This window comes from Amycolatopsis sp. (genome assembly GCF_036008905.1).
GTDB lineage: Bacteria > Actinomycetota > Actinomycetes > Mycobacteriales > Pseudonocardiaceae > Amycolatopsis.
On sequence record NZ_DASYMU010000071.1, the window covers coordinates 1 to 56,465 of the forward strand.

A 56,465-nucleotide genomic window follows, 5' to 3' on the forward strand; every position below is an offset into this window, starting at 1 on the left:
GCCCGCGCGCTGACGGTCTGGGTGATGGCGACCTTCGTCGGCATCCCGCTCGGGCCGGTGTTCGGCGGCTGGCTGCTGGACAACTTCTGGTGGGGCTCGGTGTTCCTCATCAACGTCCCGCTCGTGCTTGTCGGCCTGGTCGCGGTCGTGCTCTGGATCCCGGGGCTCAAGGGCCACCGCTCGGGGAGCATCGACCTGCCGGGCATCGCCGTCTCGAGCCTCGGGCTCATCGCCCTGACCTACGGTTTCGTGGAGATCGGCGAACGCGGCCGGGACGACGTCCGTTCGCTGCTGCTGATCGCGGCCGGTGCTGTCCTGCTGGCCGTGTTCGCCTGGTGGGAGCGCCGGACGCCGAGCCCATTGATCGACAAAGCGCTGTTCTCGTCACGGCTGTTCAGCTGGGGCGCGATCCTCGCGACAGTGGCGTCGTTCGCGTTGATGGGCCTGATGTTCGTGCTGCCGCAGCTGTTCCAGGCCGTACAGGGCGCGAACGCGCTGGGCACCGGGCTTCGGCTGCTGCCGCTGATCGGCGGCATGCTCGTCGGCGCCAAGCTCGCCGAGCGCGCCCTCGCCAATGCGGGCGGCAAGGCGACGGTCGCGGCCGGGTTCGCCCTGCTCGCCGCGGGCCTCATGATCGGGACGGCGAATTCCGCCGGCGACGGTTTCGGCTTCACCGCGACCTGGGAAGTGATCGTCGGGCTGGGCACCGGGTTCACGCTGACGCCGTTGATGACCCTCGCGCTGAGCGCGCTCAGCGAAGGCCGTGAAGGCTCGGGTTCGGCGATGATCCAGGCGTTGCGCCAGGTCGGCGGCACCATCGGCGTCGCGATCCTCGGCACCGTCCTCAACGCGGGGTATCGCGCGCAGGTCGACGTCACGGGCCTCCCCGCCCAGGTCGCGGAGGTGGCGAAAGGCAGTGCGATGGCCGCGGTGGCCGTCGGCTCACCGGGCTTGGCCGACTCCGCACGCGCCGCGTTCCCGCACGGCATGGCCGGCACGTTGTGGACTTGCGCCGGGATCGCCGTCGCGGGAATCGTGCTGACGCTGATCTTCTTGCCGGGTCGCGCTTCGGAGCCGGCCGTCGAGGCGCCACAATCGGAGCATGACGTCGTCTCCCTCTGAACGCTCAGCTCGGCCGGTCGGCCTGCGTGAGCGAAAGAAGGCCGCGACGCGTGCCGCCATCCAGCTGCACGCGTTGCGGTTGTTCCGCGAGCAGGGCTACGCGCAGACGACCGTCGACCAGATCGCGGAAGCCGCGGAGATCTCCCCGAGCACGTTCTTCCGGTACTTCCCGACCAAGGAAGAGACCGTCCTCTACGACGAGCTCGATCCGATCCTGATCGAAGCCTTCACCGCTCAGCCCGAGGACCTTTCGCCGATCGCCGCGATCCGCGCGACGCTTCGCGAGGTCTTCACCCGGCTTCCGGCCGAAGACCTGGAGCGCGAGAAGAGCAGGCAGGCACTGGTTTTCGCGGTCCCCGAGCTGCGGGCGGCGACGCTGGACCAGTTCAGCGCCGGCCTGACGATGCTCGCCGAAGCGGCCGCCGTCCGCTCCGGCCGGGAGAAGGACGACTTCGCCGTGCGGATCTGGGCCGGGGCGATCGTCGGTGTCGCACTGGCGGCCTTTCTGGCCATTGTGGACGATCCGGCGCCGGACTTCGTCGAGGGCATGGACCGCGGTTTCGCACTGCTAGAGGAGGGTTTGCCGCTGTGAGCGACTTCGCCGGACGTGACGGTGTGGCCTTGGTGACCGGCGGGACGGGCGGGATCGGCTCGGCCATCGCCGCGATGTTCGCCGAGCGGGGGAGCGCGGTCGCGTTCACCTATTTCCGTGACGTCGAAGGCGCCGCGGCGCTGGAGTCCGACCGGGTGACCGGATATCGGCTGGATCTGGGTGACGCCGACGCGACCGGAGCACTGCTCTCGGCGCTCGGGCCGGTGCACACACTGGTCTACGCGTCCGGGCCGCATGTGCCGATGGTGCATCTGAGCCGGGTGACCCCGGAGCAGTTCCGCAAGCAGCTCGACGTCGACGCGGCCGGGTTCTTTTCCCTGGTCCAGCAGGCCCTTCCGCTGCTGCGCGCGAGCAAGGGCTCGCTGGTCGCCGTCACGACCGCGGCCAACCGGCGCTACCCCGTCCGCGATGGCCTTTCCGCCGCGCCCAAGGCGGCGATCGAGGCACTGGTCCGCGGGATCGCGGCGGAGGAAGGCCGCTTCGGCGTGCGCGCGAACAGCGTCGGCCCCGGGATGCTGACCGACGGCATGGCCGCGCGCCTGATCGAGTCCGGCGAACTGGACGACGAAGCGCTGCGGATCACCCGCGGCAACATCCCGCTGCGCCGGTTCGGCTCGGCCGCCGACATCGCGGAGGCGGTGTGTTTCCTCGCGTCCGAGCGCGCGAACTTCATCTCCGGCCAGGCGTTGGACGTCGACGGCGGCTACGGCTGCTGAGGCGTGGGTCACTCGACCTCACCCCTTTTCTTGACTCATTCCAGAAAAGGGGACAAGCTGGCGAGGTCATGAATCACCAGCAAAGCCCCGTGCGAGAGCGCCTCCGCTCGGCAGGTCTCCGGATCACCGCGCCGAGGATCGCCGTGCTCGAGTGGCTCGCCGAGCATCCCCACATGGCGGCCGACCAGGTCGCCGCGGGGATCCGGCCGCTGCTCGGCTCGGTGTCCACGCAAGCCGTTTACGACGTGCTGGGCGCGTGCACGAAAGCCGGTTTGGTGAGACGGATCGAGCCCGCCGGACAGCCGGCCCGCTTCGAGACACGAACAGGGGACAACCACCACCACCTCGTCTGCCGGACCTGTGGCCGCACCGAAGACGTCGACTGCGTGCACGGATCCGCACCCTGCCTCGAGCCCTCCGCGACAGCGGGTTTCGAGGTCGACGAAGCAGAGGTCGTCTTCTGGGGTCTGTGCCCCGACTGCATCGCTGAATCCACCACAAACCAGGAGGTCACGGCATGACGAAGCCGACCACCAACAACGTTGGCATCCCCATCGGCAGTGACAACGACTCGCTGACGATCGGCGCCAACGGCCCGATCCTGCTGCAGGACCACTACCTCATCGAGAAGAACGCGCAGTTCAACCGCGAGCGGGTGCCGGAGCGCGTCGTGCACGCGAAGGGCGGCGGTGCGTTCGGTTTCCTCGAGGTCACCGAGGATGTCAGCCAGTTCACCAAGGCCGCGCTGTTCCAGCCGGGCACGCGCACCGAAAGCGTCATCCGCTTCTCCTCGGTCGCCGGTGAGGCCGGTTCGCCCGACACCTGGCGCGACCCGCGCGGTTTCGCCGTGAAGTTCTACACCTCGCAGGGCAACTACGACATCGTCGGCAACAACACGCCGGTGTTCTTCATCCGCGACCCGATCAAGTTCCCGGACTTCATCCACTCGCAGAAGCGCCGCGCCGACAACCACCTGCGCGATCACGACATCCAGTGGGACTTCTGGACCCTGCGTCCCGAGTCCGCCCATCAGGTCACCTGGCTGATGGGCGACCGCGGCCTCCCATCGAGCTGGCGCGAGATGAACGGCTACGGCTCGCACACTTACCTGTGGGAGAACGCCGGCGGCGAGCGGTTCTGGGTCAAGTATCACTTCAAGAGCGACCAGGGCATCGACTTCCTGACCCAGGCACGCGGCGACGAGCTCGCGGGCCAGGACTCGGACTACTACATCCGTGACCTGTTCCGGAACATCAAGACGGGCAACCACCCGAGCTGGACGCTGCACGTCCAGGTCATGCCGTACGAGGACGCCGCGGACTACCGCTTCAACCCGTTCGACCTGACCAAGGTGTGGCCGCACGGCGACTACCCGCTGATCAAGGTCGGCCGGTACGTCCTCGACCGGAACCCGTCGAACTACTTCGAGCAGATCGAGCAGGCCGCGTTCGAGCCGTCGAACCTGGTCCCGGGCATCGGCCCGTCACCGGACAAGATGCTCCAGGGCCGGCTGTTCGCCTACCCGGACGCCCACCGCTACCGGATCGGCGCGAACTACGCCCAGCTGCCGGTCAACGCGGCCAAGTCCGAGGTGAACAGCTACTCGCGTGACGGCGCGATGCGCTTCAACAACCCGGCCGACCCGGTCTACGCGCCCAACTCGTTCGGCGGTCCGCACGCCGACGCGACGCTGGCCGGCGAGACGGCTTCGACGTACGGCGTCGAGGACGAGGTCATCCGTTCCGCGTACAAGCTGCACGCCGAGGACGACGACTTCGGCCAGCCCGGCACCCTCGTCCGCGAGGTGCTGAACGACGAGCAGCGCGAGCGGCTCGCGAACAACATCATCGGCCACGCGTCGAACGACGTGTCCCAGCCCGTGCTGGACCGCGTCTTCGAGTACTGGCGCAATGTGGACAAGACCCTCGGCGACAAGATCGCCGCGGCGTTCACGAAGTAACACCGAGACTCCCACCACGAGGCAAGCGGCCCGGCGAGCACTGCTCGCCGGGCCGCTCTGTGTTTTGTGGTGATGGGCGTTTTATGGTGATGGGCCTGCGCATACCTATAGAGATTCACATTGTGGGTGTCACCCCTGCGGTGGTACATCCGTGGGGGACATGCCTCGTCTGGAGCAGTGGCGACCCGCAGTCCAGCGGAGTGATGAAGGTAAACGATCACTGAATACACCACTACGAGTGACCCGAATGTTCAGACGGGTGAGGTGAATGCGGAGAGTCAATTTTCGCCCCCGCGAAGTTGATCATCCGAGGTATGCGCAAGGACAAGGGGTTAATCAATTGAGGGCGATATCGCCAACATCGAATTCGGCACGTAAGGGTTAGAAATCTGCTCTAACCGGTGATCGGCTGGTGTATCCCCGGCACTGCGAGTACCCATTAAGTCCGTTGGGTCCATTGAGGCCAGGAGGAAAAGTAATAATGAAAAGCAACATTGCACGATCAATCGCCGTAGTCGCGGTGGGTAGTTTGCTGGTGTTGGCCTCGGGCAGCGTGGCCGGCGCAAGCACGTCGGGTGGGAAGGGATCGTCCAGTACCGAGGCCGCGTTCACGCAGGTCTTGCAGGCACGTGACGACCTGACCAAGGTGGCCTACGCCGGCGACGTCGCCGCCACGAAGGCCTCGCTGAAGAAGCTCAGCCCGTTGCTGGGTGACGTCGCGGCCGGGAAGCGGTACGCCATCCAGGTCGACGCGCAGGAGAGGGCCTCGGACTCGAAGGTCCGCTCCGACGAGACGGGCCGGATCCTCAACAACCCCAAGGCCACGCCGCGTCAGTTGCCGCCGCTGCCGGACGTCGGCGCCCTGCTGCCGTCCCTGCCGCCGCCGCTGAGCATCGTCTCGGACCTGCTCAAGACACTGCTGAACGCGGTGACGGGTCTGCTGTCGAGCCTGCTGTCCGCGCTCCCGATCCCGCTCCCGTTGCCGCCGCTGCCAGTCCCGGGAGTGCCCGTCCCGCCGCTGCCAGTCCCGGCACTGCCCGTTCCCGTGCCGCCCGTGCCCGTTCCGGCTCCGCTGCCGACCCCGTAGCGGAACCGATAATCGGGGGGAACCGGAATCCGGTGCGGAGGTCATTCCGCACCGGATTCCGGTTATTTGGAAGCTTTTTCATATTTCTTATTTCCTCAACTGAGGCCTAACCTGAGCGCACCCGCGGCTTCCATCGTCGCCTCGCGGAATCGGCGGCCGACGCCGAGGAAATTCACATAACCGTGCACGAGATCCGGCTGGCGGCTCAACGCCGTCGGAACCCCGGCTTCTTGGAGCCGTTTCGCATAAGCCTCGCCCTCGTCCCGGAGCGGGTCGAATCCCGCCGTCGCGATATACGCCGGCGGCAATCCGGACAGGTCCTCGGCGAGCAGCGGCGACAGTCGCGGGTCGGTCACGTCGGTGCCTTTCGGCGCGTAGTGGCCTTCGAACCAGTCCATGTCGACGTCGGTCAGGAACAGGCCCTTGCCGAACAGTTCGCGGGACCGCCGGCGCGTGCTGAAATCCGTCGCCGGGTAGAAGAGCAGCTGGAACTTCGGCGCCGGACCACCGCGGCGAGTTGTCACCTGGGCCGTCACGGCGGCGAGGTTGCCGCCCGCGCTGTCCCCGCCGGCGGCGATCCGGGCGGGATCCGCGCCGAGCTCACCGGCCTTCGCGTGGGCGTAGTCGAAGGCGGCCAAGGCGTCGGAGGTCGCGGCCGGGAACGGGTGTTCCGGCGCCAGGCGGTATTCGACGGACAGCACGCGGACGCCGGCGTGCACGGCCAGGAACCGCGCGGTCGTGTCGTGGCTCTCGCGAGTGCCGAGTACCCAGCCGCCACCGTGATAGAAGACGAGCAGCCCGGAAGGCTCCGGAAGCCCGCCCGGTGTGTAGAGCGTCGCGGGGATGTCGCCGTCCTCGCCGGGGATCGCGAGTTCGCGGGTCGCGACCGGTTCGAGTGGCTTGCCACTGACGAGATGCCGCGAACCGAGCAGGTTGGCCCGCGACTCGTCGACAGTGCCCTTTACCAGGCCGGCCCCCGAAATCTGCTGGAGCTTGAGGAGCAGTTGCGCGTCCAGTGCGAGTTCCTGGCCGTCCAGCCGAAGCGGCCGGCCCGCGATCAGCCTGCGGACCACCTGCGGCATCGCGAACATCAACTGGGCGCCGGCGGCCTGAATGCGTACTTGGAGCGGTATCGACATGCTTCCTCCGTATGTGCGGTCCGATCGGGACGCTACTCGTCAGTAGGAATCGGGTCCAGCTGTGACCGAGGACTCCGTCCCAAATCCTGGTCCTCTACCTAACTGGAGGGGTTAACCTCAAAAGCGTGACTTCAGCAGCAGCGGTCAACGTGCTCGGCATCGGTGGCTCCCTTCGTGACGGTTCCCAGTCCGAAAGGGCACTCCGAATAGCGCTCGACGGCGCCGCGGAAGCTGGCGCGAACATCAGCGCGATCACCGGCGGAGACCTGCTACTGCCCTTCTATGACGCCGCCGAGCTGGAACGCAGCGAGAAGGCGACCCGGCTCATCGAGGCCGTCCGCACCGCCGACGGGATCATCGTGGTCTCGCCCGGCTACCACGGCGCGTTGTCCGGGCTGGTCAAGAACGCCCTGGACTACATCGAGGACCTTCGCGACGACAGCCGCCCGTATCTCGACGGCCGGGCCGTGGGGCTCGCTGCCGTCGCGTACGGCTGGCAGGCCGCCGTCACGACGCTGGACCAGCTCCGGACCATCGCGCACGCCCTGCGCGGCTGGCCGACGCCGTTGGGCGGTTCGCTCAACTCGGCCGAGGTGAAGTTCGACGAGACCGGCGGCGCCTCCGAGGAGAAGGCCGTCCGCACGCTGCGGCTCATCGGCGCTCAGGTGACCGAGTTCGCGCAGCGCCGCGTTTAGCGGCCGATCACTGGGGTATCCACCAGAAGTGGTGCCTGTAGAGAGAGTGATGCCTGCCATGTGGTGGCACGATTCCCTTGAACGGGAACGTTGTTACCAGTGAGGCGCTCAACGGAGCGCGTCCGTACATGGAGGTAAGCGAACACATGGCTGAGGCGATCTACACCGCAGTGGCAACCGCTCGTGGCGACGGCCGGAACGGCGAGGTGACCTCGTCCGACGGCGTCATCGACGAGTCCCTCGCGGTGCCCAAGGAGATGGGCGGCCCCGGCGGGGAGAAGACCAACCCGGAGCAGCTCTTCGCCGCCGGTTACGCGGCGTGTTTCCACAGCGCGCTCCAGGCGGTCGCCAGGGGAGCGAAGGTCAAGCTTCCCGCGACCACCGTGACCGGCGAGGTCAGCCTGCACAAGCAGGGTCAGGGCTTCGGCCTCGGCGTCGCGCTGAAGGTTTCGCTGCCCGGTCTCGACCAGGCGCAGGCCGACGAGCTCGTCGCGCAGGCCCACCAGGTTTGCCCGTACTCCAACGCCACCCGCGGAAACATCGAGGTCGCGCTCACCGCGACCGTCTGAGAACTTCAAGGAAGGACTGGAAATGGTCAACTCTCCGATCAAAAGCCCGCTGAGCGACAGCGACCGGGAGGTCACCGGCAACGCGTTGCAATCGACGCTCGTCGACCTGGTCGATCTGTCCCTCATCGCCAAGCAGGCCCATTGGAACGTGGTGGGGGCCAACTTCCGGAGCGCGCATCTGCAGCTCGACGAGTTGGTCGACACCGCGCGGCAGTACGTCGACGCGGTGGCCGAACGGGCCAACGCCATCGGGATTTCGCCCAACGGCAAGGCGAAGACCGTCGTCGCGAGCTCGGGCGTGCCCGAGTACCCCGACAACTGGCAGTCCGTCGAGTCCACGGTGGCCGCGATCGTCGACATCCTCGGCGCCATGATCGCGCGGCTGCGCAAGTGGATCGACGAGACCGACAAGAGCGACCTGGTGACGCAGGACCTCCTCATCGAGATCACCCAGGAGCTGGAGAAGGCTCACTGGATGTGGCAGGCGCAGCAAGCCTGACGTTTTCACTCGTTTGAAGGCCGCCACGGTCCGCCCGTGGCGGCCTTCGGCGTACTAGCCTCGAAATCATGGTGCTGCACAAGGGAAACCCGAGTCGCCCCGACAACCCCGGCGGGACGAATCCGTTCTATACCGGGATGAACCCGGCGCTCGGTGCGGAGCTGACCCCGCCGCGCGAACGACTGCTCGACATCGCGCTCCCCGCCGACACGGCGTTGCAGCTGGTTCGCGACGAGCTGATGCTCGACGGCAACGCCCGGCTCAACCTCGCCACCTTCGTGACGACCTGGATGGAACCGCAGGCGCGCGAGCTGATGGCCGAGTGCGCCGAAAAGAACATGATCGACAAGGACGAGTACCCGCAGACGGCTGAGCTGGAGCGCCGCTGCGTCGCGATCCTCGCCGATCTCTGGAACGCCCCGGACCCCGCCGACATCATCGGCTGCTCGACCACGGGTTCCTCCGAGGCCTGCATGCTCGCCGGGATGGCCTTCAAACGGCGTTGGTCCAAGCTCGGCCGCACCGGCAAGCCCAATCTCGTGATGGGCGCGAACGTCCAGGTGTGCTGGGAAAAGTTCTGCGAATACTGGGAAGTCGAGCCGCGGCTGGTGCCGATGGAGGGCGATCGGTTCCACCTGTCCGCCGGGGAAGCCGTCGCGCACTGCGACGAGAACACGATCGGTGTCGTCGCGATACTGGGGTCCACTTTCGACGGCAGCTACGAGCCGGTCGCCGAAATCGCCGCCGCATTGGACGAATTCCAGGCCAAGACCGGCTTCGACATCCCGATCCACGTCGACGGCGCGTCCGGCGCGATGATCGCACCCTTCCTCCACACTGACCTGGAGTGGGACTTCCGGCTGCCGCGGGTGGCGTCGATCAACACCTCGGGCCACAAGTACGGGCTGGTCTATCCGGGCGTCGGCTGGGTGGTGTGGCGCGACCGCGCGGCGCTGCCGTCCGAGCTCGTGTTCAACGTCAACTACCTCGGCGGCGACATGCCGACTTTCGCCCTCAACTTCTCCCGCCCGGGCGCCCAGGTCGCCGCGCAGTACTACACGTTCGTGCGACTGGGACGTGAAGGTTTCCGTGCGGTGCAACAGGCTTCGCGCGATGTCGCGACCTACCTGGCGGACAAGATCGGCGAGCTGCCGGAGTTCCGCTTGCTGACGCGCGGCGACCAGCTACCCGTGTTCGCGTTCACGACCGCGCCGGACGTCACGGCTTTCGACGTCTACGACGTGTCGCGGCGGCTTCGGGAACGCGGCTGGCTGGTGCCGGCCTACACGTTCCCGGAGAACCGGACGGACCTGGCGGTGCTGCGGATCGTGGTCCGCAACGGCTTCACCCACGACCTCGCCGACCTGCTGCTCGGACACCTCACCCAGGTACTCTCCGACCTCGCCAAACAGGACGCCCCCACCCACGATCCCGCCACCAGCACGGGCTTCCACCACTGAAAGTGGCATGAACGGACCTTTCATCTCGAAATTCGAGATGAAAGGTCCGTTCATGCCACTTCTTTAGCGCCAGGACTTCGCCCGCGCGTACTGATCCGCCCACCGGGCGTCGGCGCCGAGGGCGTTGGCGGCGCGCAGCGGCCAGTGCGGGTCGCGGAGCAGGGCCCTGGCCAGGAAAACGGCGTCGGCCGCGCCGGAGGCGATGATCTCCTCGGCCTGCTCGGGATCGGTGATCATGCCGACCGCGCCGGTCGCGATCTTCGCGTCGGTGCGGATGCGTTCGGCCAGCGGCACCTGGTAGCCGGGGCCGATCGGGATGTTCGGCGCCGGGGTGTTGCCGCCGGACGAGGTGTCGATGAGGTCGATACCGCGCTCGTCGAGGAGCCGCGCGAGGCGGACGGAGTCTTCGATGGTCCAGCCGCCGTCCTCCCAGTCGGTCGCGGACAAGCGCGCGAAGATCGGGCGGCCTTCGCCGAGTTCCTCGCGGACGGCTTCGGCGATCTCCAGCGCGAGCCGGGTCCGGCCCTCGAAGTCGCCGCCGTAGCGGTCGGTGCGCGAGTTGGACAGCGGTGAGTAGAACTGGTGCACCAGGTAGCCGTGGGCGAAGTGCAGCTCGACGACGTCGAAACCGGCGTTGACCGCGCGCCGGGCCGCGGCCGCGAACTGGCCGGGCAGCTGCGCGACCTCGGCCTCCGAGAACGGCCGCGCCGGGGCGTACTCGCCGAAGGGCTGGTCGTCGGCACCGACGGCCCGCCAGCCGCCTTCCTCCTCCGGCACGGTGCCGGACCCGTCCCACGGCCGTCGGGTGGAAGCCTTGCGGCCGGCGTGGGCGAGCTGCATACCGGCGTAGGTGCCCTGGTGGTGGATGAACGTGGTGATCCGGCGCCAAGCCGCCGCCTGCTCGTCGTTCCAGATCCCGGCGTCCTGCGGGCTGATCCGGCCTTCCGGCGTGACCGCGCTGGCCTCGGTCATCACGAGCCCGGCGCCGCCGGCGGCGAACTGGCCGAGGTGCATGAGGTGCCAGTCGTTCGGCAGGCCGTCGGTCGAGGAGTACTGGCACATCGGGGAAACCCACGCGCGGTTCGACACGGTGAGATCGCGGATGCTGAGGGGTTCGAAGAGACGGCTCACACCTACATACAACGGCACGACATGGTGCGCCCATCCGCTACCAGCGGGTAACGTTGCTCTCATGGGAATCGCCAAGGATGAACGGCTCGCGCTGTCCGCGCTTTTCGACGAGCTCGGCCCGGACGCGCCGACGCTGTGCGAGGGCTGGCAGACGCGGGACCTCGCCGCGCACCTGGTCGTGCGTGAGCATCGTTTGGACGCCGCGCCGGGCATCATGATCCCGGCGCTCGCCGGTCATACCCAGCGCGTTCAGGACGGTTACGCGAAGCGGCCCTGGGGTGAGCTGGTCGAGACCGTGCGAACGGGCCCGCCGTGGTTCTGGCCCGCGTCGTTCGGCCCGCTCGACGAGCTCACCAACGCCGCCGAGTTCCTCGTCCACCACGAAGACGTCCGCCGCGCGCAGCCCGACTGGAAGCCGCGCCCCGCCGACCCGACCCGCGACGCCGCGACCTGGAAGGCCGCCACCCAGGGCGGCCGCCTGAACTTCCGCAAGAGCCCGGTGGGCGTCATCCTGCGGATGCCCGACGGCCGCGAGGCGACGGTGAAGAAGGGACCGGACCAGGTCGCCGTCGTCGGCGCCCCGATGGACCTGCTGCTCTACGCCTTCGGCCGCGACGCCGTCAACGTCACCTTCGACGGCCCCGAGTCCGCCGTCAAATCCCTCCAGTCCACCACCCGAGGCGTCTAATCCGCCCCTCGCCCAGGAATGTGTCGACACTTTCCCGGGTTGTCCACAAGCGCCCCCGGCTGAACTTCCGAATATGTCGACATATTCGGAAGTTATCCACAGTCCGAGGGGTTTGTGGATAAGTCCTGTGGACAACTTGGGGATCAGCGGAGGCCGAGGGCTCGCAGGGCGAAGTGGACCTCGATGGACGTCTGCTTGATCGTCTCGGCGATCACCAGCGACCCGTGCCCGGCGTCGTACCGGTAGAACTCGTACGGCAGATCGCGCTTCGCGAGCCTGTCGAGGTAGTTCTCGATCTGCCGGATCGGGCAACGCGGGTCGTTGTCCCCGGCGAGCACCAGCACCGGCACCGCGACGGCGTCGACGTAGGTGATCGGCGAGCACTCGTCGTACACCGCGGGCACGGACTCCGGCGAGCCGCCGAACAGTGCGCGGTCGAACGAGCGCAACTGCTCCATCTCGTCCTCGTACGCGGCGACGTAGTCCGCCACCGGCACGCCCGCGACCCCGGCCGCCCACCGGCCCGGCTGCGTGCCGAGCGCGAGCAGCGACAGGTACCCGCCCCACGAAGCGCCGTTCACCACACACTTCTTGGGGTCGGCGAGTCCACTTTGGACCGCCCAGTCGTGCACCGACGCGACGTCTTCGAGCTCGGTCAGGCCCGGCCTGCCCTCGATCGCGTCACGCCAAGCGGAGCCGTACCCGGTCGAACCGCGGTAGTTGACCTCGACGACGGCGAATCCGGCGTCGAGCCAGGTCGCGCGGTACGCCGAGAAGCGGTCCTCGTCGGCAGCGTGCGGGCCGCCGTGCAGGGAGAACACTGTCGGCAGCGGGCCTTCCGGCGCGTCGACCGGGCGCGAGACCAGCGCGTGGATCTGCCCGCCGACACCTTCGACGAACGCGTCGGTGATCGGGGCCGACTCCGGCGCCCGCTCGCCCGGCGGCTCCAGCAGGACGCTGTCCGTGCCGTCGGACGTCCGGACGCGCACCGCCGTCGGCTGGGCCGCGCTCGACCACGAGTACTCGACGGTCCCGTCCGGGCGCACGCCCGCGCCGCCGATGCGACCCGGCGAGGTGTCCAAAGAGGACAGTTTGCCGCTCTCGAGTTCGTACCGGTAAAGGGAACTGCGGCCCTGATGGAACTGCGCGACCAGAAGCGCGTCGGCTTCCGGGTACCAGTCGGCGGAAACCTCGCCCGGCAGCTCGAGTTCGATCTCGGTTTCGGTGTCGGCGGTGATGTCCCAGATCATCAGCTCCTCGCGGCCGCGACGCTCGTGCAGGACGAGCAGTCGCTGGTCGCCGAGCACCGGCGAGAAGCTCAGCGCGGAGAGTCCTTTGCCCTCTCCGTCCCATTTGTCCGCTACCGCCGCGAAATCGGCCGTGTTCACCACGCGCAGGGCCGGGTGGCGCGAGTCGCCGTGCTCGGAGTGCGACAGCGCGAGGAGGCTCTCGTCGCGCGACATCGACGCGATACCGGCGTCGTCCTCGTGTGAGTAGAACAACTCCGTCTTGCCGGCCTTGTGCGCGAAGAGGCGGCTGCCGTCGTCGGTCGAGACGCCGATGGTGATCACGTCGGTGCCGATCTCGAGCCCGGCCGGGTAGCCGTCGTGCACGTCCGGCACCGCCCGCTCGGCCGCGGCGCCACCGGCGAACGGTTCGCGCACCCAGGAGCCGAATTCGTCGCCGTCGGTGTCGTTGAACCACCAGATCGACTCGCCGTCCGGCGACGGCGTGGCCATCATCGTGCCGTTGGGCCGATCGGTGACCCGGCGATGCTCGCCCGTCGCCCTGTTCCAGGCGTAGACCTCCCAGACGCCGCTCGCGTTCGATACGTAGAGGTTGGCGTCCGGCGCGTCGATGGCCCAGTCCGGGACGGAAATCCGGGGGGCGTGGAACCGCGCGCGCCACCTTGTTTCGGCTTCGGCGTCGTCGAAAAGGCGGTCCGGGACCACCGCTGACGGGTGCTGGGTTCCAGGCTGCGTATTCACCTCTCGATCCTGCCACGTGTTTGCCCGTACTGTGTGCGGGGTGCTGGAGGGTTACGCGCCGGGCTACGCCCAGGATGCGATGTCGATGATGGCCGGGCGAGGCGCCCCGGAGCGGGCCGAGTTCGCGATGTCGTTGTTGAACCCGCAGGCACGCGTGCTGGACGTCGGTTGCGGGCCCGGATCGATCACCGTGGGGCTTATCCCCGCCGCGCGGGTGCTCGGCGTCGACAGCGAGCCGGGCCAGGTCGCCCTCGCCCGCGCGGCGGCGAAGATCGTCGGATCGTCCACTGTGGACTTCCTGGCCGCGTCGGTCTACGAGCTCCCGCTACCCGACGAAAGTATGGACCTCGTTTTCGCGCACGCGCTTTTCGAGCATCTCGCCCGTCCCGCCGACGCACTCGCGGAAATCCGCCGGGTGCTTCGGCCCGGTGGTGCCATCGCACTGTCCACTTCGGACTGGAGTCGCGCGAAACTGCGCCCGCGCACGGCCAACGTCGACGCCGCCCTGCGCGGCCACTATCTGCTCCGCCGTCGCACGGGCGCGGACCCGTTCGCGGGCAAGAAAATCGTCGGACACGTCGAGCAGGCCGGTTTCCGGGTCGTCCGGACCCGGACCCGCCACCGCAAGGACATGGGCTACCGCGAACTCGCCCGTTACGTCGAAGCCCGGCTCGTCGCCGCCATCGAGTTGCCCGGCCGCGACCGCGACCAACTGGCCTCCGCCGCGCGCTCGGCGTGGGCGTGGGTCCGTGGTGGCGACGGCGATTTCGAGCAGTGCTGGACCGAGGTCGTCGCCGTCCGCTAGCGGATCCTGCCCGAGAAACGAAAGAAGCTCCGCTCACATTGCTGCGAGCGGAGCTTCTTTAACGTCGGGGTGGCGGGATTCGAACCCACGACCTCCTCGACCCGAACGAGGCACGCTACCAAGCTGCGCCACACCCCGAGGTACTGCTTATTGGGCCGAGTAGAAGTGTATCGGACGTCTTTTCACCCCTTGATCGGGGTCGTGTCACCACGTGCGACCAGCGTCAGCAGGCTCGCTTCGGGCGGGCACGAGAACCGCACTGGGGCGTACGGCGACGTGCCGAGACCGGCGGAAACGTGCATCCACATGCGGCCCCCCCAGCGGGAGACGCCGCGCGCGCGGGAGCGGTCGAGGGCGCAGTTGGTGACGAGCGCGCCGTAGATCGGCACGCGCAGCTGCCCACCATGAGTGTGCCCGGCGAGGACGAGGTCGTAACCGTCGGCGGCGAACTCATCGAGCACGCGCGGTTCGGGGGAGTGCGAAATGCCCAGCCTCAGCGCGGCGGACGGATCGGCCTTGCCGGAGATCTCCGAGTAGCGGTCGCGGCGCAGGTGCGGGTCGTCGACGCCGGCGGCGAAGACCTCCTGGCCGGCGACCTTGACCGTGCGGCGGACGTGCGTGAGGTCCACCCAGCCACGCTCGACGAACGCGGCGCGCAGGTCCCGCCATGGCAGGTGCTCGCCGTGGATGCGCTTCTTGCCGCCCCTCGGCAGCAGGTAGCGGGCCGGGTTCTTCGGCTTCGGCGCGTAGTAGTCGTTGCTGCCGAAGATGAACACCCCCGGACGGTCCAGCAGCGGCCCGAGCGCGCGCAGCACCGACGGCACTGCCTGCTGGTGCGACAGGTTGTCCCCGGTGTTGACCACCAGATCCGGCTCGAGCGAGTCCAGCGCGGTCACCCAAGCCTGCTTCGACCGGTGGCCGGGCAGCATGTGGAGGTCGGAGATGTGCAGGACCTTGATCGGCTGGGAGCCGGGTGCCAGGACGGGCAGCTCCGCGGTGCGCAGCGTCCAGTGCCGCCGCTCGATCCCGGCCGCGTAGCCCACCGTCGCGGCGCCGAGGGCCAGGGTTCCGAAGGCGACGCGCTTCGCCTTTGCCATGCCAGTGCTTTTGCTACCGAGCGTGCTCACACGCTCCAGGATACGGGCGCCACCGGATCGGCTTGGGTGGGTGGCTCGCGAGAGTTTCGCGGGTTTCTAAGCCCGCGAAACACTCACGACCGTGCGACGGGCTAACGAGCCGCGCCGCCCATGTACTGCGGGTCCGGACCGGGCAACGGCAGCGGTTCCTGGCCTTCGAGGATCTTCGACACCGCGCCAAAGAACGTCTGTGCCGGAGTCTTGCCACCGAACATGTTTTGGCAACCAGTGACGCTCACGTTGCCCACGTCGCGATAGCAGAGGCCGCCGGTGCCGCCTTCCGGCCGGAAGACCATGGCCGCTCCGGCCAGCTGCGGCGTGCCGCCGACGAAGGTCGCCGAGCCGTTGTTCTGGCTGGTGCCGGTCTTGCCGATGGCGGGCCGGGTCCAGTTGACGTTCTTGGCCGCGACGGAGGAGGTGCCGCCGCCCTGGTCGTCCTTGCTGAGGCCGACCGCGAGGGTGTTGGCGAGGCCTTCCGGCACCACCTGCTCGCAGGCGGCTTCCTTGATCGGCACCGGCTGGCCGCTGCGGTCGGTGACCGCGGCGATCGGCGTTGGTGGGCACCAGACGCCGCCGCTGAGGATGGTCGCGGCCACGTTGCCCAGTTCCAGGCCGCTCAGCGGGGCAGGGCCGAGGGTGAACGAACCGTTGCCGGGGTTCTTGCCCTTCGGACCGAACGCTTCGGTCTGGCTGACGTTCTCGCCGGGAAGTTTCGACTCCGGCTTCACCGTGCCACCGCCGAGGTTGCTGGCCATGGTCTCGCGCATGCCGAGCTTGCTGGCCATCTCGACGATCGGGCCGGTGCTGCCGATCTTCTCTTCCAGGATGACGAACGCGGTGTTCGGCGAGGTGGCCAGCGCGTTCTGGATGGTCATCGACCCGCCGGACTTGCTGTAGTCACCGGCGTTGCCGAGGCAGTACCAATGCGAGTTCAACGGCCGTCCGGTCGGCGGACATCGGTCGGCGCCACCGGTGAAGACCCGCGAGGTGTACGTGTCGGGCACGTCGATGTCGCTGTAGATCCCGGCGACACCCTGGTTCAACGCGGCGGCCGTGGTGAAGATCTTGTAGCTCGACCCCGCACCACCGGTGTTGTAGACGCCGGACGGCAGGGCGTAGACAGTCTGCCCCTTCGACGAGTCCGTGCCGTAGTCCCGGTTCGCCGCCAAGGCGACCACCTCGTGCCGGTTCTTTCCCGGCCGGACCAGTGACAACGTGTTCGCGACGTTCTTCTGGTTCTTGTCGACCTGGGCTTCCGCGGAGGCTTTGGCTTCGTGGTTCGCCTTCTGGTCCAGCGTGGTCTTGATGGTGAGGCCACCGGTGTAGAGCTGGTCGTGCGTCATGCCCGACTTGATCAGGTAATCCTCGGCGTACTGGCAGAAGAACCCGGCTTCGGGGCCCGCGCCGACACAGTTCGCGGCGGGCTTGTTCGGGCGGCCTTCGACCACGCCGAGCGGCTCGAGCTTGAACTTCTCGGCGTCGGCCTTGTCGAGCTTCTGGTTCTCGACCATCCGGTCCAGCACCAGGTTGCGCCGCTTCGTGGATTCGGTGACCTTGTTCCACGGGTCGTAGACGGCCGGGTTGTTCACCAGGCCGGCGAGCAGCGCGGCCTGGGGCACGGTCAGCTTCTCCGGCGTGGTGTTGAAGTACGCCTCCGCCGCGGCACCGATGCCGTAGATCTGGCGGGAGAATTCGACGACGTTCAGATAGCCGGTGAGGACCTGGTTCTTGGTCATCTTGGTTTCGAGCTGGATCGCGATCCGCGCTTCCTTGAGCTTCCGGGCGATCGACTGCTCTTGGGCCTTCTTCTGCGCGACCTTGTCGCCGCGGTAGACAATGTTGATCAAATAGTTCTTCACGTACTGCTGGGTCAGGGTCGACGCGCCCTGGGTGTCGCCGCCGGTGCCGTTGCTGACGGCCGCGCGCAGCGTGCCCTTCCAGTCGACACCGTGGTGGTCGTAGAACCGCTTGTCCTCCACCGAGACGAGCGCCCACTTCATGGCGTCGTTGATCTGGCTCTCCACCACCGGAAGCCGGTACTGCTCGTAGAGGGTCGCGATCTGCGTGCCCGCCGAGTCTGTGACCCTTGTCACCAGCGGCGGAGGCACGTCGGCCAGGTCCGAAGACGTCTGGTCGACAGTGTCGCTCGCCTGGTTGGACATGACCCCCACGGCACCCGCGACAGGGAACAACACGCCCGCGACGAGCACCCCCGCGAGTACACAAAGGCCTATGAGCTTGAGTAGACCGTCCGTTTTGCGCACGGGCCCAGGGTACGCGGAACGGGTATGACCGTCGTGACCTCACACCTTTGGGGCGATTGCCACTACATATTGATCACACTGTGACTACAAAAGAGGCCCGGTGTGGTGACAACGGGTAACTGACGGCATTCTAGGCTTGGCTGTGGGAACCGAGGGACCCTACAGTCCGTCAACGTCTAAACGAAGAAGAGCCGGCGTGCGGGTGAGTACGAAAGATCCGTACTCATTCGATACGCGGCGGCCGGTGCTGGGAGGTGCCGGGTTTCTTCGTGGACGTGAGTGCAGGGAGATTCGCTCGCGGGGGCTGGAGCGTAAGGCTTCGTGACCCCGCTGGTGGATCTCACACCAGATGAGGGAGCTGGGGGCATGGAAACCAACCAGTCGAGCTGGCGTGTGAACGCATCGTGCAGGGACACCGATCCGGATGGCCTGTTCGTTCGCGGCGCCGAGCAGAACCGGGCCAAAACAGTCTGCATGGGGTGCCCGGTAAGAGCTGAATGTCTCGCCGAGGCATTGGACGGCAGGATCAACTTCGGTATCTGGGGCGGAATGACCGAGCGGGAACGGCGCGCCCTGCTGCGACGCCGTCCCGATGTCGCGAATTGGCGCGAGCTGCTCGATTCGGCTCGACGGGAATCCGCTCCCGCGGCGGGTTGATCGGGACGTGGGTGGTTCGCCGGGATGACCCGACGGACGCTCACGACCCGGCCAGGCGGTCACCGATATCGCGCAGGCCGCCGATGTCGTGCACGTCGCTGGGCAGCGCCGGCACCTTCACCAGCGGCACCTCCGGGTGCGCGCGGGTGAACCGGGCCAGCAGGCGCGTTTCCCTGGCGGCGAGCGCGACCCTGTCCGCGTGCAGCCGCAGGACGGCCACGGCCAGCGGCGAATTCTTCTCGCCGTTTTCCAGTGAATCCGCGGCGGCGAGCGCCTCAGGGCCGGAGAGCTTGGCCAGCACCGGGTGGGTCCGGTTCGCGACCAGCCCGGCCAGTGGCATGGATTCTTCCGAAAGCCGGTCGACGAAGTAACTCGCTTCGCGCAACGCGTCCGGCTCGGGCGCGGCGATGACGACGAACGAAGTGCCCTGCGAACGGAGCAGCTCGGCCGTTTTCCGGGCGCGCTCCCGGAATCCGCCGAACATACTGTCGAAGGCCTGCATGAACGCCGACGCGTCGGACAGCAGTTGCCCGCCGATGATCGTCGAGACGGCCTTCGTGAACATGGTGAATCCGGCGGTGACCATCTTGCGCAGCCCGCGGCCGCCGACCTTTCCCGGTCCGGTCAGCAGGCGGATCATCCGCCCGTCTAGCGCGCTGGAAAGCCGCGAAGGCGCGTCCAGGAAATCGAGTGCGGACCGGCTCGGCGGGGTGTCGACGATGATCAGATCCCAGTCGTCGGTCGCGGCGAGCTGGCCGAGCTTCTCCATCGCCATGTACTCCTGCGTGCCGGAGAACGACGTGGAAATGGTCTGGTAGAAGGGATTCGAGAGCAACGCTTCGGCGCGCTCCGGCCCGGCGTGCACCCGCACCATGTCGTCGAAGGTGCGGCGCATGTCCAGCATCATCGCCCACAGCTCGCCCTTGGGCTCGAAGCCTTCGACGACGACCTGACGCGGATGGTTGCCGAGTTCCTTGAGCCCCAACGCTTGTGCGAGCCGGCGCGCCGGGTCGATGGTGAGCACGACGGTCTGCCTGCCGCGTTCGGCGGCGCGCAGGGCCAGCGCGGCGGCGGTGGTGGTCTTGCCGACCCCGCCCGAGCCGCAGCAGACGATGACGCGGGTGGCCGGGTCATCGATAAGTGCGTCGACATCCAGCGTGGTCATCAGCGCACTCCCTGGTCGGTCAAGGCCTCGGCCAGGTCGTAGAGCGCGGCGACGTCGACGCCGTCGGTCAGGTCCGGAAGTTCCAGCGTCGGGAGGTCCGCCTCGGCGAGCTGTTCGCGTGCGCGTTGTTCGGCGGCGACGCGGATGGCGTGCTCGACGGTCTCTTCGACGAGCGCGTCCAATGCCCCCTCGGGCAGAGTCAGCCCGGCGGATTCGAGTCCATTGCGGACTCGCGAAGCGTCGACACGGCCGTCCGCGGCCGCGGTGATCGAGCGCGCGGGCAGGCGCGGGGGCCGGACCCGGTTCACCAGCACGGCTCCCGGGCGGAGGTCGGCGCCGTCCAGTTCGGCGACGGCCTCGACGGTCTCGCGCACGGGCATTTCCTCCAGCAGCGTCACCAGATGCACCGCCGTCTCGCCGGAGTGCAGCAGCCGGACGACACCGTCGGCCTGGCCGCGGATCGGACCGGTCTTGGCGAGGTCGGTCAGCGCCTTGGTGACGTCGAGGAACTTGACGACCCGGCCCGTGGGCGGCGAATCGACGACCACGGCGTCATAGGTGTGGCGTCCGTCGGATTCGGTCCGGCCGACGCATTCCTTGATCTTCCCGGTCAGGAGCACGTCACGCAGGCCCGGCGCGAGCGTGGTCGCGAATTCGATCGCGCCCATCCGCCGCAGCGTCCGCCCGGCGAAACCGAGGTTGTAGAACATGTCGAAGTATTCGAGGAGCGCCGCTTCGACGTCGATGTGCAACGCCCGCAGCTCACCACCGCCGGGGACCGACGCGATGCGCTGCTCGGCGTAGGGCAGCGGCTCGGTGTCGAAGAGCTGCGCGATGCCCTGGCGGCCTTCGACCTCGATCAGCAGCACCCGCCGTCCGCCGCGGGCCAGCGCGAGCGCCAGTGACGCGGCCAGCGTGGTCTTGCCCGTCCCGCCCTTGCCGCTGACGAAATGCAGTCGCGCCCGGGCGAGCTCGTCTGTCCAGCCAGGAAGGGAAGTCGTCACCTCTTCACCCTAATTGAGGTCCTAACTGGCCAGCACCATGACGCTGACCGCAGCGCCGACCACGGCTACGATTACCCAGGTCAAGACCCCCGGAAGCACCGTGAGCATCAGCACACCGAGTACCACCAGTGCGGTGAACGTCACGGCCCCGGCGATCGCGACGTCCCCGGAACGACCGGTCCGGTCGCGCACCTTCGCCATCACGATCAGCGCCATCAGCACGCCGGACACCGCCAGCAGCCCCGTCGCGACGATCCGCCAAATCTCCACACCCCCACGCTAGCCCGGAATATGTCGACAACTTTTCGTGCCACGAGGTTCCGAACATGTCGACATATTCGGAAGTTAGGTGCCTCTGGAGTCTCGTCAGTCTCAGGCGACACACGGGTCCCGAATATGTCGACATGTTTTGAGGCTCGAAGCCTCGGAAAGTGTCGACATATTCGGGGGTTGACCCAGGGGTCAGGACCCGAGTGGGCCGGCGGGGAGGCAGGGGACAGGCTGGGCGTGGGCCGGGTCGAGCGCGTTGAGGACGTGCCGGGCGGCGTTGCGATCCGCGGCGACGCCGAGGTGCTCGGCGAAGTCCAGGACGCACCGGTCCTGCAGGACGACGTTGTGCACGTTCGGACCGGTGCCGAGGCCGCTCGTGTACGGCACGACGAGTTCGTCGTAGCGCGTCACGATGTTGGTGTAGGTGACCTCGGGCGCGAAGACGCTACCGCCGCTGCGCATCTTGGCCAGGAAGTCCGAACCGTGCAGGAACTGTTTGCACGAACCGCAAAGCGGGTTGAGGACGCCGTCGATGACCGGCTGGAGGCCGTGCCCGGAAATTAACTGGTACAGGTTGGACAGGCCGTAGAGCGTGGTGCCGTCCCACAGCGGGGTCAGGCCGACGTACTTGTCCACTTTGGCCGCGCCGCCGAGGAACTTGACGTAGTAGTTGGGCATCAGCGTGCCCTCGGAGTGACCGAGGATGTCCACTTTGGACGCTCCGGTTTTCGCGAGCACCTTGTCGACGAACAGCGAGAGTTCGGCCGCGCTCTCTTCCATCGGCGCCAGCCCGCCCGGCTGGTACACCGGCAGCGGGTCGCCGGGAACGCCGTAGGTCAGGGAGAACACGCAGTAACCGTTGTTGGCGAGCAGCGGGCTGAAGGTCCCCCAGTTCACCGTCTGGTTGGCGCCGAGCCCGTGGGTGAGCACCACCGGGTTCGGATGCGCCGCGCTCGGGCGGCACGACCAGTTGTTCGCGCCGGGCGGCGGGGTGTTGGGCGCGGCGAGTTGCTGCGCGACGCCCGGGGCGAAGTTATAGGGCACCGGCAACCTCGTGGCGGCCTGTGCTCCGGGTGCTGCGACCAACGCCAGTGCTGCTGCCAGCGCGACGGTGACCAGGGACTTCATTGTCCGCATGCCCACTCCTAGAGTTAGCTACTCATCAGTAGGTGTGAAGTGAACCACACTCGTGATGATCTAGCGTGAAGTTCACTGCCTTGGGCTAATGGGTCCCATCGGGACGCAGGGAACCGGTGCCGCGTGTGCCGGATCTAGCGCGTTGAACACGTGCCCGAGCGCGTTCGGATCGACCACCAGGCCGACGTGGTTCACCTCGTCGGCGGGGCAGGTGTCCTGCAGGACGATGTTGGTGACGTTCGGGCCGTCGCCGAGCCCGCTCGTGTAGGGCCAGATGACGTTGTCCTGTTTGGTCACGATGTTCGTGTAAGTGATCCCTGGAAGGAAGATGCCGCCTTCGCGGATTTTCGCCAGAAAGTCCGACCCCGTAAGCATTTCCGGGCAGGCGATACAGTCGCCGATCGAACCGAGCGTGCCACCGAAACCGAGCAGGCGTAACAACATGAAGGTGCTGCCGACGCCCAGCGGGTTCGTGCCGTCCCAGAGCGGAGCCAGGCTGATGTAGGCGTCGATGTTGTTGCGGCCGTTGAGGAACTTGGCATAGTAGGTGGGCACCATCGTGCCCTGTGAGTAGCCGACGATGTCGACCTTGTCCTCGCCGGTCGCGAGCCGGACCTTGTCTATAAAGGACTTGAGCTCACCGGCGCTGGACTCGATCGGGGTCAGCCCGCCGACGACGTCGTCGACCACCGGGGCGTTCGGCAAAACGCCGTAGGTCAAGGAAAAAACGCAATATCCACGCGCCGCCAGCTGTGGCCCGAGCGCGCGCCAGGTGTAGTCCTTGTTGTCCCCGGTGCCGTGCACGAGCACCACCGGCTTCGGGTGTGCGGCACTCGGGCGGCAGGTCCAGTCGTTGACACCGAGCAGCGCGCTCGCCGAGGCCGGAGTGAGCAGGCTCGCCAGCAGGATCGCGACGGTGATCAGGCCCGCACTTTGCTTGCGCACGACGAATTCCCCCTGCTTGACCTTGTGTCCCTCCAGTCTGTCGTGGCCGGTTTGAGATTGAGGGAGTTGACGGGGACACGTCAGGGTGGACTCGGGGTAACCCGTCGTCACTGACGGTGATTTCCCGAACGTGTACTCAGGCGGGGTTGGCGGCTTGGTTACGCTCGCGGCTATGAGCGCCACCAAATGGGAGTACGCGACCGTCCCGCTGCTGATCCACGCCACCAAGCAGATTCTCGACCAGTGGGGCGACGATGGCTGGGAGCTGGTCACGGTGCTGACCAACCCGACCGGTGAACAGCACGTCGCCTACCTCAAGCGTCCCAAGAACTGAGTTTCCAGAGCAGAGGCCCACCACCCCCCAACGAGGCGCTTCGCGCCGCTGAGAGGTTTTCAATGACCTGGAGCGCCCGGCTCGCCGAGCTCGGTATCGAACTTCCCGGCGTCGCCGCGCCGCTGGCCGCCTACGTCCCGGCCGTCCGGAGCGGCGCGCACGTCTACACCTCCGGCCAGCTGCCCTTCGTGGACGGCAAGCTCGCCGCGACGGGCAAGGTCGGCGCGGAGATCAGCCCCGAGGAAGCCAAGCAGTACGCGCGGACTTCGGCGCTCAACGCACTCGCCGCCGTGCACGCACTGGTCGGGATCGATAACGTCGTCCGCGTGGTCAAGGTCGTCGGCTTCGTCGCGTCCGCCGAGGGCTTCACCGGTCAGCCGGCTGTCGTCAACGGGGCGTCCGAGCTGCTCGGCGAGGTCTTCGGAGAAAGTGGTATCCATGCGCGGTCGGCCGTCGGCGTCGCCGAACTGCCGATCGGCTCCCCTGTAGAGGTCGAACTCATCGTCGAGGTGAAGTGATGGATCCGGATATCGAGCACGCTTGTCATGAACTGCTCATCCGGCTGGCCGGGCGCGTCCCGGATCAGCTGCTGTGGCGCTTCCGCGATTGGCTCGGCGAGGGTGCGATGGGCACGCTCGCGCGGACCCTTCCAAGATCTTTGCTTAAGCACAGGATCGACCTTGATCAGTCCGAGTACCGGCTGCTTGTCGCGGGTCTCATTCCCCACGGTGCCGATTGGCATCAGGTCAGTTCGACCCTCGGGGTGGACGACGTCACCGAGACCAGGTACACATTCACCCAGAGTGCACCCGAATGGGTTAACTCCGTCGATTCGGTGTCCGTTTTGCTGCACGCAACGTTGCGTGGTCGGCCGGATGTGGGCGAAGTGCGGCAAAGCTGGCGACACGGTGGTGTGGCCGGTGAGGGCGGGGCAAAGCGGGTTCTGGTGGTGACGGCATTGACCGGACTGCCGCGGCTGACCGGCGAGCTGCAGCGAGTGCTGCGCGTGCTGGGCGACGAAGAACCCAGTGTCGAGGTCCTCCCTCCGCGTTTCGAACTGTCCGGCTATCACCATGGTGCGCTCGCGAGCTCCGAGCTCGTGTGCGTCGGCGCCGTGGACACCGGCAATCGGCTGGTTGCCGCTTAACGCTCGCTCCTCCAGCGAGCTGGGAGGGAGCAGGGCATATGGAGGTCAACGAGGGTCCGTCGCTCGACGGGTTTTCGGTTCCACTGCGGTTGCACAATCTGTTGCTGGCCCTCGCGGGCCGCATCGATGACACCGCGCTGACCGAGGCACGTGAGCTGATCGCCCGCGCCCATCTCGACGAAGCGGTCGAGCTCACCACGGGCACGCTGATCGCCGGTCGCATCCCGGTGCGGTCGACCGAGCAGCGCGAGCTGGCTCTGGTGCTCGAGATGAGCAGGTCGGACGCGACGCTGGCCAACGAGCTCATCATCGATGAGGCCGAACCCGCGCTGACCCACCGGTTCACCGGTGAGGGCACGCCCGAGTCCGGCGTCAGCGAAGCTTTGGACCGCACACTGCACGTCCTCCCGGACGTGCGGTCGGTGCACGCCGTCTGGCGCAACACGCCGGCAGGCAGTGTTCCCGGCGCGTTGCCGCAGCGGGTCGTACTGGTCGAGATCGGCCCCGACGGCAATCCTCCGGCGGTCGCGTTCCGCGTCGACACCGCGTTGCGGCGGGCGGGCATCCGGGCCGTCGTCGAGGTCAGTGGCCCCGGCGCGCGGCATTCGGAGTACCACCACGCGGCCGGTCTGGCCGCGAGTCCCGTCTGGGTGACGGGCACCGCGTCTTCGTCGAGCAACACGCTGCCCAGCGCGCCGACGTTCGACTCGTTCGAATCGGACGTCAAGCCCAAGCCCGCCGTCGAAAAGGCGGTACCGGCGAAGACGTCGAAGGCCGAGAGCAGCCGTCATGGTCTGCGCGCGGCCTCGGCAGCGTCGTCGTCCACTCCGCCGCCGCCGACGCCGGTCGTGCCGGTCGTCTCCCGGGCGCCCGCGCCCGAGCCGGCGCCGGAAACACGCGCCGAGCGGACTTCGGAGCTGTCCTCCGACGAGGTCAAGCAGCTTCGCCGGGCGCTGGCGGAGGACCCGGAGAAGGGGCGCGAGATCGTCGCGGGCAAGGCCGGCATGCACGAGGTCGTCGAACTGCCCGCACTCGACCTCGACGACCCGGCGCTGAGCGAGCGCGATCGTGCGCTCCTGCGTGAACTGCACGCCGAACTCGCCGAGCGCGAGCGTGAGGAGGCCGCGAAGATCCGGGCCACCAACGGCGCCTCCCGCGGTCCGGAACAGCGCGGCTGGGCGGACGGTTACGCGGGCGCGTGATTCACGTCTCTCCAGGACGGTTTGCCGCGGGCGTATGTTTCGAGCGTGGCTGAACTACCGAGTGAGATGACTTTCGAGGTGCCGCTGCGGGCACAGCAGGACGGCCCGCCGGTGACACCGAAGGACGCCGCGACCGTCATGCTCCTGCATGACGGTGCCGGCGGCCTCGAGGTGTTCCTGCAGCACCGGGTGGCCGGGATGCCGTTCGCCGGTGGGATGACCGTGTTCCCCGGTGGCGGCGTCGACCGGCGTGACGCCGACGCGTCGATCAGCTGGGCCGGACCGCCGCCGAGTCAATGGGCCGAGTGGTTCGGCTGCGACGAGTCGCTCGCGCGGGCGCTGGTGTGCGCTGCCGTACGGGAGACCTTCGAAGAATCCGGGGTACTGCTCGCCGCGACCGACGCGGGAATCGTCAAGGACACCGCGCCTTACGGGTACGCCCGGCAGGCGCTGGTGTCGAGGGAGCTTTCGCTCGCCGCCTTCCTGGCCGAAGCCGGGCTGACGCTGCGCGCGGACCTGTTGCGGCCGTGGGCGAACTGGATCACCCCGGTGCCGGAGCCGCGCCGCTACGACACACGATTCTTCGTCGCGACCCTGCCGGACGGGCAGGACGCCGACGGCAAGACCACCGAGGCCGACAGCTCCGGCTGGCAGCGGCCCGACGACGCCATCGCCGACGCGCAGCAGGGCCGTCGCACGCTGATGCCGCCGACCTGGATGACGCTGAGCGAACTCGGCGAGTACGCCACCGCCGAAGACGCGCTGTCCGCGGAACGCAAGATCCGGCCGATCATCCCGACCCTGGTCCGCGAAGGCGACAAGGTGCGAGTCGTCATGGAGTCGCAATGAGTGAGCCTGCCTACGGAATCCTGCGCGAGGTCTCGCCGATCGCTTCGGTGCTGCTGGAGAACAACCCGTCGTCGATGACGTTGGAAGGCACCAACAGCTGGGTCCTCAACGCCCCCGGCTCTCTCGGCCGCGTGGTCGTGGACCCCGGCCACGAGGATGCCGACCATTTGCGAGGACTGGTCGACGTCGGCCCCGTCGAGCTGATTCTCCTTACCCACCACCATCCCGACCACGCCGAGGGTGCCCCTTGGCTCGCCGAGCGAGTCGGCGCGCCGGTCCGCGCGTTCGACCCGGCACTGTGCAGCGGCGCCGGGTCCATTGTGGACGGTGAGGTGATTTCGGCGGGAGGATTGGAAATCCAGGTCGTCCACACCCCCGGGCACACGGCCGACTCGGTGTCACTCCGGATCGACGACACGATGCTGACCGGCGACACCGTGCTCGGCCGCGGCACCACCGTGCTCCACGACCTCGGCGACTACCTCCGCACTCTGCGCTCCCTGATCGAGCTGCCCGACGGCATCCTCGGCCTCCCCGGCCACGGCCCCGAACTCCCCGATCTCGCCGCCACCGCGCGCGAATATCTGGCCCATCGGGAACAGCGGCTCGACCAGGTGCGTTCCGCCTTGAGTGAGCTCGGCGAAGACGCCACCGCGCGCCAGATCGTCGAGCTCGTGTACGCCGACGTGGACCAGTCGCTCTGGCTGCCCGCGGAATGGAGCGTGCAGGCCCAACTGGAATACCTACGATCGGAGACCGGCGCGTGAGTGCACTGGAAATCGAGTTCTACTGGCGGCCCGGCTGCGGCTTCTGCAGCGCCCTGCGCCGCCCGCTGATGGCCAGTGGACTGCCCGTCCGCGAGGTCAACATCTGGGAAGACCCCGACGCCGCCGCCCGCGTCCGTGGCGTCGCCGATGGCAACGAGATCGTGCCCACGGTGTTCATCGGTACCCAGGCCCTGATCAACCCGAGCTTCGCGGAGATCGAAGCCGCCGTGCGCGAGGAGGCTCCGGAGCTGCTCGAGAAGTCCTGACCGCGCGGTTCCTGGGGTACGGCGCGGTCAGCGCGTCACCGTGGGCATCACGAAGTACGTCAGTTCCACTTCCCCGGGATCCACCGCGCGGACGACCGTGGCGCGCAGGCCGGGCTGGATCGCGAGGCTGACCTCGGAGCTCCCGAACGGCTGGAGTGCGTCGAGCAGGTAGCGCGCCTGGAATGACGGCGAGGTGCGGCCGCCCAGCACGTTCGCCTTGATCGTCTCCTCCGCTTCCCCGGCGTCCTGCTTGGCGCTGGCGAGCCGTACTTGGCTGTCGCCGACTTCCAGCGTCAGGATCCGGCGGCTTTCGGCGAACAGGCCGACGCGGCGCACCGCGGCGGCGAGGACGTCGGCGCGGACCTCGACGGTGGTGTCCACGGTGGAGGTGTTGATCGTGTTTTCCGAGAGGAAACCGCCGTCGAGTACCGCCGTGGTGACCGCGCTCCCGGCCCAGCTCAGGCCGAACCTGGTGTGCTCGGTGTGGAGCCCGACCACGCCCTTGGCCTGCCTGCCCGCTTCGACCAGCAGCGCGGCCGGGACGAGGGCGTCCAGCTCGCCTTCGGACATCAGCAGCGGCAGTTTCGCGACGGCCATCCGGTAGCGGTCCGACGCCACGAGGTTCAGCCGTCCGTCGGCGATGTGCAGCCGCACGCCGGTGAACAGCGGCAGCGAGTCGTCGCGCGACGCCGTCCCGGCGACCGTGCGCAACGCCGTCGCCAGCGCGGCGCCGTCGACCTCGGCCACCTTGGCGGGCGGACCCGTCACGCCGGGGTGCAGCGATTCGTCCAGCAGCGGCAGCGCAAATCGCGCGCCGTTGACGCGCACGGCCAGGCGGGAGCCTTCGATGGCCAACGAAACGAGCGGCGTGTCGAGCATGCGCAACGTCTCGGCGAGCGGCGCGACGGGCACGGCGGCGCTGCCGTCGAGGTGCACGTTCGCCTCGCAGGCCAGCCGGACCGAGCGCTCGCTGTCGGCACCGGCAAGCGTCAGGCCGCTCGCGTCGGCGCGCAGCAGCACGCTCGCGAGGGTGCCGGGAAGCAGCCGGGCCGCCTCGGAAACGGCGGTGGCCAGCGTGCGGGTGGAGGCGGTGAGGTCCATTCGCGGAACCTACCGGCCCCCACCGACAAAACCGCGATTACCGAGCGGCACCAACAAGTTCTGACTCGGTGACGATCTCGGAGTCGGGCGTGCGCAGGCTGCCGCGAAGCAGCCACACGAGCCCGGCGACGATGACGCCCATGACCCCGGCCGCCAGGAACGCGGCGGGCGGGCCGCTGTGTTCGACGAGGTAGCCGCTGATCGACTGCCCGAAGGCGAGGCCCAGCGTCACCGCGGTCAGCACCCAGCCGAACGCCTCGGCGGCCGTTCCCTTCGGCGCGACCAGTTCGATCATCGCCGAGTGGGTGGTCGACTGCGGGGTGATCAGCGCGCCGGCCGCGAGCATGGCGAACGCGAGCGCCCAGAGCGACGTCGGCAGCGCCAGCAATGCGACCAGGACACCGAACGCCAGCAGCAGGACCGGCAGGCGCAGGTTCATCCGCCGCGGCCACGGACGCAGGCTGTACGCCACGCCGAACGCGACCGAGCTGACCGACCACGCCGACAGCAGCAGGCCACCGACGGGCGCGTGGCCGGCGTTCGTCGCGGCGGCGGGCACGGCGACCTCGACGAAGCCGATCACCATGCCGAAGCCGAGGACGGCGAGCGCCAGGGTGCGCATCCCGGGGCTGGCGAGCGCGCCTAGAAGCTTCCGGCCGCCTGCCTTCGCGGGACCCCAATCCCGTACCGCCGGGCTCAGTGCGAAGACCACGGAGCCCACGACCATGAACAGGGTGCCGACGACCATGCCGGTCCCGGCCCAAGGCGCGGCGATGAGCACACCGGCGAACCCCGGCCCGAGAATGAAGAAGACCTCCATGCTGATGGCCTCGTACGAGAACGCCGCGTTGCGCGCTGGTCCGGCAGGCAGCAGCCGCGCCCAGATCGCGCGGGACGCCGAGCCCACCATCGGCTCGGTCAGTCCGGTGGCGAAGGCCAGCGCGACGAGCGGCATTGTCGGCAGGTGGCTTTCGATGGCGAGGATCAGAATCGTCGTCGCGATGGAGAACAGCGCGGCCGAGGTGATGAGCGGCCGGGTGGGCCCGAACCGGTCGATCAGCCTGCCCTGGATGACCGCGCCGACGGCGACACCCACCAGCGTGCCCGCGGAAACCAGCCCGGCCGTGGCGAACGAACCCGTTTCGCGCTGGACGTAGAGCAACGCGGAGATGCCGATCATCGCGATCGGGAGCCGGGCGAAGAGCGATGCGACGGCGGGAGCGCGCGAACCGGGAGCGGTCAGCGCGGTGCGATAGTCGGCGAGCGTGGTGCGGGATTCGGCGTGCTGGGGCGAGGACTGGGACACGAGTACCAGTATGCCTCACTTTGGTACGGCAGTACCAGTTATCTCCCCGGTCAGGTGCGTCACCATGAGCTGCACGGATGCAGTAATACTGCGCCATTCGGTCTCGGTTGTGTAACGCTCTGTCGAACTCAGGGTTTTTCTGGCAACGAATCTCAGCGGATAGCGTCTTTAGAGAGTGAAAGGCCTTGAAGTTGTACGTAGGGGCCGTGCGATGGTTGTAAGACCACACGCATTTTCAACTCCCTCCGGAGACGGGTCGGGGCCTTAGGTCCGGAGGGTGGGGAGCGCTAGCCGTCGGGGGATGGCCTGCGCACAGCGAAGGGCCGGTGCGCCACGTCGGGGGTGGCGCCCGGCCCTTCGTCATGTCCACGGCAAAGCAGGCCACCGTCCGACCCGGCAGTTTCTCGCCAAGTGCGCAAAAAGGCTCATGCCCTGACCGCGAGCGCGGTCAGGGCACGAGCCTTTTCAGAGAACTATCGGGCGCGACGGGCCAGGCGCTCCGGGTCCAGGATCAGCACACTCTTGCCTTCGAGCCGCAGCCAGCCACGGTGGGCGAAGTCCGCGAGCGCCTTGTTGACGGTCTCGCGGGAAGCGCCGACGTACTGGGCGATCTCTTCCTGGGTCAGGTCGTGCGTGACCCGCAGGAGACCGGCTTCCTGGCTGCCGAACCGCTGCGCGAGCTGCAGCAGCGCACGCGCGACCCGGCCGGGGACGTCGGTGAAGATCAGTTCCGCGACCATGTTGTTGGTCCGGCGCAGCCGGCGCGCGACGACGCGGAGCAGTTGCTCGGCGATCTCGGGCCGGGTGGAGATCCACTGGCGCAGGGCCGGGCGGTCCATCGTCACGGCGCGGACCTCGGTCACGGTCGTGGCGCTGGACGTACGGGGCCCGGGGTCGAAGATCGAGAGCTCGCCGAACATGTCCGACGGGCCGAAGATCCCGAGCAGGTTCTCCCTGCCGTCGGGCGACTTGCGGCCGATCTTCACCTTGCCGGACTGGATGATGTAGAGCTTGTCTCCGGGCTCACCCTCGTTGAAGATGACGTGTCCGCGCGGAAATTCGACGCTTTCCAACGTCTGTGCCAGCGCCTCGGCGGCTGCCGGCTCCACACCCTGGAATATGCCAGCGCGGGCCAGGGTTTCATCCACCTCGGGTGCCTCCTCGTCGAGAGACGACCGCGATCCTCACCTGTGAGGAGCGTGCCGCCGATCACTAAACTGCAGTCTATGTCGTGCGCGTGAGATCGCCCGGTGGCGCGCCGAACAGCGGCGACCACCGGAAATGATCTCACCCGACCGTGGAGCCTAGTCTCGCACGCGTCGTGTCCGCAGCTTGGCCGCTCGACCGCCGAGCCGGCGCAGCCGGAACAGCTCCAGAGCGCGGCCGATGCCGTGCCCGTAGAGCGCCTTCACCTCGTTCGGCTGAGCTTGCTCGAGGAACTCTTCGACCTCGTTCTCCTGCACCGCGACATGGCGGAGCCTGCTCTCCACACGCTCCATGAACAGCGCGAAGAACATGATTACTAACGGCACCAGTACTACGAACCAGACAGTCATAGACTCCGGATCCTCGCTCATGGCGGCTAAGTCATCGCGCCAAATCAGGTGCGGGCGGCGTGTCGGGCGGCGACCCGCGGGTGCTCCCCACAAGCTCGCCCAATGGCTTCCGTAGGCTAACGGGGTGCCGCCAGGTGTCAGTAGCGCCCCCCGGAAGGGGAACCCCCGTCCCCGAAAGTTCGAGGACGAGAGCCGTCTTTCCCTGGTAAGACGCGCAAGGCGCATCAAGCGTTGCCTCGACGAGGCATATCCGGGCGCCCATTGCGAGCTGGATTTCACCACTCCGCTGGAGCTGCTCGTCGCCGTCGTGCTGTCCGCCCAGAGCACCGACAAGGGCGTCAACCTGGCCACGCCCGCCCTGTTCAAGCGCTACCGCACGGCCGCCGACTACGCCGGTGCCGACCGCACCGAGCTGGAGGAACTCATCCGGCGGACGGGCTTCTACCGCGCCAAGGCCAATTCGCTGATGGGCCTCGGCGCGAAGCTCGTCGAGGACTACGACGGCGAGGTGCCCGGCAAGCTCGAGGAGCTCGTCAAGCTGCCCGGCGTCGGCCGGAAGACGGCGAACGTGGTGCTCGGCGACGCCTTCGGTGTGCCGGGGATCACCGTGGACACCCACTTCGGCCGGCTGGTCCGCCGCTGGGGCTGGACCGACCTCGAAGACCCGGTGAAGGTCGAGCACGCGATCGGTGAACTGATTCCTCGCAAAGAGTGGACACTCCTGTCACACCGGGTGATTTTTCACGGCCGCCGCGTCTGCCACGCCAAGAAGCCCGCGTGCGGCGCGTGCCCGCTGGCCAAGGAGTGCCCGTCCTTCGGCACCGGGCCCACCGACTTCGAAACCGCCGCCAAGCTGGTCAAAGGTGAAGAGCGGGACCACCTGCTCGCCATGGTGGAGCAGCGTTGACCACGTTGACCAAGTGGGCGGTCGCCGTTGCCGTGCTGGTATTGGCGCTGATCGTCGCGCTGCTGCCGCGTGGCGACGACTCCGCGCCTGCCAAGGCCACGGAGGATCTCGGCCCGGCACGGGCCAAAGCCGCCCTGGTCGCGTGTCCACAGGGGACGGGTGAGGTGCCGCAGCTGCGCGGGGTCTCGGCCGAATGCCTCGGTGACGGCTCGACGGCCGATCTCGGCACCGCGCTCGCGGGCCACGAAACGCTGATCAACGTCTGGGCGACCTGGTGCGCGCCCTGCAAGACCGAACTCCCCGTGCTGAACGCGTACGCCGCGCAGCCCGGCGCGACGCCCGTGCTGACCGTGCAGGTCGCCAGCGGCGCCTCGGACGGCCTGGAGCTGCTCGCCGCGCTCGGCGTCCACCTCCCCGGGGTTTACGACGGCAAGGGCGACACCGGCCCGATCAGGAAGGCACTGAAGGTGCCGCCGTCCCTGCCCGCGTCCTATCTGGTCACCGCCGACGGGCAGGTGCGGTTCATTTCGAACCCGCGGCTGTTCGAGAACACCGACCAGGTGCGGCTCGCCGTGGAGGGAATCCGATGACCGAGATCGGCCCGCTCGTCGAGCTCGACACCGTGCCGCCGTGGCTGCGGCCGCTCGTCCAAGTCAGCGACACGCTGGACTCGAAGGCGTTCACCCGGCTCAGCCCGCCCGCGGGCATGGTCACCCGCCCGGCGGCCGTGCTGATCCTGCTGGGCGAGCGTGTCTCCGGGCCGGACGTCCTGCTGCTGCGCCGCGCCGACACCCTCGGCTCGCATGCCGGCCAGGTCGCGTTCCCCGGCGGCGGCGCCGACGAGGGCGACGGCGGCCCGGTCGGCACGGCGTTGCGCGAGGCCGAGGAGGAAACCGGCGTCGACCCGGCGGGCGTGCGGCCGCTGGCGATCCTGCCCGAGCTGTTCGTGCCGGTGTCCCGGTTCTCCGTCACGCCCGTACTGGCGCACTGGGAGAAGTCGTCCCCGGTCCGCGCGGTCGACTTCGGCGAGACGGCGTCGGTGGCGAGGGTCGCGATCGCGGACCTGGTCGACCCGGCCAACCGGTTCCAGATCACCAAGCTCGGCACCGGCTACCGTGGCCCCGCGTTCTCCGTCGACGGCATGTTCGTCTGGGGCTTCACCGCGGGCCTGCTCTCGGCTCTGCTCTCGCTGGGCGGCTGGGAACGGGAGTGGGACCGCGACGACGTCCGCGATCTTGACGTAGCGTTGTCGGACCACGAAGCGAGGGTCGCCGCCACACTCGAGGCGGAGCGCGACGAACAGGGAGTAGAACCACCTTGAATTGGGTCGACGTGCTGGTGCTGTTGCTGGCGGTACTCGCGGCGGTGTCCGGCGCGTTCCAGGGCGTGATCATCGCGCTGCCCTCGCTGGTCGGGGTGATCCTGGGCGCGATAGCCGGGATCCAGCTCGCGCCGCTGGTGGTGGAGCTGTTCACCAATCCCGCCGCGAAGGTCGCCTTCGCCGTGGCCACCGTGGTGTTCCTGGTCGCGATCGGGGAGACGCTCGGCGTCTGGACCGGGCGCAAGCTGCGGCAGAAGATCAACCCGGAGAAGCTGTCCGGGATCGACAAGACACTCGGCGCGATCGTGCAGGCAGCGGTCGTGTTCGTCATCGCGTGGATGATCGCGACCCCGTTGACGGCGGTGCCGGGGCTGGCGAAGCCGATCAAGAACTCCGTGGTGCTGGGCGGGGTCAACGACGCGATGCCGGAAGCCGCGCGAAGCCTGCCGACGGATCTGCGCAAGCTGCTCGACGAGTCGGGCTTCGTCTCCTTTTTGGACCCGTTTCAAAAGGCGCCTTCGGCCGACATCGGCCCGCCGGACACCGCGCTGCAGAAGAGCGGCATCGTCGGCGAACTGCGCTCCAGCGTGGTGAAGATCCGTGGCAACGCCACTTCGTGCTCACGTTCGCTGGAAGGCAGCGGGTTCGTCGTCGCGCCGCAGCGGGTGATGACCAACGCGCATGTCGTCGCGGGCACCGACGAGGTCGCCATCGAAACCGCCGGCAGCAGGCTCCCGGCGCGGGTCGTCTACTTCAACCCTGACGTCGATATCGCCGTGCTCGCGGTGCCGCGGCTGCAGGCGAAACCGTTGCCACTGTCCGACGTCGAGGCGCAGGCCGGGGACAGCGCGATCGTGCTCGGCTACCCGCTCGACGGCCCGTACACCGCCACGCCCGCCCGGCTCCGCGGCCGCATCAACCTGCGCGGGCCGGACATCTACGCGTCGAAAACCGTGCAGCGGGACGTTTTCACCGTGCGCGCGGCGATCCGCAGCGGCAACTCCGGCGGCCCGATGGTCGACCCGGCCGGGAACGTGATCGGCGTGGTGTTCGGCGCGGCCGTCGAAGATCCGGACACCGGCTTCACGCTGACCGCGAACCAGGTGCGATCCGAAGCCGAGGCCGCGCCCGCGCAAAGTTCCGAAGTGGGCACCGGTCCCTGCGCGTCCTGATTCCCGTCAAGTGTTCTATTTGATGGGTAAGGCAAATGTGGCGTGTTGTGGGATGCCCTGAACGACCTTCGCCATCTGTCGACAGATGGCGGTAGTTGCGGACGCGGGGTATCACTTGCGGAGGAACTCCGTCAACGCGGAGCTGGTGTGTTCGGGTGCTTCCAGGTGCGGGAAATGGCCGATGCCCGGCCAGGTCTGGAGTGTCGAGTGCGGCCCGAGCCAGGGCGCGGACGCCCGCGCGGTTTCCGGTAGCACACAGGTGTCCGCGTCGCCATGGAGCTGGAGCACACGGGCGGCAACACGGGTGCCGACGGCGTCGGAAAAACGGCGGCCTTCACCGCGGAACTGCGCGCGGAACGCCCAGCGGTAGTACTCCAAAGAGCTGTGCGCGACACCCGGCACCAGCATCGCCTGGCGGAAGGTCCTCGACGTCTCGGTGAAGTCGCTGGTCTTTGTCCACTGTGGACCGGACCATCGGCGGAGCAGCGATTCCAGTGCGGCGGCGTCATCTTTGACGAGCCACCGCTCGGGCGCAATCGGGACCTGGAACCGGAAGAGGTGCCCGATCGCGCGGGCCTGGTTGGTGCGTTTGCGCCGGACCGCGGTCGTGGAGATCGCGGATTTCAGGGCCAGCGGATGCGCCGCGCCGAGCACGCTGACCGAATCGACCACGCGTGGGTGCAGGGCCGCGGCGGTCAACGCCAGCATGCCGCCCCAGGAATGCCCGACGAGATGGGCTTTGCGCGCGCCGAGCGACTTGATCAGCCCGGCGACGTCGCCGGCGAGCGTCCACGCGTCATAACCGCGCGGCGGCTTGTCGGAGTCCCCGCAGCCGCGGAGATCCACGGCGACGGCTCGGTATCCCGCGTCGGCCAAGGCCGTCATCTGATGACGCCAGGTCCACCAGAACTCGCCGAATCCGTGCAGCAGCACCACCATCGGGCCACTGCCGAGCTCGGCGATATGCAGCCGGATGCCGTTGGCGGAGACGTCGCGATGCGTCCACGGGCCGTCGATCCGGACGATGGACGGATCCGGTGTCGCCTGCACAGCTACGGTGACGGACCGGTCGCTCAGGCGCTGACCGAGGGAGTGTCCTCGGTGTTGCGACCTGGTTTGAGCGCCGCGGCCGTGTCCTTGAAGCTGTCTATCGTGCGCTCGGGCGCCTTCAGCTTCTTCATCTTCCGGTAGCCGAGGAACCCGGCCGCGCCCGCCGCCACCAGCATCAGCAGGAACACGATGCCGAACGCGGCCCAGCGCTGCAGCCAGACGGACAGCAGCTCGCCCAGGAAGAAGAAGAGGAAGAAGGAGCTGTAGAGCGCGATCACCAGCGCGATCACGAAGTAGATGGCGCCCTTGACGGCCTTCTTCGCTTCGCCGACCAGCTCGGACTTCGCCAGCTCGACCTCGGCGCGGACCAGCGTCGACATGTGCTGGGTCGCGTCGCTGACCAGCTTGCCGATCGACTTGTCGCCATCACCTGTGCCGTCATCCGGGGTAAGTGGGATGTACGGCACGGCCCCCACGCCGTCGGGGTCGTTGCGTTGGTGCTTGGGGCTGCTCACCGGGCCATCGTGCCACGTGTCGCTTTCCCTGGCTCGGTGGACTCGCGTGTGGACCGATCATTCTTCAACCCCGGCGTGTGCGCGGCTCCGGCGGAGCAGCAGCGCGGCCGCACCGAGCGAGGCGACGGCCGACGCGATCAGCACCGCGGTTTTGGCCTGCTCACTGGCTTCCCCGTCGAGCGCGAGGTCCGCGATCAGCAAACTGACGGTGAATCCGACCCCGCCGAGCAGTGACAACGCGCCGATGTCCCGCCAGCCGACGCCGGTGGGTTTGTCGGCGATCTTGAACTTCACCGCCAGCACGCTCGCGCCGAAGATGCCGACGACCTTGCCGAAGACGAGCCCGATCATCACCGCGAGCGGCAGCGCGGTGGTGAACACCGCGCCGAGTGAGTCGCCACTGATCTGAATGCCCGCGGCGAACAACGCGAACAGCGGCACCGCGACGGCCGCGGACCACGGCTGCAGCCGGTGTTCCAGCCGGATCGCCGGAGCTTCCTGCTCGCCTTCGTCCGCGCGGACCCGCGTCAGCAGGCCGAGCGCGACCCCGGCGATCGTCGCGTGGATCCCCGCCGAGTGCACCGCGACCCAGGTGATCAACGCGAGCGGGACATAGAGCCACGCCGAGCGGACGCGCCGGTGTTGCAGGTAGGCGTAGAGCAGCAGCGCGACGATGGCGACCGCGCCGGCGACGAGGTCGAAGCTCGCGGTGAACAGGACCGCGATGACGAGGATCGCGCCGAGGTCGTCCACCACCGCCAGCGAAAGCAGGAAGACCCGGGCGCTGCTGGGCAGGTTCGACGCCGTCAGCGCGAGCACGCCGAGCGCGAAGGCGATGTCGGTCGCGACGGGAATGGCCCACGCGCGGTCGATCCCCGGGGCGCCCCAGCCGATGCTCAACGCCAGCAACGCGGGCACGATCATGCCGCCGATCGCCGCGACCACCGGCAGTACGGCCTGCTTGAGCTTGGACAACTCGCCGACGACGAGTTCCCGTTTGAGTTCCAGCCCGGCGACGAAGAAGAAGATCGCGAGCAGGCCGTCCTTGGCCCAGTCGCCGATCGAGAGGTCCAGGTGCAGGAACGCCGGGCCGAGTTCGAAGTCGCGGATCGCGCGGTAGACGTCGTCGAGCGGTGAATTCGCCCAGATCAGCGCGATCGCGGTGGCGACCAGCAGGATGACCCCGCCGGTGGTTTCGGTGCGCAGATACCGCGCGAATTCGGCGACGGCTTTGGCTGGACGGCTGGCTTGGGTCACGGCGCTCCACGGGGTTGGTCTGGGCAACACGAACACTGTTGCCGACCAGGCTTCCCGGCGCACCTTATTCCCGATCTTACCCGAGCGGCCCTGTTCGGGCCGGTCGCGCGTTTACCAAGAGGGCTCTTAGTATGTGAACTGACAACGTTGTCCATAACAGGAAGACGGGCGAGTGGTGAGTACTCCTAGCGAGGTCCAGCGCGACACGAGGTTTTTCGGACATCCGCGAGGACTGGCGAACCTCTTCGGCGTCGAGTTGTGGGAACGCTTCTCCTTCTACGGCATGCAGGGGATCCTGACGATCTACCTGTACTACCAAGTCAGCGAGGGCGGCCTCGCGATGCCGCAGGCCACCGCGGTCAGCGTCGTCGGCGCGTACGGCGGCCTGGTGTACCTGTCGACGATCGTCGGCGCCTGGGTGGCCGACAGGCTCATCGGCTCTGAGCGCACGCTGTTCTACAGCGCGATCCTGATCATGGTCGGGCACGTGAGTCTGGCTGTGCTGCCCGGTTTCGTCGGCCTCGGCGTCGGCCTCACCTGCGTGGCGCTCGGCAGTGGTGGCCTCAAGGGCAACGCGTCGGCCATCGTCGGGACGCTCTACGCCGAGAAGGACGAGCGGCGCGACGGCGGGTTCTCGCTGTTCTACATGGGCATCAACCTCGGGGCGTTCGTCGGTCCGCTGCTCACCGGCCTGGCCCAGTCGGAGGTCGGTTTCCATCTCGGGTTCGGGCTCGCCGCGATCGGTATGGCGCTCGGTCTGGTCCAGTACACCTTGGGGCGTAAGAACCTCGGCGAACAGGCGAGTGTGGTGCCGAACCCGCTGCCCGCGTCCGGGCGGCCGAAGATGATCGGCGTCGTCGGCGCGGTGATCGTGGTCATCGTCGTGGCGATCCTGACCGGGCTCGTCACCGCTGCCAACCTCTCGAACGTCACCGTCGGGGTCGTTGTGGTCGCCAGCATCGCGTACTTCGCGCTGATCTTGAGCAGCAAGAAGGTCACCTCGGTCGAGCGCAGCCGGGTGTTCTCGTTCATCCCGATGTTCATCGCCAGCGCCGCGTTCTGGGCGCTGTACCAGCAGCAGTTCACCGTGGTGGCGGTCTACTCCGACGAGCGGCTGGACCGGAACCTGTTCGGCTGGGAGTTCCCGGTGTCGTGGGTGCAGTCGATCAACCCGGTGTTCATCATCGTGCTCGCGCCGGTGATGGCCGTGGTGTGGACGAAACTCGGCTCGCGCCAGCCGTCGACGCCGATCAAGTTCGCGCTCGGCACCGCGCTGATGGGGGTCGCGTTCCTGCTGTTCCTGTTCTCCGCCAACGGCGCTCCCGGCAGTGCGCCGCTGCTCGCGCTCGTCGGCATCCTGCTGATGTTCACGCTCGCCGAGTTGCTGCTCTCGCCGGTTGGCCTGTCGCTGTCGACGAAGCTGGCGCCGGAAGCGTTCCGCACGCAGATGGTCGCGTTGTTCTTCCTGTCGATCTCGCTCGGCACGGCGTTGTCCGGCTCGCTGGCGAAGTACTACGACCCGGCGAACGAGGTGCCGTACTTCGGCATCATCGGCGGGGTGGCCGTCGGCATCGGCGTGCTGCTCGCCCTGCTCGCGCCGGTCATCCGGAAGTTGATGGCCGGCGTCCGCTAGCCGACGGTCACGCCGAAGAGCACACCCACGTAGTAGGTCACGAGCATGGTCAGCGCGCCGACGCCGATGTTGCGCAGGATTGCCGGGCGGGTGGCCGCGTCGCCGAGCCTCGCGCTGATCAACCCGGTCAGCGCGAGGCCGACCGCGACGGCTGCCGCGCACGCCCAGACGCGGTACGAAACCGGCGGCAATCCGATGGCCAGCAACGGCAGCAGCGCCCCGACGGTGAACGAGACCAGTGACGCCCACGCCGCCTGCCACGGACTGGTCAGGTTGTCCGGGTCGATTCGCAGCTCCGCGTCGGCGTGTGCCTGCAACGGGTCCTTCGCGGTCAGTTCCTTGGCGACCTGCTTGGCGAGTTCAGGGGAGAGTCCCTTGTCCTCGTAGATCTCGGCGAGCTCGCGTTCTTCCGCCTCCGGCATTGTTTTCAGCTCGTACTTCTCGAGCTGGAGCATCGCGCGTTCGGTATCGCGCTGAGTGCTCACGGAGACGTACTCGCCGCCCGCCATGGAAAGCGCGCCGGCGACCAAGCCGGCAATTCCGGCCGTGAGAATGACCTTGGCGTCGGAGGTGGCTCCGGCGACGCCGACGACGATGCCCGCGACGGACACGATCCCGTCGTTGGCACCGAGAACGCCGGCGCGCAGCCAGTTCAGCTTGCCGCTGACGTTCTCGTGCGGTTCATGTGCGTGGGCGAGTGCATCCCGAGTTTCGGTCACACTATAAGTGGAACATGGAATGGACGGAATTGCTATTCCGTCCATTCCAGGGAAATTGAGGCAATCCTTATCGAGTAGTGCCCAACCTAATCAGCCGATCGGGTCGGGGAGACGACGGACTTGGTAGGCGAGTTCGATGGTTTCGCCGTTCGACGGGTCCGCCAGCTCGACGCGCCACGAGTCGGCGAACTGGTCGACGCCCGGGTGCATCGGGATGGTGCCGGAGATCAGCACGACACCCGGCTCGTAAAGCCCACGCACGCGCAGGACGTCCAGCCAGTACGACGGCGCCAGCAGCTCGGCGAGCTTGCCGTTCTGGATCTCTGTGTCGCCGACCCACGCGCGCAGCGTCAGATCGTCGAGCCGGTCTTCGACGTCGACGAGTCGCCAAGCCTTGCGGGCCAGCACGTCCGGGCCGGCGTTCTTGCTCCACGCGACGCCGTGGACCTCGAGCTTGCGGTCGGTGTGGTCGCAGGCGGCGGTCAGCAGGACGTCTTCGGAGGCGGGGCCGGTGATGACGAGGGCCCACTCCGCTTCGCCGGAGGTGCGGTCGTGCTGAGCGGGCACTTCGTCGGTCTGGCTGGCAAGGTAGGGCGAAACCGGATAGAGGGCGGGCGTCACCGTCGGTGCCGGGACGCCCAGTTCGGCGAGCTCGGCGATATGCGCCGCGACCCCTTCCTGGTCGCGGCCCGCGTAGCCCGCGTTGAGCAGGGTTCGGACGGTCGTGGTCACCTGCGAACCATCGGGGAGCGTGAACGTGAGCTCGGGCTGACTGGTCATTTACGGCTCCTCACCAGGGGTTACGTCGCTTGTTTACAAGCCGGGGCTTGCGCATGCACGCTGTATACAACCAGTATTACCACGAAAGTCAGCGGTGAGACGGGATGTGAGCGATGACTTCTCCGGGAGAAACGGTGGACAGGCGGTCGCTGCGGCGGGCGTTCGCGGCGAGTCTGTCCGGGACGGCGCTCGAGTGGTACGACTTCGCGGCCTACTCGGTCGCCGCCGCCACCTTGTTCGGCGACCTGTTCTTTCCATCGGGCGACAAACTCGCGGGCACGCTCGCGGCGTTCTCCACCTACGCCGTCGGTTATCTCGCGCGGCCGCTCGGCGGGTTCGTGTTCGGCAGGCTCGGTGACGTCATCGGCCGCAAGCGGATCCTGGTGATCACGCTCCTGCTGACCGGCACGGCGACCTTCCTGATCGGTGTTTTGCCGACGTACCAAAGCATCGGCTGGTTCGCGGCGGTTCTGCTCGTGACGTTGCGCTTCGCCCAGGGTGTCGGCATCGGCGGTGAGTGGGGCGGCGCAGTGTTGCTCTCGAGCGAGTTCGGTGATCCACGGAAACGCGGGTTTTGGGCGTCCGCCGCGCAAATCGGCCCGCCAGCCGGAAACCTGCTCGCCAACGGTGTCCTCGCGGCACTCGCGGTGTTGCTCACCGAGGCGCAGTTCAACTCCTGGGGCTGGCGGATCGCGTTCCTGCTGTCCGGCGTGCTCGTCGGGTTCGGCCTCTGGATCCGGCTCAAGCTCGAAGAAACCCCGGTGTTCAAACGGATCGCGGAGCGCGGTGACGTACCGAAGGCGCCGATCTCGGAGGTCTTCCGCACCGAACGCCGTGCGCTGATCTCCGGTGTGCTCGTGCGGGTCTGCCCGGACGTGCTCTACGCGTTGTTCACCGTTTTCGTGCTGACGTACATGACCACCGAACTCGACATGTCCCGCGGTGAGGGCCTGGCCGCGGTCATGATCGGCTCCGCGCTGCAGCTGGTGCTCATGCCGCTGGCCGGCGCGCTGTCCGACCGGATCAACCGGCGCAAGATGTACCTCTTCGGCACGATCGCCGCGGGGGTCTGGCCGTTCGTGTTCTTCCCGATGGCGAGCAGTGGCTCGTTCCTCGCGGTGGTGTTCGGCATCGTGATCGCGCTGGTCATCCACGCGGCGCTCTACGGCCCGCAGGCGGCGCTCGTCACCGAGCAGTTCTCGGCCCGGCTGCGCTACACCGGCAGCTCGCTGGCGTACACGCTCGCCGGTGTCGTCGGTGGTGCGGTGGCGCCGCTGCTGTTCACCGCGCTGCTGGCCGGGTTCGGGACCTGGGTCCCGCTCGCGATCTACGTCGGCGTGACCGCTGTCGTGAGCATCGTCGGTGTGGTGCTGGCCCACGACCCGGACGAATCCGAGTACGACGAGCTACCTGTGACAACCCAAAAACAGCAGACTGTGTGAGAACTCAGTTGGTCAGCTGAATCTTCAGCGTCGTTCCCAGGTGATCGTCGATCGCGGCGAGCGTGGCGGAGACATCGCCCGCCGCCAGTGCGTCGACGATCGCCTGGTGCTCGGCCAGGACGGCGGTGCGACGGTCGGTGGCGCCGAACATCGCGACCAGTCCGGCCCGCACCTGCCGTGCCCACAGCGTTTCGTAGGTCCTGGCGAGCATCGCGTTGCCGGACGCCTGGATCAGCAGGGTGTGGAAATGCGTGTCGAGCTCGATGAACGCCTTCGCGTTGTCCATGCCTTCGAGTTCTGCTTGCTGCTTAAGGGTTTTCCGCATCTCCGCCAGCGGCACCGAGCCCGTCTTGAGCGTCTTCTCGGCGGCGAACCGCTCCAGCGTGCCGCGTAGCTCGATCAGCTCGCTGAGGTCTTTCCCGGTGAGCGGCGCGATGTAGGCGCCGCGGTTCGGGACCAGCTGCACGAGTTCCTCGGCGGCGAGCATGAGCAGCGCTTCACGGATCGGGGTCCGCGAGACGCCGACCTGGTCCGCGATCTCCTGCTCGTTGATGAACCCGCCTTGCGCGGCGGGATCGGACAGGATGGAGTTCTTCAGGTACCGATAGGCCTTGTCGCGGCCGGATACGGACATTCGAACCCCCTCCATACACGTTGCATACCCAGTGTATGCGCACGCTGGTCAGGTGGGGTCGTGAGTGGCTACGAGTGTTAGAACACTCGTAGCCACTCACGAGCCACCCAGCCGCGCCTGTCCACCCGGTCCGGCAACAGTGCGCGGACATGACAAAGCGGATGCCGAATAACTCGGCATCCGCTTCGTTCGCAGGTAAAGAAGGTTTAGTTCTCGAGCTCGGCGAGGGCTTGCTTCGCCTGCTCCAGTTCGGCTTCGAGCTGGGCGACCTTGGCGGCCTGCAGTTCGCGTGCCGCGTTGATGACCTCGTCGATCGGGCCGGAGAGGTCGACGTGCAGTTCCGCTGCCGCACGGGAAACCGCGGCGGCGGGGATGTCCAGGCCCTGGGCGATCCACTTGGTGCCGTGCTTGAGCTCGGCCTGCCAGTTACCGTCGGCGGTGCCGGTGACGGTCAGCGTGAGCTCGACCGTGCGGGTCTTGCGGGCCGCGGTGGCGCCCTTGGGACGGCCGCGCTTGCCCTTGGTGTCGTCCGCCGCGGCGGCCGGGGTCTCGGTCGTGGGAGTGGTGCTGGCCGACTCGGCTGTCGGCTCGCTGCTGGCGGCGGGCTGCGTTGCCGAGTCCGTCGTGGCCTCGAGCGCCGTTTCCTCTTGCTTGATCAAGGCATCCACGGTCATCGTCGGTGCGTCTCCTTGCCGGTTCGATGGGTACTCCGAGGCGACAGCGTAGAACATGCGTTCGACTGTCGTGCGGAGGGGGCACTGCTGGGCGTGTCGAAGCCTCCTCCATGGCGTGAGGCGCGGTGGAGGAGGCCTCGACGTAAAAACTATTCCTCGGACTTGCCCGAGTTCAGGCCGTTGGAGATGAGATCCATGACCGAGGAGTCGGCCAGCGTGGTCACATCGCCGACCTCGCGGTTCTCCGCGACGTCGCGCAGCAGCCGTCGCATGATCTTCCCGGAACGCGTCTTCGGCAGCTCCTGGACGACCATGATCTGCCGCGGCTTGGCGATCGGCCCGATCTCCTTCGCGACGTGGTTCCGCAGCGCCTGCACGGCTTCCTCGCCACCGTCGACCGCGTTGCCGCGCAGGATGACGAACGCCACGATGCCCTGGCCGGTGGTCGGGTCGCTCGCGCCGACGACGGCGGCCTCGGCGACCGTCGGGTGCGAAACCAGCGCCGACTCGACCTCGGTGGTCGAGATGCGGTGCCCGGACACGTTCATCACGTCGTCGACCCGGCCGAGCAGCCAGATGTCGCCGTCGTTGTCGTATTTGGCGCCGTCACCGGCGAAGTAGAAGCCCTGGTCGGCGAAACGCGACCAGTACGTTTCGCGGTACCGCTCGTTGTCGCCCCAGATGCCCCGCAGCATCGACGGCCACGGCTTGTCGAGCACGAGGTACCCGCCACCGCCGTTCGGGACTTCCTGGGCCGTGTCGTCGACGACCTTCGCGGAGATGCCCGGCAGCGCGCGCTGCGCCGAACCCGGCTTGGTCGACGTCGCGCCCGGGAGCGGCGAGATCATGATCGCGCCGGTCTCGGTCTGCCACCACGTGTCGACGATCGGCGTCTTGTTCGCGCCGATGTTCTCGCGGTACCACATCCACGCCTCGGGGTTGATCGGCTCGCCGACCGACCCCAGCACGCGCAACGACGTGAGGTCGTACTTCTCCGGGATTTCCGCACCCCACTTCATGAACGTGCGGATCAGCGTCGGCGCGGTGTAGTAGATGGAGACCTTGTACTTCTGGACGATCTCCCAGTGCCGTCCCTCATGCGGGGTGTTCGGCGTGCCCTCGTAGACGACCTGCGTCGCGCGGTTGGCGAGCGGGCCGTAGACGATGTAGGAGTGCCCGGTGATCCAGCCGATGTCCGCGGTGCACCAGTAGACGTCCTCGCCGGCCTTGTGGTCGAAGACGTTGTGGTGGGTGTACGCCGCTTGGGTCAGGTAGCCGCCGGAGGTGTGCAGGATGCCCTTCGGCTTCCCGGTGGTGCCGGAGGTGTACAGGATGAACAGCGGGTGCTCGGCGTCGAACGCCTCGGGGGTGTGCTCCGCGGACTGTGCGTCGACGAGCTCGTGCCACCAGAGGTCGCGGCCCTCGGTCCACGGCACCTCGGTTCCGGTGCGGCGCACCACGAGGACCTTCTCGACCGTCTCCGCGCCTTCGAGCGCTTCGTCGACGTTCGCCTTCATCGGCGCGGCCTTGCCGCGGCGGTACTGGCCGTCGGAAGTGATCACGAGCTTCGCCTTGGCGTCGTCCACGCGGGCGCGCAACGCCGTCGGGGAGAAGCCGCCGAAGACGACGTTGTGCAGCACGCCGAGGCGCGCGCAGGCGAGCATCGCGATGATCGCCTCTGGCACCATCTGGAGCTGGATCGCGACGACGTCGCCCGACACCACGCCCAGTGACGTCAGGGCGTTCGCGGCCTTGGAGACCTCGTCCTTCAGCTGCGCGTAGGTGAAGTCGCGCGTGTCGCCCGGTTCACCGACCCAGTGGATCGCGATCTGGTCGCCGTGGCCGGACTCGACATGGCGGTCCACGCAGTTGTAGGCCACGTTCAGCTTGCCGCCGACGAACCACTTGGCGAACGGCGCATTGGTCCAGTCCAATACCTGGGACCATTTGGTGTCCCAGGTCAGGCGCTCGGCCTGGGTCGCCCAAAAGCCCTCACGGTCCGCATCCGCTTCCGCGTACAGGTCGGCTTTCGCGTTGGCCTGCCCGGCGAACTCTTCGCTCGGCGGAAAAGTGCGAATCTCGTTGAGCAGGTTGTCCAGCGCTGGGGACTGCTCGGTCATGGTGCAAGGCCTCCTGGCGTTCAAAGTCAACAGCCGAATCCGCGGCTCACGGCTTTCGGCACGACGTTAGTACGCAAAGTAAAAGCTTGCAGCCACCTACGGCCGCGACTTCAGGAGGTGAGGCGCGTCACCAGACCAGTTTCGACGCTCCGCCACTCGGTGGCGGTCACGGAATACACGACAGTGTCACGCAGCGTGCCGTCCGGCCGGACGCGGTGAGCCCGCAGGACGCCGTCCCGCTGCGCGCCGAGACGCTCGATCGCGCGCTGCGACTGTTCGTTCCGGATATCGGTTTCCCAGGCGACCCTGTTGGTGCCGAGGTCGTCGAAAGCCCTGCGCAGCAACAGAAGTTTGGACTCGGTATTGAGCCGGGTGCGCTGCCACGGCTTGCCGATCCAGGTGTGGCCGATCGACAGGATCCGGTGCTGGGCGTTGCGCTGGTAGTACGAGGTGGTGCCCGCGACCTCGCCGGTGCGCGCGTCGATCTGTGCCCAGGCCAGCCGGTCGGTGTCAGCGAGGGCTTTTTTGACGAACTCCCGCATGCCGTCGACGTCCGACGGCATGCGGGAACTCAGCCAGGCCCAGATGGCGGGATCCGAACCGGCTTTGAAGAGGCCTTCGGCGTGCGCCACGGTCAGCGGTTCGAGGCGGACGTGGTCGCCGGTCAGCGTGGGATGGTCGTTCCAGTCGGTCACGAGTCCACGGTAGATCGGCTTAGTGGATTCACTGAAGGTCCAATTATTGGAAGCTTTTCGATGCCACTTTCTAGCTGTTGAGGCGCGCCAGCAGTTTTTCGGAGATGCCTGGCCATTCCTCGGCGATCACGGAGTAGACAACGGTGTCGCGCAGCGTGCCGTCCGGCCGGATGCGGTGAGCCCGCAAGACGCCTTCGCGCACCGCGCCGAGTCGCTCGTTCGACCGCTGTGAGGCCTCGTTGCGCAGGTCCGTCTCCAGTGAGACGCGGTTGGCGCCGAGCTCCTCGAAGGCGCGGCGCAGCATCAGGAACTTCGCCTCGCTGTTGAGTGGTGTGCGCTGCCACGGCTTGCCGATCCAGGTGTGGCCGATGGACAGGATCTTGTGGGCGGCGTCGATTTGGTAGAACGACGTCGTGCCGGCGACCTCGCCGGTGTGCGCGTCGACCTGTGCCCAGGCGAGTCTGCTGCCGTCGGCGAGGATCTTGTCGACGATCGCGCGCATCCCGCCGACGTCCTCGGGCTGCCGGACGGCGAGCCAGGTCCAGATCGCGGGATCGGCGCCCGCCTTGTAGAGACCTTCGGCATGTTCCGAGGTCAGGGGCTCGAGGCGGACGTGTTCACCGGACAACGCCGGGCGGTGCTTCCAGTCATCGGTCACCGCCACACCGTACTCCAGCATACTGTATGCAGAATAGCCCCAATTGGCGGCCGTGCCGAAGTGCCGTCATAAACTCGCCGCATGAACACGGCCGAAGTGCGGGAAGAGCTGAACTGGGAGTTGTTCGGCTCGGCCGGCAGGGAACTGGCGCAGACGATCGCCGACGACGGCTTCGAGCCCGACCTCATCCTGTCCATCGCACGTGGCGGCCTGTTCGTCGCCGGGGCGCTCGGCTACGCGTTGGCCGTGAAGAACCTGCACGTGATGAACGTCGAGTTCTACACCGGCGTCAACGAGCGCCTCGATCTCCCGGTGATGCTGCCGCCGGTCCCCAACGCCGTCGACCTGACCGGCGCGACCGTCCTCATCGCCGACGACGTCGCCGACACCGGTGCCACGCTCAAGCTCGTCCGCGACTTCTGCGTCGACCACGTCGCCGAAGTCCGCTGCGCGGTGATCTACGAAAAGCCGCACTCCGAGGTCAAATGCGAGTACGTCTGGCGGCACACCGACCGGTGGATCAACTTCCCGTGGTCGACCGAGCCGCCCGTGGTCAAGCGCGAGGGACAGGTACTGGACGCATGACGGATCCCTTGGGCCCCTTGCTCGAACTCGAAGGGGTCGCCGCCGCGGTGAAGTCCGCGCAGGACGCCGTGTTCGCCGTCCACCGGCTCCCCGCGAACCTCCGCGACGGCTCCGCGACGGCCGCCGAGGCGTCCGTGCGCTCGGCGCGAGTGTCGGCCGCGATCGACGGCGCCGACCCGGAGATCCCGGCCGAAGGTGCCGTCACCGACCCGATTCTCACCGGTTCGCTGCGCGTGGCGGAGGCACTCGAGTCGCTGCTGCCGACTTGGCGGCGGGCGCCGCTTCAGGCGCTGGCGAAGATGCATGTGTTGGCAGCGGCGGACTTGGTGTCCGATCCGGACGCGCTGGGCCGTCCCCGCAACGACAACGGCGTCGGGTCCCGCCTGGAGTTGCTGGCACAGTTGGTCACCGGTGCCACGAAGGCGCCCGGCCCACTGTTGACCGCTGTGGTGCATGGGGAACTACTGGCACTGCGTCCCTTCGGCAGCGCTGACGGCGTTGTCGCCCGCGCCGCGGCACGCCTCACGATGATCGCCAGCGGCCTCGACCCGAAGGCACTGACCGTTCCCGAAGTCGCCTGCTTCCGACGTCTGGCTAGGTACGCTTCGCTCGCGGAAGGCTTCGCCACCGGCACCCCCGAAGGCGTCCGCGAGTGGCTCCTCTTCTCCTGCGAGGCAATAGAAACCGGCGCCAAGGAAGCCAAAGGCATCTCCGACGCCGTCGCCTGACCAGCGAGCGTGGCCAAGGTGCCCACCGCTAACCCGAGCATGGCTAAGGCGTCCACTGACAAGGGCAGTCGAAGTCGCCCCTTTGGCCGAAGGCCTGGCGATTTCGGCTGCAGGGCACCCTTCATTCCAACCGCCGCAGACTTCACCAAGCCGGTGTCCTGTAGACGTAATCGTCGATCAGGGGCGATAAAGGCACAGACCTGACTCAAGCCGTCCGAGTGAGCGAGGCGTGGAATCTCCCGTACTCACAAGGCTTCCGGTGGTCGTCCACCGCGTGCTTGGTCGTCAAGTCCGGCTAGCTGGCCCGTATGTGAAGCGTGTTGAGCGCGTCGCGTACGTGGCCGTTGTTCGCTTCCAGTGCCGCCGCCGCATGGGCGACGTCGACGCCGGAGAGCAGATGGACGAGAGCGACCTTGAGCTCACCGCCGGATTCGGTCAGCGCGTCCGAGCAGTCCTGCGCGCTCATGCCGGTGGCCTCGCGCAGGATGCGCACCATCCGGCCGCGGAGTTTCGCGTTGGTGGCCCGCATGCTGACCATCAGGTTGGAGTAGGTCCGGCCCATTTTGATCATCGTCGCCGTGGAAAAGGCGGTGAGGATCATCTTCTGGGCCGTGCCGGCCTTCATCCTGGTGGACCCGGCGATCGCTTCCGGGCCGGTGTCGACGGCGATGAGCACGTCGACGCCTTGCGGACGGACCGCGTTGGGGTTGCCCGACACGAGTCCGGTGCGCGCGCCGCGACGGCTGGCCGCGGCCAGCGCGCCGAGGACGAACGGCGTCCGGCCGGACGCGGTCAGCCCAAGCACGAAGTCGCCGGATTCGACGCTGGCCGTCATCTCGGCGGCCCCCGCCTTGGCGTCGTCCTCGGCGTTCTCCACCGCTTGCCGCAGGGCCTTCTCGCCGCCGGCGTGATGCGCGACGAACCAGTCCTTCGGCACGTTGAACGTGGGTACCAGCTCGGCCGCGTCGAGCGTCGCGAGCCTGCCGGAGGTTCCGGCGCCCACGTAGTGCACCCGACGCCCGTTACGCAGCGCCTCGGCCGCGTAGTCGACCGCACGGGCCACCTGGGGCAGCACCGCGTGGACGGCAGCGGGGACCCGGCGGTCCTCGGCGTTGATCATGCCGAGGATGCCGATGGTCGACATCAGGTCGATGTCCTCGGTGCGCGGGTTTCGCTGTTCAGTCGGCGAATCGACGTGCACCACCTGGCGTGGGACGGTCATCATGCGCCTCACTTTGCTGTCTTCGGTCATTTGCCGGTTTCCCGCGGCCGCCGCCTGCCGTCCGGGCGGACCCCGAGCCTGTGCGAACCGACCGCGTCCCTCGTGGCGTCGAGCGCGTTCACGGCGGCGTCCATGTGCCGCTGTGCCACGCCGATGAAGAGGCAGTCGATGACGGTGAGCTGGGCGATACGGCTCGCCGTGGCTCCCGACCGGAACGTCGTCTCCCGGGCCGCCGTGGTCAGCACGTGATCGGCGACCTCGGTGATCGGGGAGCGCGGGAAGTTGGTCAGCGCGACGGTGATCGCGCCGTGCTCACGGGCCACGCGGAGCGCCTCGACGGTGTCGGTGGTGGCGCCGGTGTGCGAGATGCCGATGGCGACGTCGCCCTGGCTCAGCACGGCGGCCGAGGTGAGCATGATGTGCGTGTCGGACCAGGCGAAGCTGATCCGGCCGATGCGGTGCAGCTTCTGCTGGAGGTCGGCGGCCACGAACGCGCTCGCGCCGACGCCGTAGACGTCCACCCGGCCGGCGCCCGCGACGATGTCGATGACCTCCTGCAGGGTCGGCACGTCGATCTGCTCGGCCGTCTCCTCCACCGCTCGCGCGTCGGCGAAGCTGACCTTGCTGATGACCGAGGCCAGGTCGTCCTCGGGGCTGATCTCGCCGCCGAGGTTCCGGCTCGAGCGGGCCTCCGAGCGGGCGGTGTCCGCGGCCAGCGCGATGCGCAGCTGCGGGTACCCGCCGACGCCGACGGCCTTGCAGAACCGCGTCACCGTGGTCTCGCTGGTGTTCGCGGCGAGTGCCACCTCGGTGATGCTTCGGCGGGCGACCGAGGACGGGGCCTCGAGAACCACCTGGGCGACGCGCTGCTCGGCGCGGGCGAGTCCGGGCAGAAGTGAGCGGATGCGGACCAGCGGGCTCGAGTCCGCATCGCGCACCGAAGTCAGCATCGTCCCGGTGTCGGACTGGGAAGACGCGCTGACGAGGTCGGCGTCGCTCACCGTGGGAAAGTTACTAACTGTTGGCATTTGAGACAAGGCTACCCACACCCTTCGGGGAGATCGCAACCCATCCGTGTCTGCGGATTCGGTTTACGATTAATCGTTGACCAGAAAGTCGCTAACCAGGTCGGACTTGTTAACGTCCTCTTGTTAACGACTTGGCAACGGAGGGTCGCCAAGATCGACCAGAAAACGCGCTGACCGGCGAATGGGTATCGCCTCGCGCTACCTCTCCGTTACCGGCTGTGCAACGACCAACCGGAAGTGGACAAAGAAGACGCGTCTCGCTCACCGTCGAGGATCGACCGGCCGCGCTCGGTGACATGTAAACGATCCACCAACACTCCGCGACCGGTGTAGTGCGAGTCCGTTCCGTAACGCCATCGAAGCAGTGTCGGAGACGATGTAACGACCTCGGCTGTCACTTTCCACCACGCGCGGTGTCCATTACCGGACAGTCCGTTGACAGCACCGTCCGGCGCACCCGGTCCGGCGGCCCGCACGGTAATCGGTTGCCAGGTGATTCCGTCACCACTCGACTCCAAAACGAGGGTGTCGGTCGCCTCGGTGTCGACGAACGCGTCGTACGAAACCTGTAGTTCGCCGGTCCGCGACGACAGCGGTTTGGTGGTCAAAGTGGCCGTCGAGGCGTCCCCGATCCCGGAGTACCAAGCGTCGCGTCCGGTCGTCGGCCGCACGGCCATCGACTTCGCCAGCGCCGTCGCCCAGGTCTCCCGGGCGAGGTTGATCGAGCCCCAGTTACGGCTCGGGTGGACCCGGTTGCTGAACAGGATCGCGAACGACCGCGACTTCGGGTCGATCACGAAGGTGGTGCCGGTGTACCCGGTATGGCCCGCGGTGCCCGGCGAGGACAGCGCGCCCATGTACCACATCTGGTCGAGCTCGAAGCCCAGTCCGTGGTCGTTCCCGGGGAACGCCTGGTTGTAGTTCGTCAGCATCGAACGCACGGTTTCCGGCCGCAGGATCCGGTGCCCGCGGTACGTGCCGCCGTTGAGGATGGTCTGCGCCAGCACAGCCATGTCCCCGGCCGTGGAGAACACCCCCGCGTGCCCGGCGACCCCGCCGAGCGACCACGCGTTCTCGTCGTGCACCTGGCCGCGGACGATGCCGCGCGGCGGGTCGGTCTGGAACTCGGTCGCGGCGACGCGGCCGAGCTTGTCCGCGGGCGGGTTGTAGCCGGTGTCGGTCATGCCCAGCGGCACGGCGATCTTGTCGTGGACGACGGCGTCGAGCGTCGAACCGGTCACCTTCTCGACAATGAAGCCGAGGGTGAGCAGGTTGATGTCGGAGTAGAGGTACGTCGAGCCGGGCGGGTTCTTCAGCTTGCTGTCCAGCACGGCCTTGCGGCGCGACGGGATGTCCGGGTAGCCCTTCCACAACGACGGCCGCGGGTCGGCGTCGAACCCGGAGACGTGCGTCAGCAGCTGCTGGACGGTGATCGACTGCTTGTCGTTCACGCCGAACTCGGGCAGGTACGTCACGACCGGCGCGTCGAGTCGGACCTTGCCCTGCTCGACCAGTTGCATCACGGTGATCGAGGTGAACAGCTTCGAGATCGACGCCAGGTCGAAGATCGTGTCGGTGCGCATCGGCACCTGCTGGTCGGCGGGCAGTTCAGTGCCGGCGGCATCCGCGTAGCGCACCGCGCTGCCGACGGCGTACTTGTCGACGACCACGCCGTCGTGTCCCATCAGCCCGACCGCGCCGGAGAAGTGCGGATGCCCGGTGGCATCCGGCTTCGTCCAGCTCTCGAGGAACCGCTCACCGGCCTTGATCGGCGCGGCGTCGAGGCCGACGTCGCCGGGCTTGCCGTCGCGCAGCACTGTGCGCTCCGAGGCGAATCCCTGCTGCGGCCTGTCGAAGCGTCCGGCGACTCCGTGGTCCTGGGTGGCGATGGCACTGGCTCCGGCGGTGGTCAGGGTCGTCACCACGGCGATCGTGGCGACCACCAGTTTCATATGACACGGCCTGGCACGCATTGCGGCTTGTCCCCTCACCGATAGATCAGGTACTGCTGACGTCTCTTGGTGAACGCGTTCAGTTCCGGCTGCCACGTGCCGATGACGTCGTCGATACCGGCACCGGCGTCGACCATCTTGCGCAGCCTGTCGGACCCTGACAGCTTGTCGATGTAGTTGTCGGGCCGCCACGCGAACTCGGCCGGGTAGAGCTGTTTCGCCGTCACGATCATCGAAACCGCCGTGCGGATGGCGTCGAGTGAGCCCGCGTCGGTCACCGTCAGCTGGACGCCGCCACAGGGCACGTTGACGAACTTGCCGAACGTCGGCACGAAGTACGTCTCGCGGAAGGTGACGCCCCGCAGGCCCAGTTCACCGAGCTTCTCGCGCCAGCGCCAGTCCAGGTTCGGCGCGCCGATGATCTCGAACGGCCTTGTCGTGCCGCGGCCTTCGGAAAACACCAGGCCCTCGACCAATCCCGTGCCCGGATAGACGAGCGCGGTGTCCGGCGTCGGCATGTTCGGGCTCGGCGGAGTCCACACCAGACCCGTCTGGGCGAAAACGCGGTCGCGTTTCCAGCCGCGGGTCTGCACGACTTCGAGCTTCGGCAGCTTCACGCCCTCGGCGGGCAGGAACTCCCCGGCGAAGTACCGGGCCAGCTCGCCGACGGTCATGCCGTGCTGCTGCACGATCGGCTTCCGCCCGACGCCGGAGCTGAACGCCGGATCGAGCATCGGCCCGTAAGCCTTGCCGCCCAACGGGTTCGGCCGATCCAGCACAACGAACGCGGCACCGACCTTCGCGGCCGCGACCATCGCCGTGTACATCGACCAGATGTAGGTATAGAACCGGGAGCCGACGTCGGCGATGTCGAAGACGACCGTGTCGACGCCCGCTTTGGTGAACAGCCCGGCGAGCTTCGTGGCGTCGACGCCGTACGCGTCGTACACCGGCACCCCGGTGCGCGGGTCGTTGTAGTCGCCTTCGGAGCCACCGGCCTGCGCGCTGCCGCGGAAACCGTGTTCGGGACCGAAGGCCGCGACCGGCCGGATCCCGGCGGCGACCATCGAGTCGACGATGTGGTCCTGGTTCGCCAGCACGCCCGTCGGGTTGGACAGCACACCGACCTTGCGCCCGGCCAGCGCACGCCAGCCTTGTGCGGCCAAGGTGTCGGCGCCTGTGACGACTCTGTGTTGCTCTGGGGCCGCGGCCGGTGCCGTGGCAGAGGCGAGCGTGGAGCCCGCCGCCAGCATCGGAGTCGCGAGCGCACCCGCGGCGAGGAAGCTTCGCCTGGTGAGACTCACCAGGTCAGTCCGTAACCGAACGGGTACTTCACGGTGCCGAGGTCGGCGCCGGCCGGGATGTCGACCGGCAGCTTGCCCTGCGGCTTGAGCTCACCGACGATCACCTTCGCCAGCGCCTCCAGCGACGGCGTGATGTAGCCGTACGTCGCCAGCCAGGTCTGGACGGGGTTCTCGTACCCGGCGTCGTACGGGATCTGCGCGGCCACCGCGATGACCGGCTTCCCCGTGTCGTTCAACGCCTTCAGCAGCTTCTGCTGCAACGGGAACCCGCCGAGGTTGTTGGTCAGCGCGATGATCACGTCCGCGTTCTGGGCCCCGGCGACGGCCTGCTGGATGACGGCGTCGGTCGGCGTCTGCCCGGTCTGCAGGGTTGTCGTCGCCGTGCCGTGGGCGGTGAGCCTCGCGGCGAGTGTCGACACCGTGCTCACGCCCCAGCCGGTGACGAACGCCGTCGCGGGCTTCTGCTTGAGCGGCAGGACACCGCCGTCGTTGCGCAGCATGGTGATCGACTTGTCGGCCACCGACTGGGCCTTGGCCAGGTTCGCCGCGGTGCCGACCTTCTTCGCGACCGCGTTGGTGTCGACGAACGGCGAGGTGAGGACCCCGCGCATCAGTTTCATCTTGAGGATCCGCAGCACGCTTTCGTCGATGCGGCGCTCGGTGAGCTCACCCGATTTGACGGCGTTCAGCACGGAGTTGATGGCCAGGTCGAGATGGACCGGCATGAGCAGCTGGTCGATCCCGGCCTTCAACGCCAGCACCGGGATTTCGGCGTCGGTGTGCAAGCCGCGGACGCCCTGCATCTCGAGCGCGTCGGTCACGATGACGCCCTGGTAACCGAGTTCTTCACGCAGCTTGCCGGTGATGATCGGCTTCGACAGCGTCGCGGGCTCGCCCGACGGGTCGAGGCTGGGGAACTGGATGTGCGCGCTCATGATCGAGTCGATCCCGGCCTTGATCGCGGCTTTGAACGGCGGTACGTCGATGTCACGCCACTGCTGTTCGGTGCGGTCGATGCGGGGGAGGCCGGTGTGGCTGTCGGTCGCCGCGTCGCCGTGGCCGGGGAAGTGCTTGGCGGTGGCGGAAACCGTCTCGGTCAGGCGGCCGGACTTCTGGTAGCCCTTGACCTCGGCGGCCACGTAGTCACTGGCCAGGCCGGGCTGGCCGGAGAACGACCGCACGCCGATCACCGGGTTGGCGGGGTTCGAGTTCACGTCCGCGTCGGGCGCGAAGTCCTGGTTGATCCCGACGGCGCGGAGTTCACGGCCGAGAATCGTGGCGGTGGCCGTCGCGTTCGAGGTGCTGCGGCCCGCGGAAATCGCCATCGAGTTGGGGAACTCGGTCGCGGGTGCGCCCATGCGGGTGACCGTGCCGCCTTCTTGATCGGTCGAGATCATCAGGGGGATATGCGCACCACTGCCGATCGCGGCTTTCTGCAGTCCGTTGGACAGCTTCGCCACCTGAAGCGGATCGTCGAAGTTGTCGCGTGTGGCGTTGTTGAAATAGATCACGCCGCCCAGGTGGTACTTCTGCACGACCTGCGTCGCTGTATCGACACCGAAGTCGGTCTGGTTCTTGGGATTCACCTCATCGGCTGATTTCCCGTTGACCCAGGTGACGAACAACTGGCCGACTTTTTCCTCGAGACTCAACCCATGGAGCACGCTCTGTGCTTGTGAAGTCAACTGTGCTTGGGATGTCAGCGAATCCTGGTTCACCGCGGAAACCGGGCCGGCGCCGGCGACACCGGTCACCGCCAGCAGCCCCGCCAACGACGTGGCAAGCGCATATGTCCTCCGTCGTGTGCTCACGACAGCCTCCCAGTCTTCTTGCGCGGCACGCGAAAAGCGCGCAACACGACGACGGCCGCTCGGGGAAACTTTCTCACCCGAACGAGCCAGTATTGGGAAGCTACTCACCGAACGTGGGCGGGTCAAACGCCCTTGTGCCGTTCGGAGTAAGCCGGACTTGACGCCTTGGGGAGGACCGGCTTGACACATTGAAAAGACCGAAAAAGCCCCGGAAATGCTGGCAGCGCCCGTCAGCCTAAGCCGACGGGCGCTGCCTGCGAGCGCGAACTACTCGGGTGACCAAGCGTGCAACTTCGGTCGTACCTTCATGGACTCGGCATGCGGCGTCCCGCTAAGCAGTCCCTAGACGACGAGCCTCCCGCGGCGCGCTGCGCGTGGGTGCCCGGAGTCCGCGCACGGAGATTTGCCGGGGTGGAGGAGGCTTCTCTTCTACCTCTTCCCTGGCCGACCAAATGTCCGCACCTCCTTTCTACGCCGTGACGGCGGTCACTACAAGGGCGCGGACGGGTGCACCGGTACAGAGGCTCGATCTAGTGACGTGAGCACCCTGCGCATCTAGAATTCTTCGGCCTGGCAAAGGGAATTCGCCCCGATGCCGCCTTGTGGGGGTCGCGTGGGTGAGCCCGCGGCCACGCCCGGCTACTTTTCCCGCTTCCGGCGGGACAATCCGTACCAAGTGG

The 56,465-nt window shown here is 67.7% G+C and carries 58 protein-coding genes and 1 tRNA gene (1 of these 59 running past the window's edge); 28 read left to right on the top strand and 31 right to left on the bottom strand.

What is annotated here, in order from left to right:
- From VGP60_RS13565 to VGP60_RS13590, 6 genes are all read left to right on the top strand, one after another.
- A partial coding sequence (locus tag VGP60_RS13565) for an MFS transporter (protein WP_327548328.1) occupies nt 1–1,122 on the top strand: 1,122 nt, incomplete at its 5' end.
- Complete coding sequence (locus VGP60_RS13570) at nt 1,103–1,714, top strand: TetR family transcriptional regulator (RefSeq protein WP_327548329.1); 612 nt, start codon at nt 1,103–1,105, stop codon at nt 1,712–1,714. The genes VGP60_RS13565 and VGP60_RS13570, both read left to right, overlap by 20 nt.
- Entirely contained in the window at nt 1,711–2,451 is a 741-nt protein-coding gene (locus tag VGP60_RS13575; protein ID WP_327548330.1) for an SDR family NAD(P)-dependent oxidoreductase, read from the top strand. Before VGP60_RS13570 ends, VGP60_RS13575 begins: the two co-directional genes overlap by 4 nt.
- A gap of 68 nt (nt 2,452–2,519) precedes the next feature.
- Nucleotides 2,520–2,972, top strand: coding sequence for a Fur family transcriptional regulator (locus tag VGP60_RS13580; RefSeq protein ID WP_327548331.1), 453 nt, complete (start codon nt 2,520–2,522; stop codon nt 2,970–2,972).
- Nucleotides 2,969–4,411, top strand: coding sequence for a catalase (locus tag VGP60_RS13585; RefSeq protein ID WP_327548332.1), 1,443 nt, complete (start codon nt 2,969–2,971; stop codon nt 4,409–4,411). Before VGP60_RS13580 ends, VGP60_RS13585 begins: the two co-directional genes overlap by 4 nt.
- A gap of 481 nt (nt 4,412–4,892) precedes the next feature.
- Entirely contained in the window at nt 4,893–5,498 is a 606-nt protein-coding gene (locus tag VGP60_RS13590) for a hypothetical protein (protein ID WP_327548333.1), read from the top strand.
- Nucleotides 5,499–5,593: 95 nt separating this feature from the next.
- Here VGP60_RS13590 and VGP60_RS13595 read toward each other — a convergent pair whose 3' ends face one another.
- On the bottom strand, nt 5,594–6,637 hold the full coding sequence (locus VGP60_RS13595) for an alpha/beta hydrolase (protein ID WP_327548334.1): 1,044 nt from the start codon (nt 6,635–6,637) through the stop codon (nt 5,594–5,596).
- A 125-nt stretch (nt 6,638–6,762) separates the two neighbouring features.
- Here VGP60_RS13595 and VGP60_RS13600 point away from each other — a divergent pair, with 125 nt between their 5' ends.
- The 4 genes from VGP60_RS13600 (at nt 6,763) to VGP60_RS13615 (ending at nt 9,860) form a co-directional block, all read left to right on the top strand.
- Nucleotides 6,763–7,332: an NAD(P)H-dependent oxidoreductase gene (locus tag VGP60_RS13600; protein ID WP_327548335.1), complete on the top strand. Its 570-nt coding sequence runs from the start codon at nt 6,763–6,765 to the stop codon at nt 7,330–7,332.
- A gap of 146 nt (nt 7,333–7,478) precedes the next feature.
- Complete coding sequence (locus VGP60_RS13605) at nt 7,479–7,901, top strand: organic hydroperoxide resistance protein (protein ID WP_327548336.1); 423 nt, start codon at nt 7,479–7,481, stop codon at nt 7,899–7,901.
- Nucleotides 7,902–7,923: 22 nt separating this feature from the next.
- Entirely contained in the window at nt 7,924–8,400 is a 477-nt protein-coding gene (locus VGP60_RS13610; protein WP_327548337.1) for a DNA starvation/stationary phase protection protein, read from the top strand.
- Nucleotides 8,401–8,468: 68 nt separating this feature from the next.
- Complete coding sequence (locus VGP60_RS13615) at nt 8,469–9,860, top strand: glutamate decarboxylase (protein ID WP_327548338.1); 1,392 nt, start codon at nt 8,469–8,471, stop codon at nt 9,858–9,860.
- Between the two features lie 63 nt (nt 9,861–9,923).
- Here the strand turns inward: VGP60_RS13615 and VGP60_RS13620 are convergent, their stop codons facing one another.
- Nucleotides 9,924–10,991 carry an NADH:flavin oxidoreductase/NADH oxidase gene (locus VGP60_RS13620; RefSeq protein ID WP_327548339.1) on the bottom strand — a complete coding sequence of 356 codons (1,068 nt, stop codon included), beginning with the start codon at nt 10,989–10,991 and terminating at the stop codon, nt 9,924–9,926.
- 61 nt (nt 10,992–11,052) lie between these two features.
- On the opposite strand from VGP60_RS13620, the gene VGP60_RS13625 reads away from it, so the two are divergent.
- Nucleotides 11,053–11,679: a TIGR03085 family metal-binding protein gene (locus VGP60_RS13625; protein WP_327548340.1), complete on the top strand. Its 627-nt coding sequence runs from the start codon at nt 11,053–11,055 to the stop codon at nt 11,677–11,679.
- A gap of 143 nt (nt 11,680–11,822) precedes the next feature.
- On the opposite strand, the gene VGP60_RS13630 is transcribed toward VGP60_RS13625, so the two are convergent.
- Complete coding sequence (locus VGP60_RS13630; RefSeq protein WP_327548341.1) at nt 11,823–13,667, bottom strand: prolyl oligopeptidase family serine peptidase; 1,845 nt, start codon at nt 13,665–13,667, stop codon at nt 11,823–11,825.
- Between the two features lie 40 nt (nt 13,668–13,707).
- On the opposite strand from VGP60_RS13630, the gene VGP60_RS13635 reads away from it, so the two are divergent.
- Entirely contained in the window at nt 13,708–14,472 is a 765-nt protein-coding gene (locus tag VGP60_RS13635) for a class I SAM-dependent methyltransferase (RefSeq protein ID WP_327548342.1), read from the top strand.
- Between the two features lie 64 nt (nt 14,473–14,536).
- Here VGP60_RS13635 and VGP60_RS13640 read toward each other — a convergent pair.
- From VGP60_RS13640 to VGP60_RS13650, 3 genes are all read right to left on the bottom strand, one after another.
- Nucleotides 14,537–14,610: transfer RNA gene (locus VGP60_RS13640), tRNA-Pro, on the bottom strand.
- A 44-nt stretch (nt 14,611–14,654) separates the two neighbouring features.
- Complete coding sequence (locus VGP60_RS13645) at nt 14,655–15,569, bottom strand: metallophosphoesterase (RefSeq protein WP_327548390.1); 915 nt, start codon at nt 15,567–15,569, stop codon at nt 14,655–14,657.
- 131 nt (nt 15,570–15,700) lie between these two features.
- Complete coding sequence (locus VGP60_RS13650; RefSeq protein WP_327548343.1) at nt 15,701–17,872, bottom strand: transglycosylase domain-containing protein; 2,172 nt, start codon at nt 17,870–17,872, stop codon at nt 15,701–15,703.
- A 366-nt stretch (nt 17,873–18,238) separates the two neighbouring features.
- Between VGP60_RS13650 and VGP60_RS13655 the strand changes: the two genes are divergently transcribed.
- Nucleotides 18,239–18,529, top strand: a complete 291-nt coding sequence (locus VGP60_RS13655) for a WhiB family transcriptional regulator (RefSeq protein WP_327548344.1) — start codon at nt 18,239–18,241, stop codon at nt 18,527–18,529.
- A gap of 40 nt (nt 18,530–18,569) precedes the next feature.
- On the opposite strand, the gene VGP60_RS13660 is transcribed toward VGP60_RS13655, so the two are convergent.
- From VGP60_RS13660 to VGP60_RS13680, 5 genes are all read right to left on the bottom strand, one after another.
- Complete coding sequence (locus VGP60_RS13660; RefSeq protein WP_327548345.1) at nt 18,570–19,694, bottom strand: ArsA family ATPase; 1,125 nt, start codon at nt 19,692–19,694, stop codon at nt 18,570–18,572.
- Nucleotides 19,694–20,698 (bottom strand): ArsA family ATPase, encoded by a 1,005-nt coding sequence (locus VGP60_RS13665; protein WP_327548346.1) that lies wholly within the window; start codon nt 20,696–20,698, stop codon nt 19,694–19,696. The genes VGP60_RS13660 and VGP60_RS13665 overlap by 1 nt, the downstream gene beginning before the upstream one ends.
- Nucleotides 20,699–20,719: 21 nt before the next feature.
- Entirely contained in the window at nt 20,720–20,968 is a 249-nt protein-coding gene (locus VGP60_RS13670; RefSeq protein WP_327548347.1) for a hypothetical protein, read from the bottom strand.
- Between the two features lie 192 nt (nt 20,969–21,160).
- Entirely contained in the window at nt 21,161–22,105 is a 945-nt protein-coding gene (locus tag VGP60_RS13675) for a lipase (RefSeq protein WP_327548348.1), read from the bottom strand.
- Between the two features lie 72 nt (nt 22,106–22,177).
- The gene (locus tag VGP60_RS13680) at nt 22,178–23,050 is read right to left on the bottom strand and encodes an esterase/lipase family protein (RefSeq protein WP_327548349.1); all 873 of its coding nucleotides are present in this window, start codon (nt 23,048–23,050) and stop codon (nt 22,178–22,180) included.
- 172 nt (nt 23,051–23,222) lie between these two features.
- Between VGP60_RS13680 and VGP60_RS13685 the strand changes: the two genes are divergently transcribed.
- The 7 genes from VGP60_RS13685 (at nt 23,223) to VGP60_RS13715 (ending at nt 27,615) form a co-directional block, all read left to right on the top strand.
- Complete coding sequence (locus VGP60_RS13685) at nt 23,223–23,384, top strand: hypothetical protein (protein WP_327548350.1); 162 nt, start codon at nt 23,223–23,225, stop codon at nt 23,382–23,384.
- Between the two features lie 62 nt (nt 23,385–23,446).
- On the top strand, nt 23,447–23,902 hold the full coding sequence (locus VGP60_RS13690; RefSeq protein ID WP_327548351.1) for a RidA family protein: 456 nt from the start codon (nt 23,447–23,449) through the stop codon (nt 23,900–23,902).
- A complete protein-coding gene (locus tag VGP60_RS13695) occupies nt 23,902–24,531 on the top strand; it encodes a hypothetical protein (protein WP_327548352.1) in 630 nt (209 codons plus the stop codon). Before VGP60_RS13690 ends, VGP60_RS13695 begins: the two co-directional genes overlap by 1 nt.
- Before the next feature lie 38 nt (nt 24,532–24,569).
- Nucleotides 24,570–25,733 (top strand): hypothetical protein, encoded by a 1,164-nt coding sequence (locus VGP60_RS13700; RefSeq protein WP_327548353.1) that lies wholly within the window; start codon nt 24,570–24,572, stop codon nt 25,731–25,733.
- A 66-nt stretch (nt 25,734–25,799) separates the two neighbouring features.
- The gene (locus tag VGP60_RS13705) at nt 25,800–26,582 is read left to right on the top strand and encodes an NUDIX hydrolase (RefSeq protein ID WP_327548391.1); all 783 of its coding nucleotides are present in this window, start codon (nt 25,800–25,802) and stop codon (nt 26,580–26,582) included.
- Entirely contained in the window at nt 26,579–27,349 is a 771-nt protein-coding gene (locus tag VGP60_RS13710) for an MBL fold metallo-hydrolase (protein ID WP_327548354.1), read from the top strand. Before VGP60_RS13705 ends, VGP60_RS13710 begins: the two co-directional genes overlap by 4 nt.
- The gene (locus VGP60_RS13715; RefSeq protein WP_327548355.1) at nt 27,346–27,615 is read left to right on the top strand and encodes a glutaredoxin domain-containing protein; all 270 of its coding nucleotides are present in this window, start codon (nt 27,346–27,348) and stop codon (nt 27,613–27,615) included. Before VGP60_RS13710 ends, VGP60_RS13715 begins: the two co-directional genes overlap by 4 nt.
- A 27-nt stretch (nt 27,616–27,642) precedes the next feature.
- On the opposite strand, the gene VGP60_RS13720 is transcribed toward VGP60_RS13715, so the two are convergent.
- The 4 genes from VGP60_RS13720 to VGP60_RS13735 form a co-directional block, all read right to left on the bottom strand.
- Entirely contained in the window at nt 27,643–28,716 is a 1,074-nt protein-coding gene (locus VGP60_RS13720) for a DNA polymerase III subunit beta (RefSeq protein WP_327548356.1), read from the bottom strand.
- Nucleotides 28,717–28,753: 37 nt separating this feature from the next.
- Nucleotides 28,754–30,022: an MFS transporter gene (locus tag VGP60_RS13725; RefSeq protein ID WP_327548357.1), complete on the bottom strand. Its 1,269-nt coding sequence runs from the start codon at nt 30,020–30,022 to the stop codon at nt 28,754–28,756.
- Nucleotides 30,023–30,495: 473 nt separating this feature from the next.
- Nucleotides 30,496–31,170: a Crp/Fnr family transcriptional regulator gene (locus VGP60_RS13730; RefSeq protein WP_003081747.1), complete on the bottom strand. Its 675-nt coding sequence runs from the start codon at nt 31,168–31,170 to the stop codon at nt 30,496–30,498.
- Nucleotides 31,171–31,326: 156 nt separating this feature from the next.
- Nucleotides 31,327–31,578 carry a hypothetical protein gene (locus VGP60_RS13735; protein WP_327548358.1) on the bottom strand — a complete coding sequence of 84 codons (252 nt, stop codon included), beginning with the start codon at nt 31,576–31,578 and terminating at the stop codon, nt 31,327–31,329.
- 202 nt (nt 31,579–31,780) lie between these two features.
- Between VGP60_RS13735 and nth the strand changes: the two genes are divergently transcribed.
- From nth to VGP60_RS13755, 4 genes are read left to right on the top strand one after another with little or no spacing between them, the layout of a single operon-like run.
- Nucleotides 31,781–32,485 carry an endonuclease III gene (gene nth / locus VGP60_RS13740; protein ID WP_327548392.1) on the top strand — a complete coding sequence of 235 codons (705 nt, stop codon included), beginning with the start codon at nt 31,781–31,783 and terminating at the stop codon, nt 32,483–32,485.
- Nucleotides 32,482–33,075 carry a TlpA disulfide reductase family protein gene (locus tag VGP60_RS13745; protein ID WP_327548359.1) on the top strand — a complete coding sequence of 198 codons (594 nt, stop codon included), beginning with the start codon at nt 32,482–32,484 and terminating at the stop codon, nt 33,073–33,075. Before nth ends, VGP60_RS13745 begins: the two co-directional genes overlap by 4 nt.
- Nucleotides 33,072–33,806: a CoA pyrophosphatase gene (locus VGP60_RS13750; protein WP_327548360.1), complete on the top strand. Its 735-nt coding sequence runs from the start codon at nt 33,072–33,074 to the stop codon at nt 33,804–33,806. The genes VGP60_RS13745 and VGP60_RS13750 overlap by 4 nt, the downstream gene beginning before the upstream one ends.
- Nucleotides 33,803–34,978: a MarP family serine protease gene (locus VGP60_RS13755; protein WP_327548361.1), complete on the top strand. Its 1,176-nt coding sequence runs from the start codon at nt 33,803–33,805 to the stop codon at nt 34,976–34,978. Before VGP60_RS13750 ends, VGP60_RS13755 begins: the two co-directional genes overlap by 4 nt.
- A 111-nt stretch (nt 34,979–35,089) precedes the next feature.
- Here the strand turns inward: VGP60_RS13755 and VGP60_RS13760 are convergent, their stop codons facing one another.
- The 3 genes from VGP60_RS13760 to nhaA are packed head-to-tail and all read right to left on the bottom strand — an operon-like array spanning nt 35,090 to nt 37,800.
- Entirely contained in the window at nt 35,090–36,028 is a 939-nt protein-coding gene (locus VGP60_RS13760; protein WP_327548362.1) for an alpha/beta hydrolase, read from the bottom strand.
- A 23-nt stretch (nt 36,029–36,051) separates the two neighbouring features.
- Nucleotides 36,052–36,543: a phage holin family protein gene (locus VGP60_RS13765; RefSeq protein ID WP_327548363.1), complete on the bottom strand. Its 492-nt coding sequence runs from the start codon at nt 36,541–36,543 to the stop codon at nt 36,052–36,054.
- A gap of 57 nt (nt 36,544–36,600) precedes the next feature.
- Nucleotides 36,601–37,800, bottom strand: a complete 1,200-nt coding sequence (gene nhaA / locus VGP60_RS13770) for a Na+/H+ antiporter NhaA (protein WP_327548364.1) — start codon at nt 37,798–37,800, stop codon at nt 36,601–36,603.
- Between the two features lie 172 nt (nt 37,801–37,972).
- Between nhaA and VGP60_RS13775 the strand changes: the two genes are divergently transcribed.
- Entirely contained in the window at nt 37,973–39,433 is a 1,461-nt protein-coding gene (locus VGP60_RS13775; protein WP_414640345.1) for a peptide MFS transporter, read from the top strand.
- Here the strand turns inward: VGP60_RS13775 and VGP60_RS13780 are convergent.
- Together VGP60_RS13780 and VGP60_RS13785 are read right to left on the bottom strand one after the other, a co-directional pair.
- Nucleotides 39,430–40,152: a VIT family protein gene (locus VGP60_RS13780; RefSeq protein WP_327548366.1), complete on the bottom strand. Its 723-nt coding sequence runs from the start codon at nt 40,150–40,152 to the stop codon at nt 39,430–39,432. The genes VGP60_RS13775 and VGP60_RS13780 overlap by 4 nt on opposite strands.
- Before the next feature lie 90 nt (nt 40,153–40,242).
- Entirely contained in the window at nt 40,243–40,932 is a 690-nt protein-coding gene (locus VGP60_RS13785; RefSeq protein WP_327548367.1) for a DUF2848 domain-containing protein, read from the bottom strand.
- Nucleotides 40,933–41,045: 113 nt separating this feature from the next.
- On the opposite strand from VGP60_RS13785, the gene VGP60_RS13790 reads away from it, so the two are divergent.
- On the top strand, nt 41,046–42,374 hold the full coding sequence (locus VGP60_RS13790; RefSeq protein WP_327548368.1) for an MFS transporter: 1,329 nt from the start codon (nt 41,046–41,048) through the stop codon (nt 42,372–42,374).
- Nucleotides 42,375–42,378: 4 nt separating this feature from the next.
- Here the strand turns inward: VGP60_RS13790 and VGP60_RS13795 are convergent, their stop codons facing one another.
- The 5 genes from VGP60_RS13795 to VGP60_RS13815 all read right to left on the bottom strand — a co-directional run bounded on the left by VGP60_RS13795 (nt 42,379) and on the right by VGP60_RS13815 (nt 47,155).
- A complete protein-coding gene (locus VGP60_RS13795; protein WP_327548369.1) occupies nt 42,379–43,008 on the bottom strand; it encodes a GntR family transcriptional regulator in 630 nt (209 codons plus the stop codon).
- A 206-nt stretch (nt 43,009–43,214) separates the two neighbouring features.
- Entirely contained in the window at nt 43,215–43,682 is a 468-nt protein-coding gene (locus VGP60_RS13800; protein ID WP_327548370.1) for a DUF6319 family protein, read from the bottom strand.
- A 149-nt stretch (nt 43,683–43,831) separates the two neighbouring features.
- A complete protein-coding gene (gene acs, locus VGP60_RS13805; RefSeq protein WP_327548371.1) occupies nt 43,832–45,802 on the bottom strand; it encodes an acetate--CoA ligase in 1,971 nt (656 codons plus the stop codon).
- A 110-nt stretch (nt 45,803–45,912) separates the two neighbouring features.
- Nucleotides 45,913–46,497, bottom strand: a complete 585-nt coding sequence (locus tag VGP60_RS13810; protein ID WP_327548372.1) for a GNAT family protein — start codon at nt 46,495–46,497, stop codon at nt 45,913–45,915.
- Between the two features lie 70 nt (nt 46,498–46,567).
- The gene (locus tag VGP60_RS13815; protein ID WP_327548373.1) at nt 46,568–47,155 is read right to left on the bottom strand and encodes a GNAT family protein; all 588 of its coding nucleotides are present in this window, start codon (nt 47,153–47,155) and stop codon (nt 46,568–46,570) included.
- A gap of 81 nt (nt 47,156–47,236) precedes the next feature.
- Here VGP60_RS13815 and VGP60_RS13820 point away from each other — a divergent pair, with 81 nt between their 5' ends.
- Nucleotides 47,237–47,740 carry a phosphoribosyltransferase gene (locus VGP60_RS13820; protein ID WP_327548374.1) on the top strand — a complete coding sequence of 168 codons (504 nt, stop codon included), beginning with the start codon at nt 47,237–47,239 and terminating at the stop codon, nt 47,738–47,740.
- A complete protein-coding gene (locus tag VGP60_RS13825) occupies nt 47,737–48,468 on the top strand; it encodes an oxidoreductase (protein WP_327548375.1) in 732 nt (243 codons plus the stop codon). The genes VGP60_RS13820 and VGP60_RS13825 overlap by 4 nt, the downstream gene beginning before the upstream one ends.
- Before the next feature lie 295 nt (nt 48,469–48,763).
- Here VGP60_RS13825 and VGP60_RS13830 read toward each other — a convergent pair whose 3' ends face one another.
- From VGP60_RS13830 to VGP60_RS13855, 6 genes are all read right to left on the bottom strand, one after another.
- A complete protein-coding gene (locus tag VGP60_RS13830) occupies nt 48,764–49,693 on the bottom strand; it encodes an N-acetylmuramic acid 6-phosphate etherase (RefSeq protein ID WP_327548376.1) in 930 nt (309 codons plus the stop codon).
- A gap of 23 nt (nt 49,694–49,716) precedes the next feature.
- The gene (locus VGP60_RS13835; protein ID WP_327548393.1) at nt 49,717–50,640 is read right to left on the bottom strand and encodes a MurR/RpiR family transcriptional regulator; all 924 of its coding nucleotides are present in this window, start codon (nt 50,638–50,640) and stop codon (nt 49,717–49,719) included.
- Between the two features lie 287 nt (nt 50,641–50,927).
- The gene (locus VGP60_RS13840) at nt 50,928–52,670 is read right to left on the bottom strand and encodes a serine hydrolase domain-containing protein (RefSeq protein ID WP_327548377.1); all 1,743 of its coding nucleotides are present in this window, start codon (nt 52,668–52,670) and stop codon (nt 50,928–50,930) included.
- 35 nt (nt 52,671–52,705) lie between these two features.
- Nucleotides 52,706–53,974 carry a DUF1343 domain-containing protein gene (locus VGP60_RS13845; protein ID WP_327548378.1) on the bottom strand — a complete coding sequence of 423 codons (1,269 nt, stop codon included), beginning with the start codon at nt 53,972–53,974 and terminating at the stop codon, nt 52,706–52,708.
- A complete protein-coding gene (locus VGP60_RS13850) occupies nt 53,971–55,785 on the bottom strand; it encodes a glycoside hydrolase family 3 protein (RefSeq protein WP_414640346.1) in 1,815 nt (604 codons plus the stop codon). Before VGP60_RS13850 ends, VGP60_RS13845 begins: the two co-directional genes overlap by 4 nt.
- Nucleotides 55,786–56,424: 639 nt before the next feature.
- Nucleotides 56,425–56,465, bottom strand: partial view of an HAD-IB family hydrolase gene (locus VGP60_RS13855; RefSeq protein WP_327548379.1) — the final stretch only. It continues 775 nt past the right edge of the window; the window shows 41 of its 816 coding nt (coding positions 776–816); the start codon falls outside the window, past its right edge; the stop codon is at nt 56,425–56,427.

Bases quoted from the DNA above. Each gene is read 5' to 3' on its own strand.
- VGP60_RS13825 (WP_327548375.1), top strand. From the start codon at position 47,737: ATGACGGATCCCTTGGGCCCCTTGCTCGAACTCGAAGGGGTCGCCGCC.
- VGP60_RS13645 (WP_327548390.1), bottom strand. From the start codon at position 15,569: ATGGCAAAGGCGAAGCGCGTCGCCTTCGGAACCCTGGCCCTCGGCGCC.
- VGP60_RS13705 (WP_327548391.1), top strand. From the start codon at position 25,800: ATGACTTTCGAGGTGCCGCTGCGGGCACAGCAGGACGGCCCGCCGGTG.
- VGP60_RS13710 (WP_327548354.1), top strand. From the start codon at position 26,579: ATGAGTGAGCCTGCCTACGGAATCCTGCGCGAGGTCTCGCCGATCGCT.
- VGP60_RS13570 (WP_327548329.1), top strand. From the start codon at position 1,103: ATGACGTCGTCTCCCTCTGAACGCTCAGCTCGGCCGGTCGGCCTGCGT.
- VGP60_RS13605 (WP_327548336.1), top strand. From the start codon at position 7,479: ATGGCTGAGGCGATCTACACCGCAGTGGCAACCGCTCGTGGCGACGGC.
- VGP60_RS13735 (WP_327548358.1), bottom strand. From the start codon at position 31,578: ATGACTGTCTGGTTCGTAGTACTGGTGCCGTTAGTAATCATGTTCTTC.
- VGP60_RS13660 (WP_327548345.1), bottom strand. From the start codon at position 19,694: ATGACCACGCTGGATGTCGACGCACTTATCGATGACCCGGCCACCCGC.
- VGP60_RS13615 (WP_327548338.1), top strand. From the start codon at position 8,469: ATGGTGCTGCACAAGGGAAACCCGAGTCGCCCCGACAACCCCGGCGGG.
- VGP60_RS13655 (WP_327548344.1), top strand. From the start codon at position 18,239: ATGGAAACCAACCAGTCGAGCTGGCGTGTGAACGCATCGTGCAGGGAC.
- VGP60_RS13610 (WP_327548337.1), top strand. From the start codon at position 7,924: ATGGTCAACTCTCCGATCAAAAGCCCGCTGAGCGACAGCGACCGGGAG.
- VGP60_RS13685 (WP_327548350.1), top strand. From the start codon at position 23,223: ATGAGCGCCACCAAATGGGAGTACGCGACCGTCCCGCTGCTGATCCAC.
- VGP60_RS13595 (WP_327548334.1), bottom strand. From the start codon at position 6,637: ATGTCGATACCGCTCCAAGTACGCATTCAGGCCGCCGGCGCCCAGTTG.
- VGP60_RS13625 (WP_327548340.1), top strand. From the start codon at position 11,053: ATGGGAATCGCCAAGGATGAACGGCTCGCGCTGTCCGCGCTTTTCGAC.
- VGP60_RS13830 (WP_327548376.1), bottom strand. From the start codon at position 49,693: ATGATGACCGTCCCACGCCAGGTGGTGCACGTCGATTCGCCGACTGAA.
- VGP60_RS13750 (WP_327548360.1), top strand. From the start codon at position 33,072: ATGACCGAGATCGGCCCGCTCGTCGAGCTCGACACCGTGCCGCCGTGG.
- VGP60_RS13695 (WP_327548352.1), top strand. From the start codon at position 23,902: ATGGATCCGGATATCGAGCACGCTTGTCATGAACTGCTCATCCGGCTG.
- VGP60_RS13675 (WP_327548348.1), bottom strand. From the start codon at position 22,105: ATGCGGACAATGAAGTCCCTGGTCACCGTCGCGCTGGCAGCAGCACTG.
- VGP60_RS13720 (WP_327548356.1), bottom strand. From the start codon at position 28,716: ATGGACCTCACCGCCTCCACCCGCACGCTGGCCACCGCCGTTTCCGAG.
- VGP60_RS13690 (WP_327548351.1), top strand. From the start codon at position 23,447: ATGACCTGGAGCGCCCGGCTCGCCGAGCTCGGTATCGAACTTCCCGGC.
- VGP60_RS13820 (WP_327548374.1), top strand. From the start codon at position 47,237: ATGAACACGGCCGAAGTGCGGGAAGAGCTGAACTGGGAGTTGTTCGGC.
- VGP60_RS13580 (WP_327548331.1), top strand. From the start codon at position 2,520: ATGAATCACCAGCAAAGCCCCGTGCGAGAGCGCCTCCGCTCGGCAGGT.
- acs (WP_327548371.1), bottom strand. From the start codon at position 45,802: ATGACCGAGCAGTCCCCAGCGCTGGACAACCTGCTCAACGAGATTCGC.
- VGP60_RS13840 (WP_327548377.1), bottom strand. From the start codon at position 52,670: ATGAAACTGGTGGTCGCCACGATCGCCGTGGTGACGACCCTGACCACC.
- VGP60_RS13590 (WP_327548333.1), top strand. From the start codon at position 4,893: ATGAAAAGCAACATTGCACGATCAATCGCCGTAGTCGCGGTGGGTAGT.
- VGP60_RS13800 (WP_327548370.1), bottom strand. From the start codon at position 43,682: ATGACCGTGGATGCCTTGATCAAGCAAGAGGAAACGGCGCTCGAGGCC.
- VGP60_RS13790 (WP_327548368.1), top strand. From the start codon at position 41,046: ATGACTTCTCCGGGAGAAACGGTGGACAGGCGGTCGCTGCGGCGGGCG.
- VGP60_RS13785 (WP_327548367.1), bottom strand. From the start codon at position 40,932: ATGACCAGTCAGCCCGAGCTCACGTTCACGCTCCCCGATGGTTCGCAG.
- VGP60_RS13700 (WP_327548353.1), top strand. From the start codon at position 24,570: ATGGAGGTCAACGAGGGTCCGTCGCTCGACGGGTTTTCGGTTCCACTG.
- VGP60_RS13835 (WP_327548393.1), bottom strand. From the start codon at position 50,640: ATGCTGACTTCGGTGCGCGATGCGGACTCGAGCCCGCTGGTCCGCATC.
- VGP60_RS13585 (WP_327548332.1), top strand. From the start codon at position 2,969: ATGACGAAGCCGACCACCAACAACGTTGGCATCCCCATCGGCAGTGAC.
- VGP60_RS13795 (WP_327548369.1), bottom strand. From the start codon at position 43,008: ATGTCCGTATCCGGCCGCGACAAGGCCTATCGGTACCTGAAGAACTCC.